Source organism: Streptomyces sp. NPDC058796 (assembly GCF_042745235.1).
Lineage (GTDB): Bacteria > Actinomycetota > Actinomycetes > Streptomycetales > Streptomycetaceae > Streptomyces.
The window spans coordinates 1-54,422 of record NZ_JBHYOP010000009.1; the positions used below are offsets into that span (position 1 = coordinate 1).

General features: G+C 73.6%; 59 protein-coding genes and 1 pseudogene (1 of these 60 running past the window's edge). 41 read left to right on the top strand and 19 right to left on the bottom strand.

Annotated elements, in window-relative coordinates:
* Positions 1 to 94: sigma factor-like helix-turn-helix DNA-binding protein (locus ACFW47_RS22485; protein WP_386307075.1), on the top strand; the 94-nt coding region annotated here is incomplete at its 5' end.
* A gap of 26 nt (positions 95 to 120) precedes the next feature.
* On the opposite strand, the gene ACFW47_RS22490 is transcribed toward ACFW47_RS22485, so the two are convergent.
* Positions 121 to 1,209 carry a Ku protein gene (locus tag ACFW47_RS22490; protein ID WP_386277221.1) on the bottom strand — a complete coding sequence of 363 codons (1,089 nt, stop codon included), beginning with the start codon at positions 1,207 to 1,209 and terminating at the stop codon, positions 121 to 123.
* Positions 1,210 to 1,455: 246 nt separating this feature from the next.
* Here ACFW47_RS22490 and ACFW47_RS22495 point away from each other — a divergent pair, with 246 nt between their 5' ends.
* Complete coding sequence (locus tag ACFW47_RS22495; protein WP_386277223.1) at positions 1,456 to 2,577, top strand: lipid II:glycine glycyltransferase FemX; 1,122 nt, start codon at positions 1,456 to 1,458, stop codon at positions 2,575 to 2,577.
* 24 nt (positions 2,578 to 2,601) lie between these two features.
* On the opposite strand, the gene ACFW47_RS22500 is transcribed toward ACFW47_RS22495, so the two are convergent.
* A complete protein-coding gene (locus tag ACFW47_RS22500) occupies positions 2,602 to 4,056 on the bottom strand; it encodes a purine-cytosine permease family protein (RefSeq protein ID WP_386277226.1) in 1,455 nt (484 codons plus the stop codon).
* 69 nt (positions 4,057 to 4,125) lie between these two features.
* Here ACFW47_RS22500 and ACFW47_RS22505 point away from each other — a divergent pair, with 69 nt between their 5' ends.
* The 3 genes from ACFW47_RS22505 (at position 4,126) to ACFW47_RS22515 (ending at position 7,218) form a co-directional block, all read left to right on the top strand.
* Positions 4,126 to 4,767: a TetR/AcrR family transcriptional regulator gene (locus tag ACFW47_RS22505; RefSeq protein ID WP_386277228.1), complete on the top strand. Its 642-nt coding sequence runs from the start codon at positions 4,126 to 4,128 to the stop codon at positions 4,765 to 4,767.
* Positions 4,768 to 4,789: 22 nt separating this feature from the next.
* Entirely contained in the window at positions 4,790 to 6,415 is a 1,626-nt protein-coding gene (locus ACFW47_RS22510; protein WP_386306826.1) for an amidohydrolase, read from the top strand.
* A 74-nt stretch (positions 6,416 to 6,489) separates the two neighbouring features.
* Positions 6,490 to 7,218, top strand: a complete 729-nt coding sequence (locus tag ACFW47_RS22515; RefSeq protein ID WP_386277232.1) for a type 1 glutamine amidotransferase — start codon at positions 6,490 to 6,492, stop codon at positions 7,216 to 7,218.
* Here the strand turns inward: ACFW47_RS22515 and ACFW47_RS22520 are convergent.
* Together ACFW47_RS22520 and ACFW47_RS22525 are read right to left on the bottom strand one after the other, a co-directional pair.
* Complete coding sequence (locus tag ACFW47_RS22520; RefSeq protein WP_386306827.1) at positions 7,208 to 8,383, bottom strand: GDSL-type esterase/lipase family protein; 1,176 nt, start codon at positions 8,381 to 8,383, stop codon at positions 7,208 to 7,210. The two genes, ACFW47_RS22515 and ACFW47_RS22520, sit on opposite strands and share 11 nt — an antisense overlap.
* Positions 8,384 to 8,427: 44 nt before the next feature.
* A complete protein-coding gene (locus ACFW47_RS22525; RefSeq protein WP_386306828.1) occupies positions 8,428 to 8,997 on the bottom strand; it encodes a TetR/AcrR family transcriptional regulator in 570 nt (189 codons plus the stop codon).
* Positions 8,998 to 9,068: 71 nt separating this feature from the next.
* Here ACFW47_RS22525 and ACFW47_RS22530 point away from each other — a divergent pair, with 71 nt between their 5' ends.
* The 9 genes from ACFW47_RS22530 to ACFW47_RS22570 all read left to right on the top strand — a co-directional run bounded on the left by ACFW47_RS22530 (position 9,069) and on the right by ACFW47_RS22570 (position 17,933).
* Entirely contained in the window at positions 9,069 to 9,563 is a 495-nt protein-coding gene (locus ACFW47_RS22530) for an FBP domain-containing protein (RefSeq protein ID WP_386306830.1), read from the top strand.
* Between the two features lie 128 nt (positions 9,564 to 9,691).
* The gene (locus ACFW47_RS22535) at positions 9,692 to 10,663 is read left to right on the top strand and encodes a GlxA family transcriptional regulator (protein ID WP_386277241.1); all 972 of its coding nucleotides are present in this window, start codon (positions 9,692 to 9,694) and stop codon (positions 10,661 to 10,663) included.
* Positions 10,664 to 10,691: 28 nt separating this feature from the next.
* Entirely contained in the window at positions 10,692 to 11,249 is a 558-nt protein-coding gene (locus ACFW47_RS22540; RefSeq protein ID WP_386277243.1) for a DUF488 family protein, read from the top strand.
* A 50-nt stretch (positions 11,250 to 11,299) separates the two neighbouring features.
* Complete coding sequence (locus ACFW47_RS22545) at positions 11,300 to 12,238, top strand: hypothetical protein (RefSeq protein ID WP_386306831.1); 939 nt, start codon at positions 11,300 to 11,302, stop codon at positions 12,236 to 12,238.
* A 91-nt stretch (positions 12,239 to 12,329) separates the two neighbouring features.
* Positions 12,330 to 12,671 (top strand): SCO0607 family lipoprotein, encoded by a 342-nt coding sequence (locus tag ACFW47_RS22550; protein ID WP_386277247.1) that lies wholly within the window; start codon positions 12,330 to 12,332, stop codon positions 12,669 to 12,671.
* 179 nt (positions 12,672 to 12,850) lie between these two features.
* On the top strand, positions 12,851 to 13,639 hold the full coding sequence (locus ACFW47_RS22555) for a hypothetical protein (protein ID WP_386277249.1): 789 nt from the start codon (positions 12,851 to 12,853) through the stop codon (positions 13,637 to 13,639).
* 45 nt (positions 13,640 to 13,684) lie between these two features.
* Positions 13,685 to 14,548, top strand: a complete 864-nt coding sequence (locus ACFW47_RS22560; RefSeq protein WP_386277251.1) for a DMT family transporter — start codon at positions 13,685 to 13,687, stop codon at positions 14,546 to 14,548.
* Positions 14,549 to 15,169: 621 nt separating this feature from the next.
* Positions 15,170 to 16,624 carry a basic amino acid/polyamine antiporter gene (locus tag ACFW47_RS22565; protein WP_386277253.1) on the top strand — a complete coding sequence of 485 codons (1,455 nt, stop codon included), beginning with the start codon at positions 15,170 to 15,172 and terminating at the stop codon, positions 16,622 to 16,624.
* 46 nt (positions 16,625 to 16,670) lie between these two features.
* Entirely contained in the window at positions 16,671 to 17,933 is a 1,263-nt protein-coding gene (locus ACFW47_RS22570) for an arginine deiminase (protein ID WP_386277255.1), read from the top strand.
* Positions 17,934 to 17,950: 17 nt separating this feature from the next.
* On the opposite strand, the gene ACFW47_RS22575 is transcribed toward ACFW47_RS22570, so the two are convergent.
* Positions 17,951 to 18,229, bottom strand: a complete 279-nt coding sequence (locus ACFW47_RS22575) for a hypothetical protein (protein ID WP_386277258.1) — start codon at positions 18,227 to 18,229, stop codon at positions 17,951 to 17,953.
* Positions 18,230 to 18,353: 124 nt separating this feature from the next.
* Positions 18,354 to 19,244, bottom strand: coding sequence for an MBL fold metallo-hydrolase (locus ACFW47_RS22580; RefSeq protein WP_386277260.1), 891 nt, complete (start codon positions 19,242 to 19,244; stop codon positions 18,354 to 18,356).
* Between the two features lie 96 nt (positions 19,245 to 19,340).
* Between ACFW47_RS22580 and ACFW47_RS22585 the strand changes: the two genes are divergently transcribed.
* The 4 genes from ACFW47_RS22585 (at position 19,341) to ACFW47_RS22600 (ending at position 22,073) form a co-directional block, all read left to right on the top strand.
* Positions 19,341 to 19,544, top strand: a complete 204-nt coding sequence (locus ACFW47_RS22585) for a hypothetical protein (RefSeq protein ID WP_386277262.1) — start codon at positions 19,341 to 19,343, stop codon at positions 19,542 to 19,544.
* Complete coding sequence (locus ACFW47_RS22590; protein WP_386306833.1) at positions 19,531 to 20,901, top strand: amidase; 1,371 nt, start codon at positions 19,531 to 19,533, stop codon at positions 20,899 to 20,901. The genes ACFW47_RS22585 and ACFW47_RS22590 overlap by 14 nt, the downstream gene beginning before the upstream one ends.
* A 28-nt stretch (positions 20,902 to 20,929) precedes the next feature.
* Entirely contained in the window at positions 20,930 to 21,493 is a 564-nt protein-coding gene (locus ACFW47_RS22595) for a TetR/AcrR family transcriptional regulator (protein ID WP_386277266.1), read from the top strand.
* Between the two features lie 106 nt (positions 21,494 to 21,599).
* Positions 21,600 to 22,073 carry a hypothetical protein gene (locus ACFW47_RS22600; RefSeq protein WP_386306834.1) on the top strand — a complete coding sequence of 158 codons (474 nt, stop codon included), beginning with the start codon at positions 21,600 to 21,602 and terminating at the stop codon, positions 22,071 to 22,073.
* Between the two features lie 21 nt (positions 22,074 to 22,094).
* Here ACFW47_RS22600 and ACFW47_RS22605 read toward each other — a convergent pair whose 3' ends face one another.
* A complete protein-coding gene (locus ACFW47_RS22605) occupies positions 22,095 to 24,470 on the bottom strand; it encodes a glycoside hydrolase family 65 protein (protein ID WP_386306836.1) in 2,376 nt (791 codons plus the stop codon).
* A complete protein-coding gene (locus ACFW47_RS22610) occupies positions 24,467 to 26,857 on the bottom strand; it encodes a phosphoketolase (protein WP_386306838.1) in 2,391 nt (796 codons plus the stop codon). The genes ACFW47_RS22605 and ACFW47_RS22610 overlap by 4 nt, the downstream gene beginning before the upstream one ends.
* A 362-nt stretch (positions 26,858 to 27,219) precedes the next feature.
* Here ACFW47_RS22610 and ACFW47_RS22615 point away from each other — a divergent pair.
* Both ACFW47_RS22615 and ACFW47_RS22620 read left to right on the top strand, forming a co-directional pair.
* Positions 27,220 to 28,603 (top strand): annotated as a pseudogene (locus ACFW47_RS22615) (rhodanese-like domain-containing protein).
* Positions 28,600 to 29,343, top strand: coding sequence for a TSUP family transporter (locus ACFW47_RS22620; protein WP_386306839.1), 744 nt, complete (start codon positions 28,600 to 28,602; stop codon positions 29,341 to 29,343). Before ACFW47_RS22615 ends, ACFW47_RS22620 begins: the two are co-directional and overlap by 4 nt.
* A gap of 21 nt (positions 29,344 to 29,364) precedes the next feature.
* Here ACFW47_RS22620 and ACFW47_RS22625 read toward each other — a convergent pair whose 3' ends face one another.
* A complete protein-coding gene (locus ACFW47_RS22625; RefSeq protein ID WP_003978241.1) occupies positions 29,365 to 29,643 on the bottom strand; it encodes a metal-sensitive transcriptional regulator in 279 nt (92 codons plus the stop codon).
* Positions 29,644 to 29,721: 78 nt separating this feature from the next.
* Between ACFW47_RS22625 and ACFW47_RS22630 the strand changes: the two genes are divergently transcribed.
* From ACFW47_RS22630 to ACFW47_RS22640, 3 genes are all read left to right on the top strand, one after another.
* On the top strand, positions 29,722 to 30,306 hold the full coding sequence (locus tag ACFW47_RS22630) for a rhodanese-like domain-containing protein (protein WP_386306840.1): 585 nt from the start codon (positions 29,722 to 29,724) through the stop codon (positions 30,304 to 30,306).
* Between the two features lie 91 nt (positions 30,307 to 30,397).
* On the top strand, positions 30,398 to 31,021 hold the full coding sequence (locus ACFW47_RS22635; protein ID WP_386277281.1) for a TetR family transcriptional regulator: 624 nt from the start codon (positions 30,398 to 30,400) through the stop codon (positions 31,019 to 31,021).
* Between the two features lie 115 nt (positions 31,022 to 31,136).
* Positions 31,137 to 32,717, top strand: coding sequence for an MDR family MFS transporter (locus ACFW47_RS22640; protein ID WP_386278563.1), 1,581 nt, complete (start codon positions 31,137 to 31,139; stop codon positions 32,715 to 32,717).
* Positions 32,718 to 32,792: 75 nt separating this feature from the next.
* On the opposite strand, the gene ACFW47_RS22645 is transcribed toward ACFW47_RS22640, so the two are convergent.
* The 3 genes from ACFW47_RS22645 to ACFW47_RS22655 form a co-directional block, all read right to left on the bottom strand.
* Positions 32,793 to 33,305, bottom strand: coding sequence for a GNAT family N-acetyltransferase (locus tag ACFW47_RS22645; RefSeq protein WP_386277283.1), 513 nt, complete (start codon positions 33,303 to 33,305; stop codon positions 32,793 to 32,795).
* 185 nt (positions 33,306 to 33,490) lie between these two features.
* Positions 33,491 to 34,018 carry a copper chaperone PCu(A)C gene (locus tag ACFW47_RS22650; protein ID WP_386306842.1) on the bottom strand — a complete coding sequence of 176 codons (528 nt, stop codon included), beginning with the start codon at positions 34,016 to 34,018 and terminating at the stop codon, positions 33,491 to 33,493.
* The gene (locus ACFW47_RS22655; RefSeq protein ID WP_386306843.1) at positions 33,946 to 34,626 is read right to left on the bottom strand and encodes a DUF1295 domain-containing protein; all 681 of its coding nucleotides are present in this window, start codon (positions 34,624 to 34,626) and stop codon (positions 33,946 to 33,948) included. Before ACFW47_RS22655 ends, ACFW47_RS22650 begins: the two co-directional genes overlap by 73 nt.
* Between ACFW47_RS22655 and ACFW47_RS22660 the strand changes: the two genes are divergently transcribed.
* A complete protein-coding gene (locus ACFW47_RS22660) occupies positions 34,540 to 35,238 on the top strand; it encodes an alpha/beta fold hydrolase (RefSeq protein WP_386277290.1) in 699 nt (232 codons plus the stop codon). The genes ACFW47_RS22655 and ACFW47_RS22660 overlap by 87 nt on opposite strands.
* Positions 35,239 to 35,318: 80 nt before the next feature.
* Positions 35,319 to 35,771 (top strand): flavodoxin family protein, encoded by a 453-nt coding sequence (locus tag ACFW47_RS22665; protein WP_386277292.1) that lies wholly within the window; start codon positions 35,319 to 35,321, stop codon positions 35,769 to 35,771.
* Between the two features lie 347 nt (positions 35,772 to 36,118).
* On the opposite strand, the gene ACFW47_RS22670 is transcribed toward ACFW47_RS22665, so the two are convergent.
* The 7 genes from ACFW47_RS22670 to ACFW47_RS22700 all read right to left on the bottom strand — a co-directional run bounded on the left by ACFW47_RS22670 (position 36,119) and on the right by ACFW47_RS22700 (position 44,088).
* Positions 36,119 to 37,051 (bottom strand): M56 family metallopeptidase, encoded by a 933-nt coding sequence (locus ACFW47_RS22670; RefSeq protein ID WP_386277294.1) that lies wholly within the window; start codon positions 37,049 to 37,051, stop codon positions 36,119 to 36,121.
* A 6-nt stretch (positions 37,052 to 37,057) separates the two neighbouring features.
* The gene (locus ACFW47_RS22675; RefSeq protein ID WP_386306844.1) at positions 37,058 to 37,444 is read right to left on the bottom strand and encodes a BlaI/MecI/CopY family transcriptional regulator; all 387 of its coding nucleotides are present in this window, start codon (positions 37,442 to 37,444) and stop codon (positions 37,058 to 37,060) included.
* A gap of 114 nt (positions 37,445 to 37,558) precedes the next feature.
* Positions 37,559 to 38,056 carry a GNAT family N-acetyltransferase gene (locus ACFW47_RS22680; RefSeq protein ID WP_386277298.1) on the bottom strand — a complete coding sequence of 166 codons (498 nt, stop codon included), beginning with the start codon at positions 38,054 to 38,056 and terminating at the stop codon, positions 37,559 to 37,561.
* 68 nt (positions 38,057 to 38,124) lie between these two features.
* Positions 38,125 to 39,816, bottom strand: coding sequence for a hypothetical protein (locus ACFW47_RS22685; protein ID WP_386278565.1), 1,692 nt, complete (start codon positions 39,814 to 39,816; stop codon positions 38,125 to 38,127).
* 130 nt (positions 39,817 to 39,946) lie between these two features.
* Entirely contained in the window at positions 39,947 to 40,633 is a 687-nt protein-coding gene (locus ACFW47_RS22690; protein ID WP_386277300.1) for a lytic polysaccharide monooxygenase, read from the bottom strand.
* A 229-nt stretch (positions 40,634 to 40,862) separates the two neighbouring features.
* Entirely contained in the window at positions 40,863 to 42,857 is a 1,995-nt protein-coding gene (locus ACFW47_RS22695; RefSeq protein ID WP_386278567.1) for a DUF1996 domain-containing protein, read from the bottom strand.
* A gap of 217 nt (positions 42,858 to 43,074) precedes the next feature.
* Entirely contained in the window at positions 43,075 to 44,088 is a 1,014-nt protein-coding gene (locus ACFW47_RS22700) for a zinc-binding dehydrogenase (protein WP_386277302.1), read from the bottom strand.
* A gap of 164 nt (positions 44,089 to 44,252) precedes the next feature.
* Between ACFW47_RS22700 and ACFW47_RS22705 the strand changes: the two genes are divergently transcribed.
* The 16 genes from ACFW47_RS22705 to ACFW47_RS22780 all read left to right on the top strand — a co-directional run.
* Positions 44,253 to 44,843 carry a TetR/AcrR family transcriptional regulator gene (locus ACFW47_RS22705; RefSeq protein ID WP_386277304.1) on the top strand — a complete coding sequence of 197 codons (591 nt, stop codon included), beginning with the start codon at positions 44,253 to 44,255 and terminating at the stop codon, positions 44,841 to 44,843.
* A 107-nt stretch (positions 44,844 to 44,950) separates the two neighbouring features.
* Complete coding sequence (locus ACFW47_RS22710; protein WP_386277306.1) at positions 44,951 to 45,415, top strand: hypothetical protein; 465 nt, start codon at positions 44,951 to 44,953, stop codon at positions 45,413 to 45,415.
* Positions 45,412 to 46,212, top strand: coding sequence for an SDR family NAD(P)-dependent oxidoreductase (locus ACFW47_RS22715; protein WP_386277308.1), 801 nt, complete (start codon positions 45,412 to 45,414; stop codon positions 46,210 to 46,212). The genes ACFW47_RS22710 and ACFW47_RS22715 overlap by 4 nt, the downstream gene beginning before the upstream one ends.
* A gap of 62 nt (positions 46,213 to 46,274) precedes the next feature.
* A complete protein-coding gene (locus tag ACFW47_RS22720; protein ID WP_386277310.1) occupies positions 46,275 to 46,970 on the top strand; it encodes a class I SAM-dependent methyltransferase in 696 nt (231 codons plus the stop codon).
* Positions 46,971 to 47,065: 95 nt separating this feature from the next.
* Positions 47,066 to 47,383 (top strand): gas vesicle protein, encoded by a 318-nt coding sequence (locus tag ACFW47_RS22725; protein WP_386306845.1) that lies wholly within the window; start codon positions 47,066 to 47,068, stop codon positions 47,381 to 47,383.
* Positions 47,384 to 47,417: 34 nt separating this feature from the next.
* Positions 47,418 to 47,936, top strand: coding sequence for a gas vesicle structural protein GvpA (locus tag ACFW47_RS22730; RefSeq protein WP_386277314.1), 519 nt, complete (start codon positions 47,418 to 47,420; stop codon positions 47,934 to 47,936).
* Positions 47,933 to 48,745 carry a GvpL/GvpF family gas vesicle protein gene (locus ACFW47_RS22735; protein WP_386306846.1) on the top strand — a complete coding sequence of 271 codons (813 nt, stop codon included), beginning with the start codon at positions 47,933 to 47,935 and terminating at the stop codon, positions 48,743 to 48,745. The genes ACFW47_RS22730 and ACFW47_RS22735 overlap by 4 nt, the downstream gene beginning before the upstream one ends.
* A gap of 4 nt (positions 48,746 to 48,749) precedes the next feature.
* Positions 48,750 to 49,028: a gas vesicle protein GvpG gene (locus tag ACFW47_RS22740; RefSeq protein ID WP_386277318.1), complete on the top strand. Its 279-nt coding sequence runs from the start codon at positions 48,750 to 48,752 to the stop codon at positions 49,026 to 49,028.
* Positions 49,025 to 49,612, top strand: coding sequence for a hypothetical protein (locus tag ACFW47_RS22745; protein WP_386306848.1), 588 nt, complete (start codon positions 49,025 to 49,027; stop codon positions 49,610 to 49,612). Before ACFW47_RS22740 ends, ACFW47_RS22745 begins: the two co-directional genes overlap by 4 nt.
* On the top strand, positions 49,609 to 50,439 hold the full coding sequence (locus ACFW47_RS22750) for an SRPBCC family protein (protein WP_386306849.1): 831 nt from the start codon (positions 49,609 to 49,611) through the stop codon (positions 50,437 to 50,439). Before ACFW47_RS22745 ends, ACFW47_RS22750 begins: the two co-directional genes overlap by 4 nt.
* 18 nt (positions 50,440 to 50,457) lie before the next feature.
* Positions 50,458 to 50,826 carry a gas vesicle protein gene (locus ACFW47_RS22755; protein WP_386277324.1) on the top strand — a complete coding sequence of 123 codons (369 nt, stop codon included), beginning with the start codon at positions 50,458 to 50,460 and terminating at the stop codon, positions 50,824 to 50,826.
* Positions 50,823 to 51,662 carry a GvpL/GvpF family gas vesicle protein gene (locus ACFW47_RS22760; RefSeq protein WP_386306850.1) on the top strand — a complete coding sequence of 280 codons (840 nt, stop codon included), beginning with the start codon at positions 50,823 to 50,825 and terminating at the stop codon, positions 51,660 to 51,662. The genes ACFW47_RS22755 and ACFW47_RS22760 overlap by 4 nt, the downstream gene beginning before the upstream one ends.
* Positions 51,659 to 51,907: a gas vesicle protein gene (locus ACFW47_RS22765; protein WP_384478477.1), complete on the top strand. Its 249-nt coding sequence runs from the start codon at positions 51,659 to 51,661 to the stop codon at positions 51,905 to 51,907. The genes ACFW47_RS22760 and ACFW47_RS22765 overlap by 4 nt, the downstream gene beginning before the upstream one ends.
* The gene (locus ACFW47_RS22770) at positions 51,904 to 52,197 is read left to right on the top strand and encodes a gas vesicle protein K (protein WP_217251295.1); all 294 of its coding nucleotides are present in this window, start codon (positions 51,904 to 51,906) and stop codon (positions 52,195 to 52,197) included. The genes ACFW47_RS22765 and ACFW47_RS22770 overlap by 4 nt, the downstream gene beginning before the upstream one ends.
* 90 nt (positions 52,198 to 52,287) lie before the next feature.
* Entirely contained in the window at positions 52,288 to 53,370 is a 1,083-nt protein-coding gene (locus ACFW47_RS22775; RefSeq protein ID WP_386277329.1) for a substrate-binding domain-containing protein, read from the top strand.
* Positions 53,371 to 53,497: 127 nt separating this feature from the next.
* Positions 53,498 to 54,422, top strand: partial view of an ABC transporter substrate-binding protein gene (locus ACFW47_RS22780; protein WP_386306852.1) — the 5' portion only. 407 nt of this gene lie beyond the right edge of the window; only the first 925 of its 1,332 coding nucleotides appear in the window; it begins with the start codon at positions 53,498 to 53,500; its stop codon lies off the right edge, out of view.

Here is a 54,422-nt window from a genome sequence, read left to right on the forward strand (position 1 = left end):
CGGCGAACGCCTCGGCGTCTCGCAGATGCACGTGTCCCGGCTCATCTCCCGCCTGCTGACCCGCCTGCGCGAAGGCATGCTCAGCACAGCCTGAGCCGGCCGGCGGAACCCGCTGGGGGCTCAGGCGGCGGCCGTCTTCTTCCGCCGGCGGCCGCCGGCTCCGGTGAGGGCGTCGATCAGCTCGTCGCGGCTCATCCTGGAGCGGCCCGCGACGTCCTGGTCGGTGGCCCGCTGGTACAGCTCGGCCTTGCTCAGCTCCCTCAGCTCGCTCCGCGTGGGCGGCTTCTTGCGGGAGGGGGCGGCCTTTTCCCGGGCAGCGGTCTTCTCCCGGGCAGCGGCCTTCCCCCGGGCAGCGGTCTTCTTGCGCGATCCGGCCGGGCGTTCGCCGTTCTCCGCCTTCCCGGCCGGCTTTCCGCCGCCCGTGCCCGTGCCCTTCGCCCGCTCCAGGCTGCCCTGGAGCACCTCCATCAGGTCGACGACGTTGGTCGCCTGCGGCGCCTCCTCCGCCACCGCGACCTCCTCGCCCTCGGCCTTGGCCCGCACCAGCTCGCGGACCTTCTCCTGGTACGTGTCGTGGTAGCGCTCGGGGTCCCAGGGGCCGCTCAGGGCGTCCACCAGGCGCAGCGCCATGTCGAGTTCTCTGCCCCGGCCGACCCGCTCCGAGGGCAGCTCGGGCAGTTCCCTGACCGGGTCACGGACCTCGTCGGCCCAGTGGAGGGTCTGGAGCACGAGGACCTCGTCCTCGGCCCGCAGCGCGGTCAGGTACTGGCGGTTGCGCATGACGAAGGTGGCGACGCCGGCCTTGCCGGACTCAGCGAGGGCCGCGCGCAGCAGCTCGTAGACCTTGAGGTACTCCTTGCCGCGCGGGGCGACGTAGTAGGTGCGGTCGAAGTAGACCGGTGCGATCCGGTCCAGTTCGACGAAGTCGGTGATCTCCAGAGCGCGGGAGCGGCCCGGCGCGATCTCGTCGAGTTCGTCCGGTTCGACGACGACGTACTCGCCCTCGCCCACCTCGTAGCCCTTGACGATGTCGCCGGGGTCGACCTCTTCGCCGGTGCGCTCGTTGACGCGCCGGTTGCGGATGCGGTCGGAGGTGCCGCGCTGCAGCTGGTGGAAGTGGACCGTGTGGTTCTCGGTCGCCGTGAAGAGCCCGACGGGCACCGAGACCAGCCCGAACGTGATCACGCCTGTCCAGATCGCCCGTGCCATGGCCGTCCGCTCCGTCCGTCCTGCCGTACCGCCCGGACATTCCACGCTGGCACCGCGCCCGCGCTCCCGCGCGCCGGGCGGAGCACTCGGGTGGGCGCCGGGCCGACAGCGCGCGGATCCGCCGCCGTCGGGTTTCCCTGTGAGGTGCGGGACGGCGACCGCGCCCACGCGTCGGCGGTCTCCCGCCGCGGCAGAGGACAAGCCGGAACGGAACCAGCAGCAGAGCCGAACAGAGGGGCACCGCCCATGAGCCGTCAGGTGAAGCCGATCACCCGCGAGGAGCACCTGCGCTTCGTCGCGGCCCGGCCGTCCGTGAGCCACCTGCAGACGCCCGCGTGGGGCGACGTGAAGCCGGACTGGCGGGCGGAGAGCCTGGGCTGGTTCGACGAGCGCGGCGACCTGGTGGGGGCCGGGCTGGTCCTGCTGCGTCCGCTGCCGCGGCTGAAGCGGTGCCTGGCCTATCTGCCCGAGGGACCGGTCATCGACTGGGACGCGCCCGGCCTGGAGCGGTGGCTGGAGCCGATGCTCGCGCACCTGAAGCGACGGGGTGCCTTCTCGGTGAAGATGGGGCCGCCGGTGGTGGCCCGGCGCTGGAGCCCCGAGGCAGTCAAGGCGGCGATCGCCGACCCGGGGGCCCGGCGGCTGCGGGATGTGGAGGCGACCGAACGGGAACCCGGGGCCGAGGCGGTGGCCGAGCGGCTGCACCGGATGGGCTGGCGGCGCTCCGGATCCGGCGGCGAGGACGGGTTCGCCACCGGACAGCCGCGCTACGTGTGCCAGCTGCCGCTCGCCGGGCGGACTCCGGAGCAGCTCCTCAGCGGCTTCAACCAGCAGTGGCGCCGCAACGTCAAGAAGGCCGAGAAGGCCGGCGTCAAGGTCGTCCGGGGTGACCGCGAGGACCTGAAGGCGTTCTACGACCTCTACGTCGAGACCGCCGAGCGGGACCGGTTCGTGCCGCGGCCGCTCGGCTACTTCGAGCGGATGTGGACGGCACTGACGGCCGAGGACCCGGACCGCATGCGGCTCTACCTCGCCCACCACGACGGGGAGGTGCTGGCCGCGGCCACGATGCTGACGGTCGGCGAGCACGTCTGGTACTCCTACGGCGCCTCCACCGGTCGCCGGCGCGAGGTGCAGCCCAGCAACGCCCTCCAGTGGCGGATGATCTGCGACGCGCTCGAACTGGGCGCCGCCGTCTACGACTTCCGCGGCATCACCGACACCCTCGACGAGGGCGACCACCTGCTCGGGCTGCTCCGCTTCAAGGTGGGCGCCGGCGGCCGGGCCGTCGAGTACCTCGGCGAGTGGGACTACCCGCTCAACAAGGTGCTGCACAAGGCACTGGAGCTGTACATGGCGCGGCGCTGACCGGGGCCGGGGGCGAACCAGCCCTCAGGACGCCTGTCCCCTGAGCGCTGCGCCGCGTGTCAGGGCCGCGTAGAGCACCGAGGCGGTGACGAGGCCGGCCGGCAGGGAAAGGTCGACTCCGCCGAGGGCGTGGGCGATCGGTCCGGTGTAGAGGGTGTCGACGCACAGGGCCGCGACGGTGACGCCTCCGGCGAGGGCCAGGGCGCCCGCCGGGTTGACCCCGGCGCGGTACCAGAAGGGGCTGCCGGGCGTCTCGTCCGTCAGCGCGGGGCCGTCGTAGCGGTTGCGGCGCAGCAGGATGTCCGTGGCGTAGACGGCCAGGGCGGGGCCGAGCAGGACGACGGTGAGCTGGAGGACGTTGCTGACCGTGTCGAGGAAGTCGGAGACGAGGAGCCCGTACAGGGTGAGGGCGACGGCGGCGGTGCCGTCGGCGAGCACGCTGAGGGAGCGGCGGATGCGGATGCCTACGGCCTGGAGGGCGAGGCCCGCGCTGTAGGCGGTCAGGGCGTTGATGGCGATGGTGCCGAGGACCAGGGCGAGCAGGAGGACCGGGCCGAACCAGTCGGGCAGGAGCTGCCGCAGCCCCGCCTGCGGGTCCGTCATGTCGGCCACCGTCGCGGCGAGGGCTCCGATCGAGCAGACGGCCACCCCGGGCAGGAAGCCGCCCAGGAAGGTCCAGCCGACGACGGCCCGGGCGGGCGTGGTGCGCGGCAGGTAGCGGGAGAAGTCGGCGCTGGTGGTGTACGAGAGCGGGGCGGAGGCGATGAGTGTGACGCCGGCGACCAGAGCGGTCAACAGGCCCGTGCCGGTGAGCGGTTCGGCCGGTACGTAGGAGAAGTCGGTGTGCCGGAAGACGCCCACGGCGACGACCGCGAAGGCGGCCGTCAGGGCCAGCGTGATGGGGAGGTACAGCTTCATGATCATGGCGTGGCCGTAGACGCCGATGGCCAGGGTGAGGGCGGCGATCACCATCACCACGAGGACTTTCACGCCGGTGTTCGCGGTGATGCCGGCCATCTCCACGAGGGCGAAGGCGGCGGTCGCGGCGGCGGCCAGGTTCAGGGCGAAGTAGCAGACGGAGATGAGCCAGCCGACGATCGCGTTGTTCACGCGGTTGCCGCGCACCCCGTACATCGCCCGTGTGACGACCTCGCTCGGCGCGCCCGCCGCCGGCCCGGATATCGAGAGCAGGCCGGTGAGCAACCAGAAGAGGTTGCCCGCCACGATCACCGCCAGCGCCTGCCACAGGGTCAGCCCCATCAGGATCAGCGCGCCGCCGGTCACCAGGCTGAGGTAGTTGACGTTGGCCGCCGCCCACACCGAGAACAACTGCCGCGGCCGTCCGTGGCGTTCGTGGTCGGGGATGTGGTCGATGCCGTGGGCCTCGACGCGGCCCGCCCGGTCCGGCGGCGGCGGGTGCGGTGCCTCCCGGCGCGCGGCGCCGGTGCCGGGGTGCGGGTCGGGGATCGTGGACGCCATGAGGCTCCTCCGGGGTGCTGGTGTCCCACCTGCTTGCTTGTTGGTCGCACACTCAATAGCATCGATTCCATGCCGTCAAGCATTCCGAACAAGCGAATCCGCAAGTCTCCGGCCGCCAGACGTGCGGAAATCGTTGTCGCGGCGTCCGGGGTCGCGCTGGCCGAGGGGCTGGAGTGCATCACTCTGCGGCGGGTCGCCGAGGAGCTGGACGTGCGCCCGGGACTGATCAGCCACTACTTCCCGGCGGTGGAAGACCTGGTGGCGGAGGCGTACGGTGACGCCGCCGCCGCCGAACTCGACGAACTCCTCCCCACCGACCCGGGCGGGGCGACCCCGACCCGGCAGCTGGCGCGCTTCTTCGCGCGGGCGACCGGGCCGGACTTCGACGACATCAGCCGGCTGTGGCTCAACGCCCGGCACCTGAGCCGTTACCGGCCCGCCCTGCGCGCGAGGGTGGCCGTCCAGGAGGCGGCCTGGCGCGACCGGCTGGAGGCGCTGATCCGCGACGGCGTCGAGCGGGGCGAGTTCCGCACCGACGATCCGCTGGTGGCCGCCATCCAGATCCTGGTCGTCCTCGACGGCCTCGGCATGCTCGTCAACAGCGCCGACACGGGTGACGACCCGCCCGCGGTACGACGGATGCCGATCACCACCGCGGAGCGCGAACTCGGCCTGCCCACGGGCGCTCTGACGACCGCCGACACCAACTGAACCGCCCCCTCAAGGAGTGACTGTGCGCACCTCTCTCGTCCTGCTCTCGGCCCGGCTGCTCGACCCGGTCACCGGCGCCTTCCTGCCGCAGACCGCGCTGGCCGCGGCCGACGGCCGGATCAGTGCCCTCGGTGACGACCGGGAGATCCGTGCGCTCGCGGACGCCTCGACCACGGTCGTCGACCTGAAGGGCGCCGTGGTGACACCCGGCCTGGTCGACGGGCACATCCACCCGGTCACCGGAGCCGAACTGACCCACGGCCTCGACCTGTCCGGCTGCACCGACGTCGGCCAGGTGCGCGAGGCGCTGGCCCGCGCGGTGCGGGACCTGGCCCCCGGCGCGTGGCTGCACGGCTGGGGCCTGGACCCCAACGTCTTCGGTGACCGCCCGGTGGAGACGGCGCCCTTCGACTCGGTGCTCGACGGCGTCCCCGCGCTGCTGCTGCTCTTCGACGCGCACTCGATGCTGGCCAGCCGGCGGGCCCTGGAGCTGGCCGGGGTGGACGGGCCGCGCGTCTTCGACCAGGCCACGGCCGAGGTGGTGTGCGACCCCGAGGGGCGGCCCACGGGCCTGCTGCTGGAGGACGCCGCCTGCGAACTGGTGGAGCGGATCGCCCCGCAGCCCACCCGGGCGGAGCGCCTCGACCGGCTGGCGGCGGCCCTGCGCGCCATGGCGGCCACCGGTCTGACGGGTGGTCACGTCATGGACGCCAACGGAGACAGCCTCGACCTCTTCACCGAGCTGGACCGGGCCGGACGGCTGCCGCTGCGGCTCCGCGTGGCGCCCTGGTGCCAGCCGGGCACCGGCGCGGACGGGGTGCGTGCCCTCGTCGAGGGGCAGGGCAGGGGCGGCCGGCTGTGGCGGACCGCCGGCGTCAAGATCTTCATGGACGGGACCGTCGACAACGGCACCGCCTGGCTGGAGCAGCCGGACTGCCACGGCGAGTCCCGGCACGCCTTCTGGCCGGACCCCGCGGAGTACACCCGCGTCGTCGGCGAGCTGCACCGGGCCGGTGTGCCGACGGCCACCCACGCGATCGGCGACGCGGCCGTACGTCACGTCCTCGACGCGGTCGAGAAGGCACAGGCGGGCGGCGGACGCGGGGTGCGGCACCGCGTCGAGCACATCGAGACCGTCCCGGACGACACGCTGCGCCGGTTCGCCGAACTCGGGGTCGTGGCCTCCATGCAGCCCACCCACTGCTGCGACTTCACCCGGGCCGACCACACCGACAACTGGTCCCGGCGGCTGGGCGAACCGCGCGCCTCGCGGGCCTGGCGCTGCCGCGACCTGCACGACTCCGGTGCCGTCGTGGTGCTCGGCTCCGACTGGCCCATCGCGCCCTACCCGCCGCTGGGCGTCATGGCCGGCGCCCGCCACCGCCGCCCGACCCGCGATCTCAGCCGGGCGCCACACGGCCCGGAGCAGGCGCTGTCGGCGCTGGAGGCGCTGCGCGGCACGACCGTCAACGCGGCCTACGCGGCGGGCGAGGAGCACGAGGCCGGGCGGATCGCCGTCGGTCACCGCGCCGACCTGACGGTGCTCGCGGCAGACCCGCTCACCGTCCCGGCCACCGAACTGGCCGACGTGCCGGTGCTGTTGACCGTCCTGGACGGCGACCCGACGCACCGTGCCGCGACCCTGTGACGGGTGGGAGGTTGCGGCCCGACGCGCTCCGGGCAGGGTGGTGGTGTCCGAGCGTGTGAGGCGGGGAGTGGGCGATGGCGCGGCTGCTGGTGGTCCAGAACGGTCCGGGCGGCGGGCCGGGCCGGTTCGGTGACTGGCTCGCCGCGGACGACGTGACACTGGACGTCGTGCACGCCTATGCCGGTGCCCCGCTCCCCCGGCACCTCGCGCACGAGGGTGTCGTGGTGCTCGGGGGCGGTTACCTGCCCGGCGACGACGTGCGCGCCCCCTGGCTGGCGCCCACCCGCGCTCTGGTCGCCGAGGCGCTGGAGCGGGGCGCCCCCGTGTTCGGGATCTGCCTCGGCGGGCAGCTCCTCGCCCACGTCGCGGGCGGCACGGTACGGGGCGAGCACGGCGAGCCGGAGTTCGGCAGCACCCCGCTCACCCTGCGGCCCGGCGCCGGTGGCGATCCGCTCTTCGGGGGGCTGCCGGAACGGGTGACGGCCATCGAGCACCACGTGGACGCCATCACCGCCCTGCCGCCGGGCGCCGCCTGGCTGATGGAGAGCGAGCGGTGCCCGTACCAGGCGTTCCGGGTCGGTGACCGGGCCTGGGGCGTGCAGTTCCACCCCGAGGCGGACGCGGACCGGACGCGGTCGTGGGATCCGGAGCGGTTGCGGGCCCGGGGGCTGGACCCGGCGGAGCTGTGCCGCCGGGCGGAGCGCGACGAGCCGGCCGCCGAAGCGGTCTGGCACGGGGTCGCCCGGCGCTTCGCCGCGGTCGTACGGGGCCGTGGCCGGTGGGGACCGGGCTTCAGCCGGTGAAGGCGCCGCGGTCGCCGAAGGCCAGCTCGGCGAAGCGTTCGCCCATGCGCCGGTGCGTGGCGGCGTCCGGGTGGACGTTGTCGGGCAGGGGCAGCTCGGCGGCGTCGGCCTCGCCGTAGAGGTCGCGGCCGTCGAGGTGGTACAGGTTCGGGTCGTCGGCCGCCCGCTGGGCCACGATCCGGGCCAGCTCCTCCCGGATGACGTTCAGGGTCAGCTTCCCGCTCGCGCGTTCCGCCGGGTCGCCGGTGGCCACGAAGCGCAGCCGCCCCTCGGCGACCTCGCTGAAGTCCGGGGCGAGGGGGCCGGGCGTGTCCTCGTGGACGGGGCACAGAATGGGCGAGACGACCAGCAGCGGGGCGGTGGGGTGGCCCTCGCGGATCGTGTCGAGGAAGCCGTGCACGGCGGGGCCGAAGGCGCGCAGCCGCATGAGGTCGGCGTTGACGACGTTGATGCCGATCTTGACGCTGATCAGGTCGGCGGGGGTGTCGCGCATGGCCCGCGCGGTGAACGGGTCGAGCAGGGCGCTGCCGCCCAGGCCGAGGTTGATCAGCTCGACGCCGCCGAGGGAGGCGGCGAGCGCGGGCCAAGTCGTGGTGGGGCTCGCGGCGTCGGAGCCGTGGCTGATCGAGCTGCCGTGGTGCAGCCAGACCCTGCGGCCGGAGTCCCGGGCGGGTTCGACGGGGGCGTCGGTGCGCAGGGCGACGAGTTCGGTGGTCTCGTTGTGCGGCAGCCAGACCTCGACGTCCTTGTCGCCCTCGGGCAGGTCCGGGAAACGGAGGGTGCCGGCCGGGCCGGGCTCGACGGAGGCCGTGCCGGCGGTCATGTCGATGGTCAGGATGTTGCCGCCCGCGACGCTGCCCCGGCCCGCCGGGCGGCCGTCGACCAGTAGGTCGTACACGCCGTCCGGGCGCGGCGGGGCGTCCGCGTAGAGGCGCTTGGTGGGCAGCGTGTCCAGTTCGAGGACGGTGGCGCGGGTGCGCAGCGCCAGGCGTACGCCGGAGGGCTGGGACTCGGCCATGGCGAGCTGTCCGTCGGTGTTCTGGGCGCGGGCCCGGGCCGGCAGCCGGTGCGGCAGCAGGCCGTGCTCGGTGCGCTCCACGTCGAGGGCGCCGCGGATCAGGTCCGCGGTGATCGGCGTGGTGATCAGGTCGTCGTGGGCGTGCATGTCGTTCTCCGGCTGTGGTGGTGTCTCGGTTGGCGGTACGGGGCTCAGCGGGCCGACCAGTTGCGCAGCAGTGCGTCGAGGGCGTCCACGATCCGGGTCCAGGTCTCCTGGGTGTCGGGGGCGCTGTGGTCGAAGCCGCCGCCCATCTCGAGGCTGACGTAGCCGTGGAAGACGCTGCCCAGCAGCCGGACCGCGTGGGTCTGGTCGGGTTCCGTCAGGTCGTAGCCGCGCAGGACGGCCCGGGTCATCCGCGCGTGGCGGACACCCGCGCTCGCGGCCGCCGTCTCGGGGTCCAGACGCAGCTGGGCCGCGGCGTAGCGGCCGGGGTGTTCCCGGGCGTAGTCGCGGTAGACGTCCGCGAAGGCGGCCAGGGCGTCCTTGCCGGCCCGGCCGGCCAGGGCGGTGGCGGCCCGGTCCGCCATTTCCTCCAGGGCGAGCAGGGCGATGCGGGTCTTGAGGTCCTGGGAGCCCCGTACGTGCGAGTACAGGCTCGCGACCTTGACGTCGAACCGCCGGGCCAGCGCGGAGGCCGTCACCTGGTCGAAGCCGACCTCGTCGGCCAGTTCCGCGCCCGCCCGGACCAGGCGTTCCGTGGTCAGCCCGACACGCACCATAACCATCCTTCCGTTTGCCTGAATCGATTATGCATTTGCCTAAGCCTTTTAGGCAACCTACTCTCCGTCGTATGAGACCCCTGACCGACAAAGAGATCCGCGCCGCCTTCGTGAACTGCTCCAAGGGCGCCGCCAAGCGCCTGTCCGTGCCGCACGACCTGGCCGACCGCCCGTGGGACGACCTGGACTACTTCGGCTGGCGGGACCCGCGGGCGGCGCCGGACCGCGCGTACCTCGTGACCGAACTGGAAGGCCGTCCGACCGGGCTCGCGATGCGCGCCTCTGGTGCGGGCGCCGGGCAGATGCGGCGCAGCATGTGCTCGATGTGCCTGACGACCCACTCCGGCGGCGTCTCGCTGATGGTCGCGCCCAAGGCCGGCAAGGCCGGGCAGCAGGGCAACTCGGTGGGTGCCTACATATGCGGCGACCTGGCCTGTTCGCTGTACGTGCGGGGCATCCGGGAGCCCGGCGCCGGGGCGCGGCTGCACGAGACGATCACGCTGGAGGAGAAGATCCGGCGGACGGTGGCCAACCTCGCGTCGTTCGTCGGCAAGGTGGTCGCCTGACGTGGCGTTCCCGCCACCTTCCAACGGGAAAGTGCCACGGTGCCGGACAGGCACCTGACCTGCGGTTCAATGGGCCGGTGGCCGACCTCGGCCACGGCCGCCGTCCGGTGAGGAGGTCCGTTTCGGCCATGCACACCGTCGCCGTACTCGCGCTGGACCAGGTGATTCCGTTCGACCTGTCCACTCCGATCGAGGTCTTCACCCGCACCCGCCTCCCCGACGGGCGCCCCGGCTACCAGATCCGCGTGTGCGCCGAACATCCCGAGACCGACGCCGGGGCCTTCACCCTGCGCGCGCCGTGGGGCCTGGAGGGCCTGCGGGACGCGGACACGGTCATCGTGCCGGGTACGGCCAACGCCGGAGCCCCGCTCTCCCCGGCCGTCCGCGACGCGCTGCGCGCGGCCGCCGCGGACGGCACGCGCATCGCGTCCATCTGCTCGGGCACCTTCCCGCTGGCCGCCACCGGGCTGCTCGACGGCCTGCGGGCGACCACCCACTGGGCCGCCGCCGACGTCCTGGCCGCGGCGCACCCGGACGTGGAGGTCGACCCGGGCGTTCTCTACGTCGACAACGGCCAGGTCCTCACCTCGGCCGGCGCCGCCGCGGGACTGGATCTGTGCCTGCACATGATCCGGCGGGACTACGGCTCGGCGGTCGCCGCCCATGCCGCCCGGCTGTCGGTCATGCCGCTGGAACGCGAGGGCGGCCAGGCGCAGTTCATCGTGCACGACTGCCCGCCCACGCCCCGCGGGTCCGCCCTGGAACCACTGCTCACCTGGCTGCGGGACAACCTGTCCCGCGACCTCGCCCTCGCCGACATCGCCGCCCACGCCGGCATGAGCACCCGCACGCTGATACGCCGCTTCCGGGAACAGACGGGCTCCACCCCGCTGCAGTGGCTGCACCGGGCCCGCGTCCGGCAGGCGCAGCACCTGCTGGAAACCACGGAGCACTCCGTGGAGCGCGTCGCGGCACAGGTCGGCTTCGGTTCGCCCACCGCGTTCCGTGACCGTTTCAAGCGGACCACCGGAGTCAGCCCGCACGCCTACCGGCGCTCGTTCGGCCGGGCGGCGCCGCAGGTGCGCGGCCCGGAGGCATGAGCGCGGACGGCGCGGGGACCCCGATGTCATGTCGCATCCCCACCTGGTCACGTTCGGACACGGCACCGCGGGCCGGGCCGCACTGGCCGAGCTGCTGCGGGACGCCGATGTGTCGGCCGTGGTCGACGTCAGGACGGCGCCGGGCAGCCGCCGCGACCCCGACCTGCTGCGGGAGCGGCTCGCCCGGTGGCTGCCCGAGGAGGGCATCGCCTACCGGTGGGAGCAGCGGCTGGGCGGCTTCCGCAAGCCGGCGCCGGACTCGCCCGACGTGGTGTGGCGCAACACGTCCTTCCGCGGGTACGCCGGCCACACCCGTTCACCGGACTTCGTCACCGCCATGGACGAGCTGCTGGAGCGGGCCGCGCGGGAACGCACCACGGTGATGTGCAGCGAGGCGGTGTGGTGGCGTTGCCACCGGCGCCTCATCGCCGACTTCGCCGTGCTGGCCCGCGGCACTCCCGTGGACCACCTCATGCACGACGGCCGCCTGACGCCCCACTCCCCCACCCCGGGGGCGCGGCTGCGGACGGACGGACTCCTCGTGTACGACGACGAGGACGGGGCGGCGGGGCACGCGCGGTCGTGACGGCCGCGGCCGTCGGTGGCGCACACACGTCGACGTGGAGGCGGAGGACCATGCAGAGCGAGGGCGGACACCGCCGGGAGGGCGGCGACCACGAGACGGAGTCGGTCGAGTCGGTGCTCGACGAGCTCTACACCACGCCGCCGTCCGACTTCGTCGCCCGCCGCGAGGAGCACGCCAAGGCCGCCAGGACCGCCGGCCGCAAGGAGGACGCCCGCCGTATCCACGCGGCCCGCCGGCCCACGCTCGCGGCCTGGGCGGCGAACCTGCTGGCCCGTTCCCGGCCTCAGGAGAGCCGGCGGTTCCTGGACCTGGGGCAGGCACTGCGCGAGGCATACCGCACCCTGGACGCCGACGGTCTCAAGGACCTCTCCGCGCAGCGCCGGAGCGTGGTCTCCGCGCTGTCCCGGCAGGCCGTCCGGCTCGCCCGCGAGGCGGGGCACCGGCTGTCCGAAGCGGCGCAGCGGGAGGTCGAGTCGACCCTGCAAGCCGTCCTCGCGGACCCGGACGCGGCCGCGCGGTGGGCCGGCGGGCGCCTGGAGGGAGCACTCACCCCGCCCTCGGAGTTCCCCTCGGACACCGTCCCCGCCGAACCCGCGCCACCCGAACGGTCCTCCCGGACGAAGACTCCCTCCGCGGGCCGCGCGAAGGACGAACTCGCCGAACGGCGCCGCAGGCGGCGGCAGGACCTCACCCGCGCCGAACAGAAGGCCGAGCGGGCCGGGCGGCAGGTGCGCGACCGCCGGGCGGAACACGCGGACGCCGACTCCGCGCTGCGGCACACCGGCGACGAACTCGACCGGGCACGCGAGGAGGTGTCGGCGGCCGAGCGGCGGCTGCGGCAGGCGCAACAGCGGCTGGAGCGGGCCGAACGGGAACGGCGTGAGTCGCAGGAGCGCGAGCGCGCGGCGGCGGACGCCCTGGACCGGGCCGAGCACGAGGCGCGTGAGGCCGCACGGCACGCCGACCGGTTGGCCGGCCGAGTCAAGTAGCAGGGCGCACAGGACTGAGTACCCGTACTCATGAGGAGCCGGCCCACGCCGGAGCAGGCTTGCCGTGTCAGCCAGCCAGAGGGAGCCAGACATGCGCGTCGTCAGCCGAGTTCGCCGTCAGCCAGCCGTGCGCGGCGAGCGGCGAGCCGCACGTTCCGTCCTGGGTCTCGCACTGGCCTGCGCGACCGCCGCCGCGGTGCTGACCGGCTGTTCCATGGAGGAGGCGATCTGCGGCGGCGGCGAGTACCCGGTCCTCGGCGTCGGCGGCACCGGCGGCGCGTGCGTGCCCAACGGCGAGGAACCGCCCGCGGGTTACACCCGTTACCCGGAGGGCAAGGTGCCCGAGCACGTCGATGACGAGTGGGACACCTACTGGCGGACCCACACCGTCGACAAGGACGGGAACATCGTGGAGGTGCGCGAGGGCCAGTGAACGCGGGGTGTTCGCGCGCCGAACGCACGCACGAGGAAATACGGCGGGACATACCGCGATGGCGGCCATACGTGGTATACCGGCCGGGCGCCGATCGGACATGGTCCTCATGTCCCGCGCCCGAAGTCCCGTCGTTCCTCCCGAGCCTTCACGGCCGCGAATCGAGGAGAGTCAACAGCATGTCCGAGAGCACGACGCAGCCCGCCACCGAACTGGCATCGCAGTACAGCGTCCAGGTGACCGACGACCTGGAGCGCAACCTCAAGGAGCAGGAACGCATCAGCGCGGAGATCACCGCCCTCCAGCAGCAGCTGGCCGCACTGCAGCACGACCACGCCCTGCTGGTGAACATGCAGCAGGCGCTGGGCATCACCTCGCCGCCCTCCCAGCCGGTGAAGGCGGCGGAGCCCGCCGCCGCGTCCGACTCGGCCACCGTTCCCGCGCCCCGCGACGGTGCCACCGCGGAACCGGCCGCCGGTAAGCGGACGCGGGGCCGCAAGACGGCGGCCGCCCCCAAGCGCGCCGCCGCACCGAAGCCGGGCGCCAAGCCGGGCGCGAAGTCCGCGGCCAGGTCCAAGCCGGCCGCGAAGTCCGCTCCCAAGCAGGCCTCGAAGCCGTCCGCCAAGGCCGCGCGGAAGACAGCGGCCGAGAAGCCGTCACCGCGGGCCGCCTCCGCCCAGCAGGCCGCCTCCCAGCCCACACTGGTCGAGCTGGTCCGCACCCACCTCGCCGAACAGAAGGAGCCGCGCTCCGCCGCCGAGATCACCACGGCGCTCGGCCGGGCGCACTCCGAACGGACCATCAAGACCACGGTCGTGCGCACCACGCTCGAGGGGCTCGTCGCCAGGAACCAGGCGCAGCGCACCAAGCAGGGCACCTCGGTCTACTACACCGCCACCGACGCGCCCGAGGCGGCGAAGCAGCAGGACGCCGAAGCGAAGGCGGACTCCGCGCAGAACGAGGACTGACGGCCGCCGCGCGCGGCCGGGGGGAAACCGGGCGAGTATCGGTGGATGGGTGTCGTACTGCCGGTGCTCTTCGCACTCCTCGCCGCGTTCAGCAACGCGCTGGCCACCGTGCTCCAGCGCCGGGCGGCGTTGACCGTGCCCCAGGCACAGGGTTTCCGCCCGGGGCTCGTCGTCGACCTGCTGCGGCGTCCGGTCTGGCTCGGCGGCATGCTCGCCGTGGTCGTCGCCGGCGTGGCGCAGGCGGTGGCTCTGGCGACGGGGCCGCTGTCACTCGTACAGCCCCTGTTCGTGCTGGAACTTCCGCTGGCGCTGTTGCTGGCCTCACTGATGACCGGCCGCCACCTGGCCCCCGCCCTGTGGCTGGCCGTGGGCGGGGTGGTCGTCGGGCTGGGACTCGCGCTGGTGTCGGCCGCGCCGGACGCGGGCCGGGAGGACGTTCCTCTGGACCGCTGGCTGCCCGCGCTGGGGGCCTGTGCCACAGCGGCGGTGCTGCTGGCGGCGGCCGGTCTCAGGCGCCCCGTCGGCAAGGCCCGCGCCGGTTGCCTCGGTGCGGCCACCGCGGTCTGCTACGCGCTGACGGCGGCCCTGATGAAGGACGCCATGCGTGTCCTGGACACCGACGGACTGGCCGGCTTCCTGACCACATGGCAGACGTACGGCTTCGCCGCGGCCGGGGTCGGTGCCGTGCTCCTGCTGGAGCACGCCATGCAGGGCGGCCCCCTGGTCGCCTCCCAGCCCGCCCTCACCCTGGGGGATGCCGCGGTGAGCCTCATGCTCGGCGTGTTCCTCTACCGCGAGGACGTGCGCGGCGGGTGGTGGGTCCTGCCGCAGCTGCTCGGAGTCGCCCTCATCGTCATGGGCGTCCTGACGCTCGCCCGGCGAGGAGGGGACCTGCGCACCGGCGGCTGAGCGCCACCGGGGGCCGGGTGGTGTCCTGCCCACGATCGGTCTGTCCGTGCCGACCGGCCCGAGCCCGGCGGAAGTGGCCGGTACGCCCATCGTCACCCATGTCGCCACCGGGGCCCTCGCCACCGCCGCCTGCACCAGGTCGGGGCGGCCGCACGAGCCCGCGATCCGGCGCACGGCGCTCGTCCCGGCCGCGAGCGCGGTCGCCGGGACCCCACTCGGAGGCCGGGTCAACCCGTATGTGCCGAAGCGGGCGTTCGGGCTCGTACTGGGTGTCCTCGTGCCAGGGGTGGCGGGCGTCGCCGCCGGGGTGGCCGGCATCGGCGGACCGATGCTCACCGCCCCGGCCGCTCGTCGCCCTCGGCGTCCCGGTACCGGAGTCACTGGCCTCCGCCCAGTCCCGGTCCGCCGTCATCGCCGGTGTGGGAACGCTGGTTCACGTGACGCACGGAGCCGTCGACCGGCCGCTGGCCGCACTGGTCGGCGTTCCGGAGCCGGCGGGAGCGCTGCCGGGGGCCGACCCGGCGCCGCTCACCCCCCGAAGGCCGCGAAACGAACAAGGTGCCCGAAGCCACCACATGAGGCACAGTAGTCGCGAATCGCCCGGCTACCCAGAGGGACGGCATGTCGCAGGCCGCTACGACCGGCGCCGGCGGGGAGGCCCCGCCGGCCGCCAAGCTGCCCCTGTTCACCCTGACGGCCATGGTCGTCGGGTCGATGGTGGGTGCCGGGGTCTTCTCGCTGCCGGGGCGGTTCGCCGAGGAGACCGGCGTCGCGGGCGCGCTGATCGCCTGGGCGATCGCCGGTACGGGCATGCTGATGCTGGCCTTCGTCTTCCAGTCGCTCGCCGTGCGCAGACCCGACCTCGACGCCGGTGTGTACGCGTACGCCAAGGCGGGCTTCGGCGAGTACCTGGGCTTCTTCGCGGCCTTCGGCTACTGGGCCAGCACCTGCGTGGGCAACGTGACCTACTGGGTGCTCATCATGTCGACGATCGGCTCCGTCTGGCCGGAGCTCGGTGACGGCGACACCGCCCTCGCCGTGGTCCTGTCCTCGATCGGGCTGTGGGCGTTCTTCTGGATGATCCGGCGCGGCGTGAAGGAAGCGACGGCCATCAACAAGATCGTGACGGTGGCCAAGCTCGTCCCCATCGTCATCTTCGTGATCCTGGCGCTGGCGTACTTCCGGCCGGGTGTGTTCGCCGACAACTTCGGCGGGGCCGACTACGCGGGCTCCCTGTTCTCGCAGGTGCGCGGCACCATGCTGGCCACCGTGTTCGTGTTCCTCGGGGTCGAGGGCGCCAGCGTCTACTCCCGGCACGCCAAGCGCCGCTCGGACGTGGGCAGGGCGACGGTGCTGGGCTTCCTCAGTGTGTTCGCCGTCTTCGCGTCGGTGACCATCGTGTCGTACGGCATCATGCCGATGGCCGAGATCGCGGACCTGCGCCAGCCGTCCATGGCGGGCGTCCTGGAGGAGGCCGTCGGGACCTGGGGCAGGGTGTTCATCAGCGTCGGCCTGATCGTGTCGGTACTGGGCGCCTATCTGGCGTGGACACTGATGGCGGCGGAGGTGCTCTTCGTCGCGGCCAAGGACGACGACATGCCGCGCTTCCTGCGCCGCGCCAACGCGGTAGACGTGCCCGTGCCTGCGCTGCTGATGACGTCGCTGCTCACCCAGGCGGTGCTGATCGCCACCAGTTTCTCGGACGACGCCTTCAACTTCGCGCTCAACCTGACCAGCGCGCTGTCCCTGATCCCGTATCTGCTCGCGGCCGCATTCGCGGTGCGGATCGGCGTCCGCGACGACCCGCGCACGGCGGGCGGGCGCAGCTCCCGGCGGGAGCTGACCGTCGGTGTCCTCGCCACCCTGTACACCGCGTTCCTGCTGTACGCGGCCGGACTGAAGTTCGTCCTGGTCTCCTTCATCCTCTACGCCCCGGCCACCGCCCTGTTCGTGATGGCCCGCCGCGAGCAGAACAGACGCCTTTTCTCCCCGGCGGAACTCGTCGTCCTGGCCGTCTCCGTGGCCGGCGCGGTCCTGGGCCTGGTGGCGCTGGCGGCCGGGTGGATCAGCCTGTGAGCCGCGTCCCCTCTCCCCCACCACTCGCACCCTTCAGGGAGGCCTTGTGACCAGCAACGACAGCGCCCCGATGCCCGCGCTCGGTGTCCACTCCGAGGTGGGCAGGCTGCGCAAGGTCCTGGTGTGCTCCCCCGGCCTCGCGCACCGGCGGCTCACCCCGACCAACTCCGACGACCTGCTCTTCGACGACGTGATGTGGGTGGAGAACGCCCAGCGCGACCACGCCGCGTTCGTCGGCGAGCTGCGCCGGCGCGGGGTCGAGGTGGTGGAACTGCACGACCTGCTCGCGCAGATCATGGCGATCCCGCAGGCGAGGTCATGGCTCCTGGACCGCAAGATCACCGCGAACCAGGTCGGCGTCGGCCTCATCGACGCCACCCGCGCCTACCTGGAGACCCTCTCGCCCAGGGAACTGGCCGAGTACCTGGTCGGCGGACTCGCGGTCGGCGATCTGCCCGAGGACTTCCGCTCCCCGTACCTCGCCCTGGCCCGCGAGTCCACCGGCGCCCGTGAGTACCTGATGCCGCCGCTGCCCAACACCCTCTACACCCGCGACACCACCTGCTGGCTGTACGGCGGAGTGACCCTCAACCCGCTGTACTGGCCGGCGCGGCACGACGAGACGCTGCTGATGAAGGCGGTCTACCTCTTCCACCCCGACTTCAGGGGCAGCGAGGTGTGGTGGGGGGACCCCGAACTGGACTGGGGCCAGGCCACCTTCGAGGGCGGCGACATCATGCCGGTGGGCAACGGCGTGGTCCTCATGGGCATGAGCGAGCGCACCTCGCGGCAGGCCATCACCCAGGTCGCCGCGTCACTGTTCCGCAGCGGGGCCGCCGAGCACGTCGTCGTGGCCGGGATGCCCAAGCTGCGGTCCGCCATGCACCTGGACACGGTGTTCACCTTCGCCGACCGCGACGTGGTGACCCTCTACCCCCGCATCATGGACGCGGTGCACACCTTCTCGCTGCGCCCCGGGGACCGGGCCCCCGGCTTCGACGTCGTCGACGAGGGCACGACGCCGTTCACCGACGTGGTCGCCAAGGCGCTCGGGCTGTCCTCGCTGCGGGTGGTGGAGACGGGCGGCGACGCCTACGCCTCCGAACGCCAGCAGTGGGACAGCGGCAACAACGCGGTCGCGATCGAGCCGGGCGTGGTGTTCACCTACGACCGCAACACGCTCACCAACGCCCTGCTGCGCGAGGCCCGCATCGAGGTCGTCACCATCGTGGGCGCGGAGCTGGGCCGGGGCCGGGGTGGAGGGCACTGCATGACCTGCCCGCTGGTGCGGGACCCGGTCGACTTCTGACCGCCCCCGGCCGTCCGTCACCGGCAGAACCCGTACGCCTGCTCCAGCCACCGGTGCAGTGCCGTGTGCACGCTGCCGGGGAGCTCGCTGAGCCGCTCGATGGCGGCCCGGTCCCCGGCGGAGGGCGCGATACCGGCCGTGGTGAGCAGGGCCAGCAGGTCCAGGCGCCGCAGGTCGACGGGGTCGACGCGGCAGGGGACGCGTTCGGCGGGGCGGGGCGGCTGGAGCAGGAAGTCGCCGTCGGTGCCGCCGGAGCGCGCCGGGTCGGCGGCGGTCGGGGCAGTCATGGTGTGCATACCGCGGTCCTCCACTTGGTGGGTCGCCTTGATGGGTCGGCGTTCTCGAGGGCAGGAGACACCGGCGAGGCGGCGGCTGGTTGCGGGCCGTCCGCCGGACCACACGGTGGATGCAATCGGCGCCTTATCGCACGAACCGGCCGGGCACGGGCGTCAGCCGGTAGGCGTCCCGCTGGCCGACGACCCGGCCCGCGGTGGGCGGCGGGAAGTGGGTGCCCAGCACCAGGGTGCCGGTGCCGGCCAGGGAGGCGAGCAGGGAGCGCCTGGTCGACTCGGCGAGGGCGGGGTCGATGTCCACGCAACTGCCCAGCGCGGGGTGGGCGAGTTGCACGGGATGGTGGACGCAGTCCCCGGTGACGAGGGCGCCGGCGCCGGGTCCGCCCACCCGCACGGCGACGTGGCCCGGGGTGTGGCCCGGGGTCGGCAGGAGGCGCAGACCGGGCGCGAGGTCGGCGCCCTCGGCGGGTACGTCCACGAGGTCGAGCAGCCCGGCGTCCTCCACCGGGTGCACGGAGTCCCGGAACATCTGGCGCCGGGGCTCGTCCATCGGGTACGCGGCCCAGAACTCGCGCTCGGCGCGGGAGACGACGTAGCGGGCACGGGGGAAGGTGGGGACCCAGCCGTCGTCGGTCCGCCTCGTGTTCCAGCCTACGTGGTCGGTGTGCAGGTGGGTCAGGATCACCAGGTCGACGGTGTCCGGGTGGAAGCCCGCCTCCGTGAGCCGCTCCAGGTAGTCGGTGCGCAGGTCGTGCCAGGCCGGATTCGCGCGCGTCTTGCCGTTGCCGATGCCGGTGTCGACGAGGACGCGCAGCCCGCCGGCGGTCAGGGCGAAGGTGTGGCTGCCGAGGCGCAGGACGCCGTCGCCGTCGGCGAAGTCGGGGCGCAGCCACTCCTCGCGGGTGACCAGGTCCGGGGTGGCGCCGGGCAGCAGCCAGGGTCCGGTGGCGGGCGGCAGGAGGGTCTCGTCGATGCGGTGGACGGTGGTGTCGCCCACGGTCCAGGAGGGGGTGTGCATGGCGGTGCCCTCTTTCGTCGAACTCACTAAAAGCCATTGGTTTGCGTTTAGCCACCGTAGAACCTATGGTCCACTAACGCAAACAGTTGGCTTTAAGTGGCTTCAGAGCGAAGGAGAGGGCCTGTGCCCATCCCCGAAGAGGACCGCCGGGCCGTGGTGACGGCCACCGCGCGGCACATTCACAGCGTCGTCTCGGTACTGCGGGAGCTGGACTTCGGCGACACCCCGCCCGCCGCGGCCTTCCACGCCGCCGAGGCGCCGGAGCCCGGGCACGAGGAGGTACGTCGTGCGGCCGTATGAGCTGTCCCTGGCCGCGGCCGCGGACGCGGTCCGCACCCGGCGGCTCTCGCCGGTCGAACTGGTGGACTCGGTGCTGGAGCGTGCCACGGAGGTGCAGCCGGGGCTCGGCGCGTACGTGACGCTGACGGCGGAACGGGCCCGCCGCTCGGCACGCGCGGCCGAACGGGAGGTGGCGAAGGGCAGTCTCCGGAGCCCACTGCACGGCGTGCCGATGGGGCTCAAGGACCTGATCGACGTGGCCGGCACCGCGACCACCGCGAGCTCGCGGGTCCGCGCCGGGCATCGCGCGCGGGCCGACAGCGCGGTCGCCGCGCGGCTGGCGGCGGCCGGTGCTGTGCTGGCCGGCAAGACCCACACCCACGAGTTCGCCTACGGCCTGACCACTCCCCAGACGCGTAACGCCCGGGACAGCGGCCGGATCGCGGGCGGCTCCAGCGGCGGCTCAGCCGTCGCCGTGGCGGCGGGCGCGGCCACCTTCGCCCTCGGCACCGACACCGGGGGCTCGATCCGCGTGCCCGCCGCCCTGAACGGCGTCGTCGGCCTCAAACCGACCTACGGCCTCGTCCCCCGCCACGGAGTGACGTCGCTGTCGTGGTCACTGGACCACGTGGGGCCGATCACCCGCACCGTCGAGGACGCGGCCCTGGTCCTGGCCGCGGTGGCGGGCCACGATCCGCGCGATCCCGCCTCGACGCCCGCCCCGGCGGCGGACCACCGGCCGACCGCGTGGACGGGGGACCTGACGGGCCTGCGCGTCGGCGTGCCCCGCACCTACTACTTCGACCACGTCGACCCGGAGGTCGAGACCGCCGTCCGGGGTGCCGTCGCGCGGCTGGCGGAGCTCGGCGCGCACCTCGTCGACGTGGACATTCCGATGGCGCGCTACGTGCAGGCGGTCCAGTGGGGCCTGATGGTGCCCGAGGCCACCGCCTACCACGAGCGGACCCTGCGCACCGCCGCCGACCTGTACGAGGACGACGTACGCGTGCTGCTGGAGGCCGGGGAGCTGATGTCCGCCGGGGACCACCTGCGGGCCCAGCGGGCGCGGACGCTGATGCGGCGGGAGTGGGCGCGCCTGCTCCGGCAGGTCGACGTCGTCGTCGCACCGACCGTGCCGGTCACCGCGGTACCGGCCGGGCAGTCCTCCGTCACCTGGTCCGACGGCACCGTGGAGAGCGTCTCGGACGCCTACGTCCGGCTCTCCGCGCCGGCCAACATCACCGGTGTCCCGGCGCTGACCGTGCCGGTGGGCGCCGACCGGGCGGGCATGCCCATCGGCATGCAGGTGCTCGGGCGCCCGTTCGACGAGGCCACGGTGGTGCGCGTGGGCCACGCCTACGAACGGAGCGCCGCTTGACGCAATCACTTTGCTTTAGGCTGTCGGCATGAGTCCCAGACCGATGGCCCGCCCGGGCGGGCGCAGCGCCCGGGTCCAGGAGTCGGTGCACACCGCCGTACGCGAACTCACCGCCGAGGTGGGCCGCGACGCGCTGACGGTGCCGCTGGTCGCGGCCCGCGCCGGCGTCACCCCGTCGACGGTGTACCGCCGCTGGGGGGACCTCCAGGAGCTGCTGTCGGACGTGGCCGTCGAACGGCTGCGCCCCGAGACCGAGCCCGGGGACCACGGCGGCCTGCGCGCCGACCTGACGGCCTGGGCCGAGCAGTTCCTCGACGAGATGGCCTCGCCCCCGGGCCGCGCCTACATCCGTGACGCCCTGCTGGGTGATCCGGACGGCGGCAACGCGGGACAGTGCTCGGCCTACGCCGCCGAGCAGATCGACGTCGTCCTCGCCCGCGCGGCCGGACGCGGCGAGGCGGTGCCCGACACGGAGACGGTCGTGGACCGCGTCGTCGCCCCGGTCATGTACCGGATCCTCTTCCGGCCCGGCGGCCTCGACGCCGGGTACGCGCGCCGCCTGGTGGCCGGGCTGCTGGACACGCCCGGGTAGCCCCGGGCGCTGCTCCGTACGAGTGGTGCGTTCGTGGCACCGGCCGTACGGTCAGGTACGGGGAACGGAGCGGAGACAAGCGACCCCGAGACGGCCGGGAGCAGACATGGGCAGAAACCCGATGAGGGCAGCGATCGCCCTCTGTGCCGCCGCCGCGCTCGCAGTGCCCGTGGGCACGGCCCTCGCGGCACCGTCGGCGCAGCACACGACCACCGCCCGGGCGGAGCACAGCCGGCACGCGCAGGACCCGGTGCTGGTCGACTGCGCCTTCCAGCCCCAGGTACGGCCCGAGGCGTTCATCCTCGCCTGCGGGGACGGCAACAGCCGTCTGGTCTCCCTGCACTGGATGCGCTGGGACGCGAACGCCGCGGTGGGCCGGGGCACCAACGTCGTCAACGACTGCGACCCGTACTGCGCCGCGGGCACCTTCCGCGCGTACCCCGTGGTCGTCCGGCTCGACCAGCCGCAGGCGTCGCGGACGGACCCGGGCGAGCGGCACTACACCCGGCTGACCCTCACCTACACCGACGGCAGGCCGGACGGCTACCCGCGCACGGTGACGTACCCCCTGTCGGGCTGACGGGCCCCGCGCTCCCGGCGTTCACTCCGGGAGCGCCAGCCGGCAGGTGTCGCCGGGCGCGAGCCGCACCTCGCGGTCCGGCAGCCGGATGTCGATGGGCAGCGGGCCGGAGGCGGGCACGGCGATCTCCAGCCGGCCGTGCTCCAGCCGGAACCGCACGCCCCAGTGGCCCTGGTAGCGGACGGAGAACCCGTACGACGACAGCTCCGGCAGCGGCACCGGATCCAGCCACAGTGCGCCGGAGCGGGTCTCCAGCCCGGTCAGGCCCCGCTGCACCAGGTCGAGGGTGCCCGCCATGGCACCGAGGTGGATGCCCTCGCCGGTGGTGCCGCCCTGGAGGTCGGCGACGTCGCCCTTGAGCGCCTCCTGGCAGTAGGTCCAGGCATCGGCGCGACGGGCGCGGGCGAGGATCCAGCCGTGCACCAGGCCGCTGAGGGTGGAGCCGTGGCTGGTGCGGGCCAGGTAGTAGTCGACGGTGCGCTGCCAGGTCTCCTCGTCCAGGCGGTACCCCAGCCGGTCGAAGAGCGAGCGCAGTTCGGCCGGGGAGAACAGGTAGCCCAGCATCAGCACGTCGGCCTGCTTGGACGCCTGGTAGTTGTTCGGGCTGTCGTCCTCGGCCTCCAGGACGCGGTCCAGGCGCCGGATGTCGCCGTACCGCTCCCGGTAGCCCGCCCAGTCGAGTTCGGCGAGGTCGCCGTACCCCTCGAACTGGCTGACGACACCCTCGTGGAAGGGGACGTGGAGGGTGCGGGAGACGCTCTCCCACTGTTCGAGTTCGGCGTCGTCCAGGGCGGTGCGCTCGACGAGTTCGCGGCGGCGGGGCTCGGGCAGGTCGCGCAGGACCTCCAGGGTGCGGGCCAGCACCCAGGCCGCGGTGACGTTGGTGTACGCGTTGTCGTCGAGGCCGGGACGGTCCGCGCCCGGGTACGCCTCGTGGTACTCGTCGGGGCCGACGACGCCCCGGATGCGGTGCCGGCCCAGCTGGGCGTCCCAGGTGGCGGAGTCCGCCCAGAAGCGGGCGATCTGCAGCAGCATCTCGGCGCCCTTGGTGTGCAGGAACTCGGCGTCGCCGCTCGCCTCGCAGTACTGCCACACGTTGTAGGCGATGGCCGATCCCACGTGGTGCTGCAGGTGCGAGTGGTCCGGCAGCCAGCGGCCCGAGTGCGGGTTCAGGTGGAGCTGCTGGGTCTCCTCGCGCCCGTCGCTGCCGCTCTGCCACGGGTACAGCGCGCCGCGCCGGCCGGTCGCGCGGGCCGCGGCGCGGGCCCGTTCCAGACGCCGGTGCCGGTAGTGCAGCAGGGACCGGGACACCTCCGGGAAATGCAGGTTCAGGTAGGGCAGGACGAACAGTTCGTCCCAGAAGACGTGGCCGCGGTAGGCCTCCCCGTGCAGCCCGCGCGCCGGTACGCCGACGTCCAGGTCGGCGGTGTGCGGGGAGAGGGTCTGCAGCACGTGGAAGAGGTGCAGGCGCAGGATGCTGCCCGCCTCGCCGGGCACGTCGAGTTCGGCCCGGCGCCACAGCTGGCCCCAGGCCGTGCGGTGGGTTCGCAGCAGGTCGTCGAAGCCGGGGGCGTCGGTCACCCGGTCGACGGCGGCCTGCAGGGGGTCGCTGATCGCCGGGTCGCGTGAGGTGTGCAGGGCGACGACCTTGTCGACGGTGACGGTACGGCCCGGCTCGACGCGCACGGTCGTGTACTGGGTGACTCGCTGGTGCTCCCGGGCCGGAGTGACGGGCACCCCGGCCGTGGTGCGCGCCGCCAGGCCGATCCGGATGTCCGAGGTGCGGGTGCGGCAGCGCAGCCACACCGTGGTGTCGTCGGTGACGCCGGTGTGCACGTGGGTCAGGTGACGGCCGTCCAGGTCCCGGTAGCGCGGCACACCGGAGTTGGTGACGGCGCCGTCGAGGGCCGCCTCCACCTCCAGGTCCACCGCTCCGGCGTCCACCGTGAACTCCGTGCGCAGCGCGGCGAGGTGCGGGTCGGCCATGTGCACCAGGCGCAGCTGACGCAAGGTCAGCACCCGCCCTTCGCCGATCCCGAAGTGGGTGCGGCGCTCCAGCACGCCCGAGTCCAGGTGCACGGTCTGCCGGTGGTCGAGCACCTCGGTGGTGTCCGGCGTGATCCAGTCCCCTCCGGCGGTCCGGAAGCGCAACGGCAGCCAGTTGGGGAGGTTGACCACGTCCTCGTTCTCCACCTCCCGTCCGGCGACGGAGGAGGTGAGCCGGTTGTAGCAGCCGGCCACATAGGTGCCCGGATAGTGCACGTCGTCCGCGGCGCACTCGGGCAGCGCGCCGCGGGTGGCGAAGTAACCGTTGCCGAGCGTGCACAGTGACTCGCGCAGCCGCTCCTCGGCCGGGTCGTAGTGGTCGTAGTCCCAGGTCGAGGGTGTCGCGGTCACTGTGCGCCCTCCCAGGACCAGTCGGCGACCTCGGGCAGGTCCACCCCGTGTTCGCGGATCCAGTCGTGGTGGCGCAGCCGGGCGTCCTCCATCCGCTGCCGCACGGCCGCCGCGCGCACGGCGAGGCCGGGGACGCGGTCGATGACGTCCATGACGAGGCGGTAGCGGTCCAGGTCGTTGCCGACCACCATGTCGAAGGGCGTGGTGGTGGTCCCGATCTCCTTGTAGCCGCGCACGTGCAGGTGGGCGTGGCCGGTGCGCCGGTAGGCGAGGCGGTGGATCAGCCAGGGATATCCGTGGTACGCGAAGATGACCGGCTTGTCGGCGGTGAACAGGCCGTCGTACTCGAAGTCGCTCATGCCGTGCGGGTGTTCACCGCTGGGCAGCAGCCGGGCGATGTCCACCACGTTGACGACGCGCACGGCGAGGTCCGGCAGGTGACGGCGGACGAGCTGTGCGGCGGCGAGCACCTCCTGGGTGGGGACGTCGCCCGCGCAGGCGAGCACCACGTCGGGTTCCCGGCTGCCGTCCTCGGTGCCGGCCCAGTCCCAGATGCCGGCGCCGCGCGCGCAGTGCACCCGGGCCTCCTCGATGGACAGCCAGTCGAAGCAGGGCTGCTTGCCGGCGACGATCACGTTGACGTAGTCGCGGCTGCGCAGGGCGTGGTCGGCGACGGAGAGCAGGGTGTTGGCGTCCGGCGGCAGGTAGACCCGCACGGCTTCGGGGCTCTTGTTGAGGATGTGGTCGACGAAGCCGGGGTCCTGGTGGGAGAAGCCGTTGTGGTCCTGGCGCCACACGTGCGAGGTGAGCAGGTAGTTGAGGGAGGCGATGGGCGCGCGCCACGGCAGCCGGCGGGTCACGCGCAGCCACTTGACGTGCTGGTTGACCATCGAGTCGACGATGTGGACGAACGCCTCGTAGCAGGAGAACAGCCCGTGCCGGCCGGTCAGGAGGTAGCCCTCCAGCCAGCCCTGGCAGGTGTGTTCGGACAGGATTTCCATGACCCGGCCGTGCCGGTCGAGGTCTTCGTCGACGGGCAGCGTCCGCTCCTGCCAGGCCTTGCCGCTGGCTCCGTAGACGGCCTGGAGGCGGTTGGAAGCGGTCTCGTCGGGGCCGACGAGGCGGAAGTCGCGCCGCTGGGCGGTGGCGTCCATGACGTCGCGGAGCAGGTCGCCGAGGACCCGGGTGGGTTCGTGCGTGTTCGCCCCGGGCTTGTCGACGGGGACGGCGTACTTCTCCAGCGGGGGCATGGGCAGCTCGCGCAGGAGGAGACCGCCGTTGGCGAAGGGGGTGGCGCCGAGGCGGCGCGGGCCCTCGGGGACGGCGGCGAGGACGGCGGGGCGGGGCGCTCCGTCGTCGTCGAACAGCTCCCCGGGACGGTAGGAGCGCAGCCACTGCTCCAGTTGCCGCAGGTGGCCGGGGTCGGTGCGGACGGCGGACAGGGGGACCTGATGGGCGCGCCAGGTGTTCTCCACGGGCAGGCCGTCCACCTCGGCCGGGCCGGTCCAGCCCTTCGGGGTGCGCAGGACGATCACCGGCCAGCGGGGGCGGTCCGTGGCGCCGTTCTCGCGGGCGGCGCGCTGGATGGCGGCGACGCGATCGAGGGCGGTGTCCATGGCGTGGGCCATCGCGCGGTGGACGGCGGCCGGCTCGTCTCCGGTGACGTGGATGGGCTCGTGTCCGTAGCCGCGCAGGAGTTCGTCCAGCTCGGCCTCCGGGAGTCGGGCGAGGACCGCCGGGTTGGCGATCTTGTAGCCGTTGAGGTGCAGGATCGGCAGGACCGCGCCGTCGTGGACCGGGTCGAGGAACTTGTTGGAATGCCAGGACGTCGCCAGCGGCCCGGTCTCGGCCTCGCCGTCACCGATCACACAGGCGACCACCAGTCCTGGGTGGTCGAAGGCGGCGCCGTACGCGTGCGAGAGCGCGTAGCCCAGCTCGCCGCCCTCGTGGATGGAGCCCGGCGTCTCGGGTGCGACGTGGCTCGGTACGCCGCCGGGGAACGAGAACTGCTTGAAGAGGCGGGCCATTCCGGTCGCGTCCCGGGTGATGTCCGGATAGGTCTCGGTGTACGAACCCTCCAGCCACGCGTTGGCCAGTACGGCGGGGCCGCCGTGCCCGGGGCCCCAGACACACAGGGCGTCTAGGTCACGGGCCTTGATCACCCGGTTGAGGTGGGTGTGGACCAGGTTGAGGCCGGGTGAGGTGCCCCAGTGGCCGAGCAGGCGCGGTTTGACGTGCTCGGGGCGCAGCGGCTCGGTGAGCAGGGGGTTGGCCATGAGGTAGATCTGGCCGACGGAGAGGTAGTTCGCGGCGCGCCAGTGGGCGTCCAGTCCGGCGAGCTCCTCGTCCGTGAGCCCGGAGGGCGCCTGCTGCGTGTCGGCGGACATCGGGGGTCCTTTCCGTGTCGGGACAGCGATCGGGCCGCACGGGCACGGGGGTGCCCGTGCACATCCCAACCCCGCGCGGGCCGGTCGGGTACCCGACAGGACCGTTCGGGTCACGCCGGTGTCCGGACCGGGACGGGCACGGAGACGGGCACCAAATGGCACGGCCGCCACCGGCGCCGACCCCGGTGCCGGCCGTGCTGCAGCACCGTGTACCCCAACTTTCGGGGGACACGCAGGAGTTGCACGGGGCCCGTACGACCCCTGACGGGCCCCGCGCCGACCTCACCCGCCCGGATACCCCCCTGGGTATATCTGTTACGGTGGGGGTGGATACCCCGGGGGGTAATCGGAAGGAGAGTGTCGTGTTCTTTGTCGACGTCCTGGAGACCGAGGGGCTGGGCAATCGCAGCTACCTGGCCGGGGGTGCCCGCGCGGCCGTGGTCGTGGACCCGCCGCGGGACATCGACCGGGTCATCGCCGAGGCCGCGCGGCGCGGGGTGCGGATCACCGCCGTCGCCGAGACGCACGTCCACAACGACTACGTCACCGGTGGCCTGGAGCTGGCCCGCCTCACCGGCGCCCGCTACCTGGTGCCGGCCGGGGCGGAGGTGGCGTACGCGCGCGCGGCGGTGGCCGACGGGGACGTGGAGCCGGTCGACGAGGGCCTGGAGCTGCGCGCGGTGGCCACGCCGGGTCAACACCCCGCACCACACCTCGTACGTCCTTGAGGAGTCGGGGCGGGCGGTGGCCGCCTTCACCGGCGGCTCCCTGCTGATCGGCAGCGTGGGCCGGCCCGATCTGGTGGAGCCGCGGCTGACCGAGGAACTGGCCCGCGCCCAGCACGCCTCCGCCCACCGTCTCGCCGACGAGCTGGACGACGAGGTGACCGTGCTGCCGACGCACGGATTCGGCAGCTTCTGCTCCTCCTCACAGGCCGGCGGCGAGCACAGCACCATAGGCGCCGAGAAGGCGGGCAACCCGGCGCTCGTGCAGGACGTGGAGGCCTTCGTCGCCCAGATGCTGGCGGGGCTGGACGACGTACCCGCCTATTACGCGCACATGGGCCCGGTCAACACGGACGGCCCCGCCCCCGTGGACCTGACCGAGCCCCGCCGGGCCGACGCCGGCGAGATCGCCCGGCGGCTGGCCGCCGGCGAGTGGGTCGTGGACCTGCGCGGCCGGGTGGCCTTCGCCGCCGGGCACGTGGCCGGGTCGTTCAACTTCGAGGTCGACGGACAGCTCGCGACGTATCTGGCGTGGATGATCCCGTGGGGCAAGCCGGTCACGCTGCTCGCGGGGAGTGCCGCGGACGTCGCCCGCGCCCAGCGGGAGCTGGTCCGGGTGGGCATCGACCGGCCGGCCGCGGCGGCGGTCGGCTCCCCGGCCGACTGGGTCCCGGACGGCACCCGGCCGGCCTCGTTCCGGCGGGCCACGTTCGCCGATCTGGCCAGGGCGCGCCGCGAGGGCACGGACGTGGTGATCCTCGACGTGCGCCGGGACGGCGAGCGCGCGAACGGCTGGGTCGACGGCAGCGTGCACGTCCCCGTCCACGAGGTGCACCGCCGTCTGGACGAGGTGCCGCCGGGCACGGTGTGGGTGCACTGCGCGGGCGGCATGCGCGCGGCCGTCGCCGCGTCCGTACTGGACGCCGCCGGCCGTGAGGTGGTCGCGATCGACGACGGTTTCGCGGCGGCGGCGGACGCCGGCCTCACGCTGGTCGCGCCGTCGGGCGGCCGGGCCGTATGACCGCGCTCGTCCTCGCCCTCGCGGCCGGTGCCGTGGCCGGCCTCGCCCTGGGCGCGCTGGGGGCGGGCGGCAGCATCCTCACCGTCCCCGCACTGATCTATCTGCTCGGTTTCACCCCGGCCGCGGCGACCACCGCGAGCCTGGTCGTCGTGATCGTCTCGTCGGTCACCGCACTGGTCGCCCACGCCCGGGCCGGCGCGGTGCGGTGGCGGGCCGGGCTGGTGTTCGCGGCGGCGGGTCTGCTGCCCGCCGCGGCGGCCGGCGCGCTGTCCGCGCGGGTCCCCGAGACGGTGCTGACGCTGCTGTTCGCGACGCTGGCCGCACTGGCCGGGGTGCACATGCTGCGCCGCCGCAACCCCCGCGAGGGCGGCCCCGCCTCGGGCGTCCGGGCGGCCGGGGCAGGGGCCGGGCTGGGCGCGGTGACCGGGTTCCTCGGCGTCGGCGGCGGATTCCTCGCGGTACCCGCGCTGGTGACGGTGCTGGCCGTGCCGATGGGCGCGGCGGTGGGCACGAGTCTCCTGGTCGTGACGGCCAACGCACTGGCGGCTCTCGCGGCCCGGGCGTACACCGCCGTACACCTGGACCTCACGCTGCTGCTGCCGTTCCTGGCCACCGCCGTCCTCGGCGCGTGGGACGGCAGGCGGCTGGCGGCCAAGGTGTCCGCGGGGACGCTGCGGCGCGTGTTCGGCGCCGTACTGCTCGCCGTCGCCGCGGCCATGGGCGTCACGGCGGCGCTGTGACCGGCCGCCGATCCGCGCCGGTCAGGCCAGGGAGAGGAAGAGCTTCTCCAGGCGGGCCCGCATCTGGGCCGAGTCCCGCACCTCGGGGTCGTCACTGGTCATGCACTGCTGCAGCCCCGTCGCGATGATCGAGAAACCGGCCCGGTCCAGGGCCCGGGAGACGGCGGCGAGCTGGGTGACCACGTCCTCGCAGTCGCGCCCCTCCTCGATCATCCGGATGACCCCCGCCAGCTGCCCCTGGGCGCGCCGCAGCCGGTTGAGCGCCGACTTCAGCTCGTCGGCCGACATGTCGAGTTCCACGCTTCCTCCTCCACCGGGCCCCACATACCCCCGCGGGTATCCTACCCCGGGGTCGCACACAACGAGAAGGGTTCCTCCATGACCACCCCCACCGCACCGGCCGCCACACTGACTCCGCAGGAGGCCGTGAACCGCCTGGGCGAGTTCACCGTCGTCGACGTCCGCTCCCCCGGCGAGCACGCCGGCGGTCACCTGCCCGGGGCCCACAACGTCCCGCTGGACCGGCTGGACGAGGCCGTCCCCGCGCTCGGGGCGGCCGCCGCACGCGGACCGCTGCTGCTCGTGTGCGCGTCCGGGAACCGGTCCGCGCAGGGCTGTGCCCGGCTGACGGCACGGGGCGTCGAGGCGGCCACCCTCGAAGGCGGCACGAGCGCCTGGGCCGCGGCGGGCCTCCCCGTCGACCGTCCGGCCGGCTCGCGTACGCCGTGGGCGATGGACCGGCAGGTCCGCTTCGCCGCCGGCTCACTGGTCGCCCTGGGCTTCCTGGCGGGCCGCGCCTGGCGTCCCGCGCACTGGCTGTCCGGCGCCGTCGGCGCGGGCCTGGTCTTCTCCGGGGTGACCAACACCTGCGGGATGGCCGCGGCACTGGCCCGGCTGCCGCACAACCGGGCGGCCGGAAGCGCCGTCCCGTTCGAGGAGACGCTGGCGGGTCTGGCCGGCTGAGCCGGGCCGGCCACTTCGCGGCGGCGGGCGCCGACCCCTTCCATGGGCGGCGCCCGCCGCCCATTTTGCATGGCATGCATCTTTGCATACCATGCAACTTATGACGGAGAAGGGTGCCGCGGGGGGCGGTCTGCGGGAGCGGAAGAAGCGGGCCACGCGTGCCGCTCTCGCCGAGGCCGCGGTACGGCTCGCCGCCGAGCACGGGGCGGAGAAGGTCACCGTGGAGGCGATCAGTGCCGCGGCCGGGGTCTCGGTACGCACCTTCTTCAACTACTTCGACACGCGCGACGACGCCTTCGTCGTCATCGACGCGGACTCCGGCGCCCGTATGCGGCGCGCCGTGCTGGAGGCACCGCCCGGCCTTCCCCCGCTGGAAGTCCTGCGCGCGGCCATCGCGGCGGAGCTCGCCGAGGCGGAGCAGCAGCACGAACTGTGGCGGCTGCACGCCGAGGTGCTGCACGCCTCACCGCACCTCCTGGCGCGCGGCGTCGGGGCGCACATGGCGGCCGAGGCGGAACTGGCCGAAGCCATCGCCGAACGCCTCGGCGACGCCGGCGGCGGCCTCTACCCGCGGCTGCTGGCCGCGGTGGCCGGCACCGCGGTGCGGACCAGCATGGACCACTGGTCGGCCCACCAGGACGAAGCCGCCTTCCTCGACGTCTTCCACGAGGTGTTCTCCCTCCTGGCCGCCGGCCTTCCGGCCCCTCCCGCGTAACCGCCTCCGCACCACCTCCGCCGCCGCGCCGGGCGCCGGCGCGACTCGTCAGACCACCACCGAAAGAGATGCCGTGACCGCAGTTCAGGCGCCCGCCGACGCGCCTCCCACCTCCATGAACCAACGGCAGATACTCCAGGCCATGTCCGGCCTGATGGCCGGCATGTTCGTCGCCATCCTCGCGGGCACCGTCGTGTCCAACGCGCTGCCGACGATCATCGCCGACCTGGGCGCCAGCCAGTCCTCCTACACCTGGGTCGTCACCGCCGAACTGCTGGCGATGACCGCGACCGTGCCCCTGTGGGGCAAGCTGTCCGACCTCTTCAACAAGAAGCTGCTGCTCCAGCTCTCACTGCTGATGTTCGTGATCGGCTCGCTGCTCGCGGGCTTCTCGCACGACACGACGCTGCTGATCTTCAGCCGCGTCGTGCAGGGCATCGGCGCGGGGGGTCTGACCGCGCTCGCGCAGGTCGTCATGGCCGCCGTCATCCCGCCCCGGGAGCTGGGCAAGTACTCAGGCATCTTCGGTGCCGTGTTCGCCGTCGGCACCGTGGCCGGGCCGCTGATCGGCGGTGTGCTGGTGGACACCGACTGGCTGGGCTGGCGCTGGTGCTTCTTCATCGGCGTGCCGTTCGCGCTGCTGGCGATCCTCCTGCTCCAGCGCACGCTGAAGCTGCCCACCGTCAAGCGCCAGGTGAAGATCGACTGGCTCGGCGCCTTCCTGATCGTCGCCGGTGTCTGCGCGCTGCTCATCTGGGTCTCCCTGGCGGGCAACCAGTTCGACTGGGCGTCCTGGCAGACCGCCGCGCTCGTCGTCGGCGGCGTGGTGCTGCTGGGCCTGGCGGTCCTCGTCGAGGCCCGCACCGACGAGCCGGTGATCCCGCTCGACATCTTCAAGAACCGCACGGTCACCCTGACCACGGTCGCCAGCCTCCTGGTCGGCGTCGCCATGTTCGGCGGAACCGTCTTCCTCTCCCAGTACTTCCAGGTCTCTCTGGGCAAGTCGCCGACCGTCGCCGGTCTGATGAGCCTGCCGATGATCCTGGGTCTGCTGGTGTCGTCCACCGTCGCCGGACAGCTCATCAGCCGGACCGGCAAGTGGAAGGGCTACCTGGTGGCGGGCGCGGTCACCATGACCGCCGGCCTCGCGCTGCTCTCGCTGATCGACGCCGACACCCACTTCGGGCTGCTCAGCCTCTACATGGCCGTCCTCGGCATCGGCGTCGGCATGCTGATGCAGAACCTCGTGCTCGCGGCGCAGAACGACGTCCCCGCGGCCGAACTGGGTGCCGCGACCTCCGTGCTGTCCTTCTTCCGCAGCATGGGCGGCACGATCGGCACCAGCGTGCTCGGCGCGATCCTCGCCAACCGGGTCGCGACCGAGATGACCAAGGGCCTGGAGAAGGCTGGCGCCACCGGGGCCGCCGAGGGCGGTTCGGGCGGCGGTCACGGGGCCGTCCCGGACATGAGCGCACTGCCCGCCCCGATGCGGGAGATCGTGCAGCACGCCTACGGCGTCGCCACCGCCGACCTGTTCCTCGTCGCCACCCCGTTCGCGCTGCTGGCGCTGGTCGCCGTGGTCTTCATCAAGGAGAAGCCGCTGAAGACCACCAGCGGCATGGAACGCCTCGCCGAGGAGGCCGGCGAATCCGCCGCCGACCCTGCCGGCAAGGGCCCCGCGGCGCCCGTCGCCTGAGGCACTCGGCACAGCGGGGCCGCCCGTCCGATCCGGACGGGCGGCCCCTGTCGTGCACGGCGGGAGCTCCCGCGGTCAGATGCCGAAGGGAGCCGCGTACCGGACGGTGCCGGCCGGCAGCGGGTGGGCGGCGTCCAGGGTGAGGGCCATGAGGGCCTCGTCGGGGACATCGACGGTCAGGCCGATGCCGTGGGCGGAGGCCCGGCCGAAGCCGAACCGGGGGTAGTACTCCGGATGTCCGAGCACGACGACGTGGCGCTCGCCGAGGCGTCCGGCCGCGGCGAGTGCCGCACGGACGGCCGCGGCGCCGGCGCCGGTGCGCTGGTGGTCCGGGAGTACGGCGACGGGTGCCAGGCAGAGCGCCGGGCTGTCCCCGATGTGGCACCGGGTCAGCAGCGCGTGGCCCACGGGGCGGTCGTCGTCGTCCACCGCGACGAGGGACAGGCCGTCGATCCAGGCCCCGGGGTCGGCGCGCAGCGCGTCGACGAGGGCGGCCTCCTCCGGCGTGGGGAAGGCGGCGCGGACGACGTCACGGATGGCGGGGACGTCGGCGCCGGTCTCGGCGCGGGTGTTCCAGGCGTGCGACATGGCTGGGTGAGGATCCGTTCCTGTTTGCGTTCGGCTGGGTCAGGACGTGGCCCGGGTCGCGAGGGAGACCCGGGCGCCGCGAAGCGCGGCTTCGAGCGCGGTCATCGACCTCACCTCCCGTCGTCCCGATCCATGGGCGTGTCGAACGCGAACGGCCGCAGTCTACCCGTGCGGCACCGGCGGGATCACCCGCTGGGCGTGGGACTGGTGTCGTACACGGGGACCTGTGACTGGATGTTGAAGGTGACGGACCCGGCCTTCTCGAAATTCAGCGTGATCTTCATGAAGTCGCCGCCGCGGACCACCTGGCGCACGTCCCGCAGCAGCAGGTGGCTCTTGCCCTGCTCCAGTTGCTGGAGCCGGTTCGGCGGGAGCTCCACGCCGCCCGGCAGGGGCTTGCCGTCGGCGTTCACGATGTCCGCCGACTCGGCGTCGGAGCTGCTCGCGCTCACCAGCCGGTCGGTCTTGTCCCCCTCGTTCAGGAGCCAGACGTACGCCGGGACGTCGTCGCCGACCTGCCACGGCTCACCCTTCGGCTCGGCCACGTGGGCGTAGCGGATCAGGACGTCACCGACGCTCGCGTTCTGGCCGGGCGCCTGCCAGTCCTGCAGCTCGAAACCGTCGTCCCCGCCGCAGCCGGTCAGGCCCAGGGCCGTCGCGGCCAGAACGGCGGCGGCTGCGGTCCGAGCGGTTCTCCCACGGGTGAGCACCATGGCACCTCCACTGCGGCGGTCGGCATCCGCACCCGGGTTGCCCCCGGGCCGGAGCGCAAACGGCTGGTGACGCGCCAGGCCGGTGCCGCCCCGCCGGACACCGTGGGAGCCTCGCGACCCATCCGCGGGCCGTGCGGCATCGGATTACCCGGGGACACCCCCGCCCGTCGCGACGGGCGAGGCGCACCCACCGTCCGCAGGCGGCCTGCTCCGTTCCCGGGCGCGGGCCGCCCGGGGCGGTCGGTCGTGTGCCGTTCCAGCAGCCGCTTCCCGCTGCCTCCGAGCAGCAGGTACGTGATGACCAGCGAGGAGAGGACCGACACCGCGGCGGCCGGGAGGCCGGCGTCGCAGGCGGCCAGGAACAAGCACCGCCAGACGAGGAAGTCGCCGAAGCAGTACGGGCGCCGGGTCCAGCTCCACAGCCGTCCTCGAGCCGTTGCGGTCCGTCCGCCGCACGGCAACGGATCAGGGATGATCGCCGGTGGTCGGTGTCGACCACCGGGAACGACGAGGGGGAACACATGAGCACGCACGACGAGGCGTCGACGAGGGCGCTGGTCGTACGGCGCCGGCCGGCGGGGGCGCGCGCGGCCGTGCTGGTGCTGCACGGCGGCCGGGCGGAGAGCCGCCGGACCGCACGGCCCTGGCACCTGGCGGCGCTGCGGATGCACCCTTTCCTGCGCACCCTGGAGTCACGGACCGACCGGGACGACGTGCTGCTGGGTCAGGTGCGCTACCGCCGGCGCGGCTGGAACGGCGTGGGCGCGGAGCCCCTGAAGGACACCGTGCGGGCACTCGCCGAGCTGCGTGAACTGGTCGGTGACGTGCCGGTGGTCCTGCTGGGGCACTCCATGGGCGGCCGGGCCGCCCTGCGGGCCGCGGACGCCCCTCAGGTACGCGGCGTGGTGGCCCTCGCTCCCTGGTGCCCGCCCGGCGAGCCCGTCGCGCAGTTGCGGAACCGGCACGTCCTCGTCCTGCACGGCAGCCGCGACCGGATCACCGACCCCGGGGAGTCCGCCGCGTACGTGTCCCGCGCCCGCGCCGCCGGCGCCCGGGCCGGCATGCTGCTGGTGGCGGGCGGCGACCACGCCATGCTCCGCCACCACGGCCGCTGGCACGACACGGCGACCTCGGCGGTGGCCCACCTCCTCGCCCCCGGCACGGCCCCCTCCGGGCTCTTCACGCGGGCCACCACGACCGTCGGTCCCGTGGTCCTGTGACGGCGCCGCGTCGGCGGGCGGGCAGCGGACCGGGGTGGCGTTCCTTGCCCCCGCGGGGCGCCGGACGGCAGGCTTCGGGTGTGACCACTTTGCTGATCGTGCACCACACGCCGTCGCCGAACTGTCAGGCGATGCTGGAGTCCGTCGTGTCCGGGGCGACCGATCCGGAGATCGAGGGCGTACGGGTGGTCCGGCGTGCGGCGCTGGCGGCGACCGCGGTCGACGTGCTGGAGGCGGACGGATACGTGCTGGGCACGCCGGCCAACCTGGGTTACATGTCGGGGGCGCTGAAGCACTTCTTCGACCAGGTCTACTACCCCTGCCTCGACGAGACTCGGGGCCGCCCGTTCGGCTATTACGTGCACGGCGGCAGTGACACCACCGGCGCGGTGCGCGGCATCGAGGCGGTCACCACGGGCCTCGGCTGGCAGCGCGCGGCACCGGCGGTGGCCGTGGCCGGTGAGCCCGGCAGGGCCGATCTCGAGGCCTGCTGGGAGCTGGGGGCCGCGCTCGCCGCCGGGCTGATGGACTGACCCCGGGGCAAGCACGGCGCGGCGCCGGGTGAGCCGTCTGCCCGACCGCACCCGGCGCCGTCCGCCCGCGCGTCAGCTCTTGGGCATGAGGACGGAGTTCCGCGCTCGCCGCGGGGCCGACCCCGCTCGACGGGGGTTCCGGCGCGGGCGTGTGAGGGCCGAGCCGCCCCGCGCGTATGGACGGCGGGGCGGACGGTCGAACGGCGCGCCGTCGGTGTGTCCTCGGTTCTTCCCTCACACGGGGAATCCGGAGCCGGCCCGGCGCCGGATTGGCCGCGCACCCGATCAAGTGGAGATGTTCTGCGCCTGAGCCTGTGACCTGTGTCTTTCCGGGAAAGGAGAGCCGCTCACAGAGGCGTGGCGGCGCGCAGGATCAGGAACATCGTGACGGCGGCGTTCGCCGAGGACATCGCCGACACGGCGGTTCCGGCGGCCGCGGCCCACGCCGCCAGGCCCACCGAGGTGAACAGCGAGGGCCAGGTGCGGACCACGGGAGCCGGCCCCAGCAGCGCCGCCACCCGGCGCGGCACCGGGCCGGGCGCCGCGAGCCCGGCGAGGGTGGCGACGGGGGTGTCCCGGGAGACGAGTGCCGCCTTGCCGATCGCCGTCGCCACCGCGCGGCGGTCGCCGACCACCCGCGCGGCCGCCTCGTCGGCCCACCGCTCCGCCGTGTAGGCCACGGCTGTCCGCAGGGGCCGCAGGAAGGGGTTGGCCAGCGCGGCGAGCCGGACGGCGAGCAGGAAGCGGTGGTGGCGGGCGGCCAGGTGGGCCCGCTCGTGGGCGAACAGCGCGCGGCGCTCGGCCGGTTCGAGGCGGTCGAGCAGACCCGTGCTCACCACCACCCGGTCCCGGCGCCCGCCGGGCAGCGCGTACGCGTAGGGCACGTCGTCCGGCAGCACGGCCACCCCGGTGCCCGGCAGCCCGGCCAGGGCCCGGTGGGCGCGGCGGCGAACCCTGCCGTGCCGCCACAGGGCCCGGGCCGAGGCCGCGACCACGGCGCACAGCGCGGGGATCGCCGCCTTGCCGACGACCTCGTCGTACGGCACCGCCGCCCGCACCTCGGGGTCCGACCAGCCGTCGGGCAGGGGGTTGCCCGGCAGCTGGGCGGTGCCGACCACCATCACCAGGGCCAGGCACACCGTGCTGCACAGGGCCATCACCGCGGCCACCGCGGTGAGCAGCCTGGTGGCGGTCCGCGGATGCAGATGCTGTTCGGCCAGCCGGGCGATCGGCCACGCCGTCAGCGGCAGGACGAGCGGCAGGAAGACGAAGACCCCCATGCGGCGTCAGCCGTCCCCCGCGTCGGGTGTGTCTCCCAGCAGCGTGCGCAGCAGTCGCTCGTCGTCCGCGTCGAGCCCGGTCACGAAGCTGGCCAGCACCGCCGACCGGTCGCTCTCGGAGTCCAGGACCTTGCGCATCTTGCGGGCGGCCAGGCCCGCCTGGTCCGAGGCGGCCGTCCAGGCGAAGGACCGGCCCACGCGCTCACGGTCGACCGCGCCCTTCTCCAGCAGGCGGGTGAGGATCGTGATCACCGTGGTGTACGCGAGGTCGCCGCCCAGGTGCTCCTGCACCCAGCCGGCCGTCGCCGGGCCGTCCGCCTTGCGCAGCGCCGACAGCACCAGCGCCTCCAGCTCGCCCTGGCCTCGCCGCCGCGGACGCCGGTGGTCCGTCACGGTCCGCCTCCTTCCGCCGCAGTCCTTGTCCGGGGCGACATCGTATAGACCGGCCGGCGCTCACCGGCCCCCGTCTCCCCGTTCGCCCCGTCCTCTCCCCCGGCCGGCCACGCGTCAGCCGCCCAGGCGCCTGGCGTACCGGTGGCAAGGGACCGGGACGGGGCCGTCCGGGCCCTCGGCCGGGTAGTCGAAGGGGCCTTCGTCGGTCCAGCCCTGCCGGGCGTAGAAGCGGCGGGCGCGGGCGTTGCCGGTGGCGACGGCCAGCCACGCCCGGTCGTGGCCGTGCCGCGCCACCACGCGTTCCGCCTCGGTGAGGAGCCGGGCCGCCACGCCCGTCCCACGGCAGGGCGCCGCCACGTAGACCTGTTCGACCTCGTCGGCGACCACCATGACGAAGCCGGCCACCCTGTCGTCCAGGACGGCGACCACCGTGTCCCCGACGCGCTGGGCGGCGCGGGACGCGAACGACTCGGGGGTGCGGACCGCGACCAGCTCGTCGGGAACGTGTCCCAGATGACCGTCGCGCCATCCGCCGCGCCAGATCTCCGCCACCGCCGCGGCGTCGGCGGGGCGCGCGGACCGGAGGGTGATGTGTGTCTCGGCTGCAGACATCCGGCCAGGGTAACCAGGGGGTGTGACACCGACCGCATGCCGCCGTGCGGTCGCCCACGAGGGCCGGGTCAGCGCTCCGGGGCGCAGCAGTCACCCGTGCCGTCGGCGTCCGGGGCCGTGCCGAGGCGGCAGAAGCAGGAGGCGCCGATCGGGACGTCCGCCAGTGCCGTGGCGAGCCCGAGCTGCTGCGCCACGATCCGTGCCTCCGCTTGTCTGCCCAGACGCACCAGGCACTCGTGGAGTCCGTGCAGTGACCAGACGTTTCCGGGGTGCTGCAGGGCGCGGGGCAGGGTGTCGTCCAGACCGAGGTCGGCCCGGTAGACCGCCTCGGCCTCTTCGACGCGTCCCTGTTCCAGGAGCAGGGCGCCGTAGGCGTGCCGGGTGGGCTGCATCCAGCCCCACGGCTCGTCGTAGGGGAGGTTGTCGTCCAGTTCGATCGACCGCTGCAGGGCGGCGAAGGCGGCGGCGTGGTCGCCCTTGCGGTACTCCAGTTCGCCGTCGAGCATGGCGGCGGCGATGGCGAGGATGTCGGCGCAGGTGTTGTTGAACAGGGTGCGCGTTTCCGGCACCCGGGCGGCCGCCTCGCCGAAGCGCACCCGTTCGGCCTCCGCCTCGTCGACCCTGCCGGTGGCCGAGAGGGCGACCCCGCGGGCGTAGTGGAGCATCGCGGTCGTCACGCAGTACAGGCGCGGGTCGGTGGGCAGCGGAAGCCCGAGGATGTCCGCCCAGCGGCCGAAGCGGATCAGGACGTGGACCCGCATGGCGAGGAAGCCCTCCAGCCAGTCGGCCATGGGCGGGCTCTCGACGCGCAGCAGCTCCTCGGGGACGGACGCCTCCAGCCTCGCGGCGGTGTCCAGGGCGGTCTCGTACTGGCCGAGGAACATCGCGCCGTAGATCCTGAAGTGGTAGTTGTGCGCGCGGTAGAGGGTGTAGAAGTTCATCGCGCCGGCCCGGGCGCGGTACTTCTCGTCGGCGGCGATCGCGGCTGCGTTGTCCGACACCACGCGCCGGTAGTCGCCGCACAGCACCTCCAGGTGGGAGGGCATGTGGTTGAGGTGTCCGGCGTCGGGGACCAGTCCGCGCAGCCGGTCGGCGACGGTGAGGGCCGCCTCCGGGGTGGCGGACATCTCCATCAGGTGGATGTAGAGGTGCAGCACGCCGGGGTGCTCGCGCCCGCCCTCGGTGGCCAGGGCCCGCTCCAGGACGTCCTTCGCCTCCAGGGTGCGGGCTCCCTCGGCCGGACGGCCGGTGCGCAGGTCCCACAGCTGCCAGGGCGTCAGGTTCATCAGCGCGTCGGCGTGGAGGGTGGCCACGTCCAGGTCGTCGGGGGCGAGTTCGTGGACGGCCCGCATGCTCTCGGCGTACGGCGCGTTCCACACCGAGCAGTCCTCGACGGCCCGGGACTGCGGGTAACGGGCGCGCAGGGCGCCGATCAGGGCGCGTTCGACCGGGGTGGCGGCCAGGGCCGCCTTCTCGTGGGCGCGTTCGACGGCGGCGTGGGTGCGGTCGACGGTCCGGGTCAGCTCCTCGGCGCCGAAGGCCTCCCACGGCTTGTTGTAGTTCGGGCCGAGGGCGTAGGCGATGCCCCAGTGGGCCATGGCGCAGTCCGGGTCGGCCGCGACGGCGGCCTCGAAGCAGGAGACGGCCTCCTCGTGGTGGAAGGCGTACGTCCACACCAGCCCGCGGTCGAACCAGCGCTGGGCCTCGGGCGACGAGGTCGTCACGGGGCGGCCGTGGGTGCCGAGGTCGTAGTAGTCCATCGGGTCCATGAGGGGACGTATACCGCAGCTCGCGGCGGCCGCGGCGCACTTCGCCGGGACTGTCACACCGACCGGTGTCCCCGCCGGACGCGGTGCGCCCGGCGGGGGTGGGGGGACGGGATGGCGCGGATCAGCCGAAGTCGACGTCGCTGCACAGGAAGTACGTCTGGTCCATGTGCGACGCCTGCCAGATCGTGTAGACGACGTGCCGGCCGCTCAGGCCCGAGGTGCTCACCGGGATCTCGTAGTTCTGGCTGGGGGCGTAGCGGCCCGTGGTGGTGAGCAGCTGGAGGTCGTCCCAGCCGAGGGGCTGCGTGGCGGGGTCGAAGCCCTGCCGGGAGACGTAGACCTTGAAGTAGTCGGCGCCGTGACTGGCCTGGTCGTACAGCTTGACGGTGAAGTCGTCGGCGACCGCCGTGGTCTTCCACGCGCCGACGGTGTCCAGGGAGTTGTAGCGCCCGCCCTCGGTGCGGCCGCCGCTGCACAGCTGGCCGTCGGGGACGACGGCCTCGAAGTTGCCGCCGGAGCCGTTGCGGTACAGGCCGTTCCAGTTCCACATGGCGTTGGGGTTGTCCTGCCAGGCCTGCCAGCACATGGGGTCTTCCTGGGCCATGGCGGGGTTCTGGAAGTCGTCGCCCCAGCGCAGCCAGCAGCCGTAGTTGCGGGAGGCCGGGTCGACGACCGAACCGTGGGCGACGGCTGTGCCGCTCCAGGGGATCAGGGCGAGCAGGGCGGCGGTCAGGGCGCCGAGGGCGAGGGTCGCGGCCCGGCGGGCTCTCCCGGCGCGACCGCGGATGGCGTGATCATGACAAGTCATGACGTCCTTCTCTCGCGTGGGGGGACAGTGTGGGACGGTTCAGGTGAGAGCACCAGTGGGAGCGCTCCCAGTGCGGTTCGGAGACCAGGCTGCGCCCGGGGAAACGGAATGGCAATAGTTGAAATGCGCCACTTCCCCTCGGGCGGTGGCGGGTTCGGTTCGGTCGGCACGTCGAGTGGGCGGCCCGGTCCCGCCCACTCGGCGTCTGCGCCATGGCGTCACGCGGGTTTCACAGCGCACGCTTCCGGGAGCGGATCAGCAGCAGGCAGCCCCCGGCGAAGAGGACGCCTCCGACGGCCGCGGGCCACAGGCCCATGCCTGACCCCGTCTCGGCGAGCCCGCCCTGGGCCGCCTGGGGTTCGGTCGCGGAACCCGGGGCCACGTCGTCTCCGCCGTCGTCACCGCCGCCCGTGCCCTGTGTCCCCCGGGGCGCGGCTGCGGCGTCGTTCCGGCCGTCCGCGGTGCCGGCGGGTGTCGTGGCCGCCCGGGGCTCGGCGCTCGGGGAGGTGGCGCCGGCCTGTGGGGCGCCGGTCCGCGGGGTGCCGTTCTTCTGACCGCCGTTCCCCTGACCGCCGTACTCCTGACCGCCGGTCTCCCGCACCGGAGGGGCGGGCCGGTCGTCGCCGCTCTGGCCGCCGTTCCGGCCGTCGTCGTGTTCGCCCCGGCCCGAGTCCGCGGGCGCCGAAGCCGTGGCGGTGCGCTCGGCCGGGGGCTCGGAGGCGCCGGGCTCCTCGGTGGGCCGCTCCTGCGGGCCCTCGCCCTGGTTCCCTCCCTGTCCCGGATCCGGGGGCGCGCCCGCGCCGCACTCGCGGCCGTCGTTGATGCAGTCGACCATCTCCCGCATCAGGTCCTCGTCGAAGACGTTGATGAAGTCGCTGTGGTCCGTCACCGGCTTGTGCAGTTGCTCGGGGAACGAGTCCACGGCGAACAGCGGAACCGTCTTCCCCCCGTCCTGGAGGCTGGGCGCGTCCACGTCGTACACGATCCGCTGCACCAGGCGCGGAATGGGCCGGAACCCGTCCGGGCAGCTCCCGTCGGCGGCGGCGAAGGCCACGTGGGTGCGGTGGTTGGCGCTGTCGATGTTGCGGCCGTCCCAGCAGCTCTGGAAGGTGAAGGTGCGCACCACGTCGCTGCCCGGGGGACAGAGCGGGTACTTGTCCTTCAGCTGCCGGTCCTCGAAGCCGGTGCAGCTCCAGGAGGCGTTGGCGTTCGCATTGCCGTTGACGAACGCCTTCGCGTCGCCGGTGATGATGCGCAGCAGCCGCGGCATCTCCGTGACCTCGCCCTGCTCGTTGCCCTCGAAGGTCAGCGTGACCTCGGCCGGCGTGACGATCTCGCCGGCGTTGCCCTCGATGCCGCCGCCCGGGGACTGGGCGTCCTGTTCGACGGTGCCGTTCTGGAGGCGGAGCACGGGCCAGTAGTACGAGGACTTGTCGCCCTGGTCGGCGCAGCTGGTGTCGGCGGCGGCCAGGTCCTCGTCGCTGGAGAAGGCGTCGTTGTCCTGGTTGCCGACGTAGTCGTGGAAGTGGTGGGCGCCGTTGCCCACGCCGGGGGCGGCGATCAGGTTGTCCGAGTTGAACAGGCCCTCGGCGTTGACGCCGCAACTGGTGGAGAAGGAGCCGTCGGAGGCGTCGCGCAGCCGCGGCGCCTCGACGACGTTCGGCTGGACGGACTGGATGTCGGCGTAGTCCGCCGCGACGGGACCGTTGCCCGCCTGTCCGCCGTTGCCGGGCGGCTGCTGCTGCCCGCCGTCGTCCTGCCCGTCCCCGCCGTCACCGGCTTCCTCGTCCCCGCCGTCCTGCTGCCGGCGATCCTGGTCCGGGCTGTCGCTCCCCGCCTCCGTCGGCGCCGCCTCGATGCGGCGCAGGGTGCACTCCGCCTGGGTGTCCAGGCCCTCGGGGCGGCCACCGGCCTTGTCGACGGCGGCGACGATGCGCTCGATCGTCGCGGCCCGTTCCTTCTTCAGCGGGACGAGGACGGCGGCCTCGTCGAGTTCGCCGTCGTCGGCGGTGCGGGCCGCTTCCTGGAGCTGCCCGTAGGCGGTGGCGATCTGCTGGTCGAGCCGGGCGAGTTCGGTGTCGACCTCCGGCCGCGCCGGCTCCGGCACCGTCGTCAGGCGTTCGCTGAGGTCGGGGCAGTCGATGGTGGCCGCCACTCCGGAACTGCCCAGGGGAACAGCGGTGTCGCCGGCCTCGGTCGCGGAGGCGAACACGTTGACGGCCACCAGGCCGCCGCCTCCCAGAATGAGCGCGACTGCTCCGAAGGTCGCGCGCCGCGCCCCGGTCGGGCGTCTGCGCCTGTTGTGTCCCAAGACGTGCTCCTGTGTCGTGGCGGACTCGGACATGGAATGCCCCCGGCTCCATACGGAGCCGGGGGCCGGAGCGTTCAGCCGTCCCGGGAATTCTCAGCGATCCCTCACCTCACGGACGCGATCCCTCACCTCACGGACGCAGGATCAGCCGGATCGGGTCGCCCTCCTTCTTCTCCAGCCGTGCGACGGCCTCGACGGCCTCGGCCAGCGGCAGTACGCCGCTGATGGACCCGGAGAAGTCGAGCCGGCCGCCCTGGACCATCCGCAGGAGCTGCGGCAGCGCGACCGGCATGTCGGAGCCGTAGTGCCCGAGGATGCGCTGCTGGAGGTAGCTGAAGCGGGTCCCGTCCGCGACGGTGAGCGGCTTGTCGGTCAGCCCCACCAGGACGAGCCGCCCTTTGGGCGCGAGCACGGACAGCGCCTGCTCGCGTACGGGCGGCACGCCGGCGAAGTCGAAGGCCGCGGCGAGGCCCGCCCCGCCGGTCACCGCGCGCACGGCCTGGCGCAGCTCCGGGTCGGCCGAGTCCAGGGCGAGGTCGGCACCGGCCGCGAGGGCGCGTTCACGGGCGACGGGGCTGGGGTCGACGGCGACGACCGGGCAGGCGCCCACGGCGCGCAGCAGCTGCACGGCGTGCACCCCGAGCCCGCCGACGCCCCACACGCCGACCGCCTCGGCGGGACGGACGGCGCCGGTCTCGGTGATCGCGCCCCAGGGCGTGGACACGGCGTCGGGGATGATCGCGCCCTGCTCGAAGGGGATGGCGTCGGGCAGCGGGGTCAGGGCGGTCTCGGCCGACAGGGCGTACTCGGCCCAGCCGCCGTCGTAGTCGACGCCGCGGGTGTACGTGACGCCGTCGCGCACCTCACCGGCGTACAGCACCACCCGCTGTCCCGGCGACCAGGCGGTGACGCCCGCGCCGACCTCGGCGACGGTGCCGGAGACCTCGTGGCCGAGGGTGACCGTGTCGCCCTGGAGGAGCAGCGGGGTGAGCGTGCCGTCGATGAGGTGCGCGTCGGACAGGCACACCCCGGCCGCCTCGACCTTGACCAGCACCTCCCCGGGGCCCGGCTGCGGACGGGGCACCTCCTCCAGCCGCAGGGTGCGGCTCGGGACGTGCAGGCGGGCGGCGAGCATCTGCGCCATGACGGGACCTCCTCGGTGCGGTGGCGACCCCGGACGGCCCCCGGCGGTCCGTCGGACGGCCTCAGGCGGTCCATCGCAGGTCGGCTTGCGTTAACCGTACACCCAACGCAAGCCGACTTGCTTTAGCCGCATCAACGCAGGTCTGCCTGCTTTAGGCTGGGCGCATGACGTCTTCGGAGCCCGTCGCCCCGCCCCTGCGCCGCCGTGGGGAGCCGATGCGGCGGGCGGTGCTCACCGCCGCCGTGGACCTGCTGTCCGCGCAGGGGCTGGCGGGCGCGACCGTCGGCGCCGTCGCCCGGGCCGCGGGGGTGCACGAGACCTCCGTCTACCGGCGCTGGGGCACGCGGGAGAACCTGATCCTGGACGCGCTGACCACGGAGCTGGACTCCGCCCTGCCGGTCCCGGACACCGGGCGCGTCCGGGACGACCTGATGGCCTTCTTCTCCTCGCTGGCCCGGCTGCTCGGCACCGCGCAGGGCCGGGCGCTGCTCCGGCTGAGCGTCGAGCGGGACGACACTCTCGAGGACCGCCGCGGCCCCTACTGGAGCGAGCGTCTGGACCGTGCGGGGGTGATGGTCCGGCGGGGCGTCGAGCGGGGCGAACTGGCCCCGGACACCGACGCGAGTCTGCTGGTCGAGGCCGTCAGCGGGCCGCTGTTCGTCCGGGTGCTGCTGAGCGGGGCGCCACTGGACGAGGCGCTCGTGCGGGGGCTGGTGGACCTGGCTCTGGACGGGGCCGTCCCCCGGCCGGAGTGACCGCACGGCCGGGGGCGCGGCCGGCCCTGTTAGGCGCCGGGCTTCGGGGAACCCGGGGCGCGCAGCAACCGTCCGCGCGCCAGCGCCCACGCCGAGGGAGCCCTCGCATGTCAGTGACCAAAGGCCTCGTCGCCGGAGCGGCCGGGACCGTCGCGCTGAACCTCACCACGTACGGCGACATGCTGCTGCGCGGCCGGGGATCCAGCGAGGTGCCCGCGCAGGTGGCGGACCGGTTCGTCGACCGGGCCGGCGTAGACCTGGGCGACGAGGAGACCAGGACCAACCGGGAGCAGGCCGTCGGGGCGCTCCTCGGCTACGTCACCGGACTCGGCGTCGGCGCGGCCTACGGGCTGCTGCGGCGCCGGAGCGGCCCGCTGCCGGACTGGCTGGCCGGACCGCTGCTCGGCGTGGCCGCCATGGCGGGCAGCGACGTGCCGGCGTCGGTGCTCGGGGTGACCGACCCGACGTCGTGGGACCGGATCTCCTGGGTGTCGGACCTCGTGCCGCACCTCGTGTACGGCTTCACCACGGCCTCGGTCTACCAGGCCCTGCGGTGGACGGGGGAAGCGTGACGGGCGGCAGGCCGCTCGCCCTGGTGACCGGGGCGTCCAGCGGCATCGGGTACGAACTGGCCAGGCTGTTCGCCGAGCACGGTCACGACCTCGTGGTCAACGCCGAGGACGAACGGCTGGAACACGCCGCCCAGCGGCTGCGCGAGACCGGCGCCCAGGTGCGGGCCGTGCGTGCGGATCTCCGCACCCGGGACGGCGTCGACCGGCTCGTCGCCGCGCTGACCGGGCTCACGGTGGACGTGGCCGCCCTCAACGCCGGGGTGGGGCGGGGCGGCGCCTTCGTCGACACCGATCCGGCCGACGACCAGTCCGTGATCGACCTCAACGTGACGTCGACCGTGCGGCTCGCCAAGCCGTTGCTGCGGGACATGGTGGAGCGCGGCGTGGGGCGGCTGATGTTCACGTCGTCGGTCGCCGCGACGATGCCGGGTTCGTTCCAGTCGGTGTACAACGCGTCGAAGTCGTTCGTGCAGTCCTTCGCCCAGGCGTTGCAGGAGGAGGTGGCGGACACCGGCGTCACGGTCACCTCCTTCATGCCCGGGCCCACGGAGACCGACTTCTTCCGACGGGCCGGCATGGAGGACACCAAGGTCGGCACCATGGACAAGGACGACCCGGCGCAGGTCGCGCGGCAGGCGTACGACGCCGTCATGAAGGGCCGGGGGAAACTGGTCACGGGATCGGCGAAGACCAAGGCGCAGGGCGTGGCGGACAAGGTGCTGCCGGACCGCGTCAAGGCGGCCGTGCACCGGAGGATGGCGGAGCCGGGGACGGCACCGGACGACGACGGCCGGTAGGGCGGGGCGGCGTGGCCGGTCACCCGTAGGGGCCCTTGTGAGCGGCCGTCCCCGGTGGAACGATGCCTGCGGCACCGGCCCGTCCCACCGAAGGGAACGTCGTGACCGACGATCAGCAACGGCCGCAGGCCGCCGCCGCGTTCGACGCGCTGGGCGCCGACTACGAGAAGGCCTTCGCCGGGTCGAAGACGCACCGGCGCTCCCTGGAGTGGCTGCTCGCACACCTCGCGCCGGGCAGCCGGGTGCTGGACGTGGGCAGCGGCACGGGCCGGCCCACCGCCGAGACCCTGGCCGGCGCCGGCCACGACGTCCTGGGCGTCGACGTCTCCCCGGTCATGGTGGACCTGGCGAGGCGTCAGGTGCCGGCCGCCACCTTCCAGTGCGCGGACATCCGTGAGGTGCGCCTCGCGGACGCGTCGTTCGACGCGGTCTGCGTGTACTTCTCGCTGCTCCAGCTCGACCGGCGGGAGCAGGCGGACCTGGTCCGGCGACTGGTGCGGGCGCTGAAGCCGGAGGGTCACCTGGTCCTGGCCACGGTGCCGCTGGACGTCGAGGGGGTCGACGCCACCTTCATGGGCCAGCCGGTGCGGGTGACCAGCTTCACCGCGCAGGCACTGACCGCCGTGGCCGAGGAAGCCGGCCTGGAGGTGCTGGCGCAGGAGGCGTCGATGTTCACCCCGGCCCACCCGCAGGCACGGCCGGAACCCCACCTCTTCCTGCACTGCCGGCGCGCGCCCGTCCCCTCGCCGGGCGCCTGACCACCACGGGCGCCACGCCCCGCCCGACCCGAAGGCAGCCCCGGATGGGGTAACTGCGCACGCGCCGGCCGGGGCCCGCGGCCAGAGTGGGCAGCATGACAGAACCTGGCGAGCGGCGGCGCGGCACGACTTCCACGACCACCCGCGAGCGTTCGTTGCGGGGTGCCCGGGACGCCGCCGAACGCGCCGCGGAGGCCCTGGCCGAGCTGATCAGACACCGCGTCGAGGGAGTCTCGGCGGTGTGCCGGAGCGAGGACGACGGCTGGATCGTCAACGTGGACGTGCTGGAGGTGGCACGCATCCCCGACACCACCAGCCTCCTCGCCACCTACGAGGTCGAGCTGGACCCGGCCGGCGACCTGCTCCAGTACCGAAGGGTCGCCCGCTACCGGCGCGGTGCCCAGGACCAGTGACCGCCGTGAGGCCAGTCCCCGGAAGGACCACCGCATGATCACCTACGACGACGAAGTCGTCTGCGCACCCCGCGCCGGCACCCTCTACGACGTCCTGGAGCTGATCCTCGACCGCGGCATGGTGATCGACGTCTTCGTGCGCGTCTCGCTGGTCGGCATCGAGATCCTCAAGGTGGACGCCCGCATCGTCGTCGCGAGCGTCGACACGTACCTGCGGTTCGCCGAGGCCTGCAACCGGCTGGACCTGGAGCACGACGTGCGCTCCAAGACCGTGCCCGAGATGTTCGGCTCCCCGGTCGCCAAGACGATAGGCAGGGCCGGCGCCAAGCGGACGGCCCGCTCCCTGACCGACAAGGTGCGCGACGTCCTCACGCCCGAGGAGGAGGCGGCTGAGGAGGGGGACATCCGCTACCGCGCCCCGGAGCGGGAGCGCGCGGAGCGCGGCCGGAGCAGCCCCGAGCGGCCTCGCCGCCGGCCGGCCGCACGCCCCCGCGACGAGGAAGACCGCCCGCGCAGCCGCCCCCGCCGGCGTACGGAGACGGAGGACGAATGACCGCGCCAGCCACCACCGGAACCGCGACCACCACCGGAACCGCGACCGCGACCACCGGTACCGCCACCACGACCGCCACCGTCCGCAAGGCCCTGTACGTCTACGGCATCACCCCCGCCGGGGTCCGGACGCCCCGTTCCCCGGGCGTCGACGGCGCCGCGGTACGGCTGCTGACCGGCTCTGGCCTGTGCGCCGCGGTGTCGCCGGCGCCCGTACGGCTCCGGCCCCGGCGCCGGGACCTGCTGGCGCACCAGGCCGTACTGGACGAACTGGCCGCCCAGGGGCCGCTGCTGCCCATGCGCTTCGCCGTCCTCAGTCCCCGGCCCGACGCGCTGCTCTCCCAGCTGCGCGCGGACGCTGCCCACCTGACACGGCAGCTCGACGAGGTGCGCGGGTGCGTGGAACTCAACGTCAAGGGGACGGTCGTACCCGGTCACTTCGCCGAGCTGGTCCGCCGGGACGAGGGGCTGCGGTCCCTGGCCCTGCGCACCCGGCGCCGTCCGGACTACGAGGCCAATGTCCGGCTGGGCGAGGCGATCGCCCGGAGTGTCCGCCGCGAGGCACGACGGGCGGCACGGGAGGTCCTCGACCGCCTGACCCCGCTCGCGGTGCGCTCCGTCCCGGGCCGTACCGATGACGAGCAGGTGCTGAGCGTCTCGTTCCTGCTGCGCTCGGCGGACGAGCGACGCTTCCGTCAGGAGGTGGACACCCTGGCACGCGGCCACGGCGACCGGCTGGCGCTCAGCCTGACCGGGCCCCTGCCGTGCTACAGCTTCGTCGACCCGGGTCCCGCACAGGCCGGGCGGTGACGCGATGGGCGTCGTGAGCGGGCTCCTGCTGCTGCCCTTGGCCCCGGTGCGCGGCACGGCGTGGATCGCCGGCCACCTGCTGCAGGAGGCCCGGCGCCAGGCCCACGACCCGCGCGTCGTCCAGGCGCGCCTGGCCGCGCTCAACCGGGCACTGGACGAGGGGTCCCTCGACGAGGCGGCGTTCGAGCGGGAGGAGGAACGTCTGCTCACCCTCCTCGAACGCCCGGCCCGGCCGAGCGGCCGATCCACCACCACGCATCGAGCGCAGAGAAGGCACGTATGAACGACAGCAAGGCGGCCCTGGCGGCCGCCGTGGCCGGCGGATATCTCATGGGCCGCACGAAGAAGGCAAAACTCGCCTTCGCGGTCGGTTCCTACCTCATGGGCCGGCGTATCGGTCTCTCCCCCGGGCAGGTCCTTTCCCAGGGCATTTCCGGACTCCAGCGCAACCCGCAGCTCCAGGAACTGACGGACCAGCTGCGCGGCGAGCTGCTGACCGCCGGACGCACGGCCGCCACCGCCGCGGCGAACCGCACCCTCACCGGCCTCGCGGACAACCTCCGCGACCGCACCGACGCACTCACGGGCGCGGGCCGGAGGGACGACGGCTACGACGCGGACCACGAGGACTACGAGGTCTACGAGGACCACGAGGATGAGGGCGGTCCGGACGAGGACGCCTATTTCGACGAGGAGGACCGGGCGGAGGCCCGGCGGGCGGCGCCGCCGCCCCGGAAGGCGGCCAAGAAGGCGCCTCCGCGCAAGACCGCGCCTCCCGCGAAGACCGCGAAGAAGGCGGCCGCCAAGAAGACCGCCCCGGCGAAGCGGACCGCGAGCCCGGTGCGGCGCGGAGGTGAGCGCGGATGAGCCCCGACCGGCAGGGCGACGGCGGGCCGTCGCCCCTCGGCGACCTCAAGGACGCGCTCGGCGGCTACCTCTCCGCCACGGGGCACAGCCTCGTCGGCAAGGCGGGGGAAAGGATCGGTGGGCTGACCGAGCGCCTCACGGCCTCCGCCGACGGCGGTGGTCCCGGTGGCGGAGGTGGCTCCGGGAGCAGCGGCGGCAGCGTCAAGGCCACGCACATCATGGAGAGCGTCGACATCGGCGTCCCCCTGCGCACCGTCTACGACCAGTGGACGCAGCTCCAGGACTTCAGCGGTTTCACCAAGGGCGTCCAGAGTGTCAGCCCCCACGACGAGGTGACCTCGGACTGGACCGCCAAGATCGCCTTCTCGACCCGCAGTTGGAAGGCGACCGTCCAGGAGCAGATCCCCGACCAGCGGATCGTCTGGACCTCCGAGGGCGCCAAAGGCAGCACCAACGGGGTGGTCACCTTCCACGAACTGGCACCCCGGCTGACCCGGGTCGTCGTGGTCGTGGAGTACTACCCGGCGGGCTTCTTCGAGAAGACCGGCAACCTCTGGCGTGCCCAGGGACGCCGGCTGCGCCTGGACCTCAAGCACTTCGCCCGGCACGTGACCCTGATGGGCGACGACGAGGAGATCGAGGGCTGGCGCGGCGAGATCCGCGACGGCGAGGTCGTCCGGAGCCACGAGGAGGCGCTGGAGGAGGAGGAAGGTGAGTACGACGACGCTCGTGACGACGAGTACGAAGACGAAGACGACGATGAAGACGAAGACGACGATGAAGGCGACGAGTACGAGGAGCGCGAACGTGCCCGCACCCGTCGCTGACCCCCCGGGGAGCACGCGGTGACGGACCTCGACCACCGCTACGCGGCCCCGGACACCCAGCCCTACGCGCCCGTCACCGGTAACCTCGCCGACCTCCTCGAACGGGTCCTCGACAAGGGCATCGTCATCGCCGGTGACATCAAGATCGACCTGTTGGACATCGAACTGCTCACCATCCGCCTGCGCCTGTTCATCGCCTCGGTGGACACCGCGAAGAAGGCGGGCATCGACTGGTGGGAGACCGACCCGGCTCTGTCCTCCCGGGCCGCGCGGGACGCGCTCGCCGAGGAGAACGCGCGGTTGCGGGCCCGGCTCGACGCCCTGGAGGACGCCTTGGAGGAAGCCCCCGGCAGGGACGCCGAGGACATGACGGAGGTCGCGCGGTGAGCGAGTACCCCGCCGGACCGGCGGTCCCGGACCTCGTGTGCGCCTTCGCCGTCACCCGCACCGCGCCGGACGGCGCCGGCCTGGCCGCGGCCACCGGCCACGAGGAGGGCGGCCCGCTGCGCGTCCTGCGCGCGGGCGGTCTGTGCCTGGTCGTGCAGGACGTCCCGGCCGCACTGTTCGACGAGGAGGCGCTGGCCGAGCGCCTGAACCGGCCCGACGAGCTGGAGCGCTGCGCCCGCGCCCATCACCGGGGCGTGGAGGCCGCCGCCGCCCGCGGCCCGGTCGTACCGCTGCCGATGGCGACCCTGTACCGCGGCGACCGGAGCGCGGAACAGGCGGTGGCCGGCCGGGAGGCGGTGCTGGACGTGCTGCTCGAACGTCTCCGGGACCGGACGGAGTGGGCGGTGAAGGTGCACGCCGTCGAGGGGCCGGCGGAGCCCGCCGCCGGTTCCGGCGCTTCCCGCGACCGGGGCGCCGGCGGGCGTGACTACCTCAGCCGGGCCAGCGCACGGCGCCGTGACCGGCGCGACGGGCACGCCAGGGCACAGGCCGAGGCGGAGGCCGTGGACGCGGAACTGAGGCGGTACGCCGTCGCCGCCGCCCGGCACCGGCCGCAGAGCGAGCGGCTCACCGGCCGGCGCTCCCCTCAGGTGCTCAATGCCGCCTACCTGGTGGAGGACGCGGAGTCGCCCGCCTTCACGCGCGCTCTGTCCCGGCTCACCGCCGACGGGCGGTTCACGGCCGTGGAGGTCGGCGCGTCGGGCCCCTGGATCCCGTACTCCTTCGCCCGCTGGGACGAGGAGCCGCAGCGCACACCGCGGACGGTGGGCGCGTGATCGGCCCGGACACCCGTACGCCGGGCCCCGAACCCGTCCCGTGGGGCGGACCGGAGCCGTACGCGCCGGTGGGCGTACCGCTGGTCGACCTCCTGGACCGGGTGCTGGCCACCGGTGTCGTCGTCAGTGGGGACCTGGTGCTGGCCATCGCGGACGTGCCGCTGGTGCGGATCTCGCTGCACGCGCTGCTGTCGTCGGTGAACGAACGGGTGCCCGCCCCCTGGCCGGACAGCGGACCGCTGTGAGCGCGCCCCGGGCCCACTCCCTCGACCTGGACCCGGAGCGGGTCACCAATGACCTGGCCGCTCTGGTCCTCACCGTCGTGGAGCTGTTGCGCCAGCTGATGGAGCGCCAGGCCGTGCGCCGCTTCGACGAGGGGACGCTGAGCGGGGAGCAGGAGGAGCGGCTCGGTACGGCGCTGATGCTGCTCGACGAGCGGATGGACGACCTGTGCGCGCAGCACGGCCTCAGCCGCGGCGACCTGAACCTGGATCTGGGCCCGCTGGGGCCGCTCCTCGCGGACCCGGAGCCGTAGCACCTCCTTCGTAAGCACGGGCACCCGCTTGAGCGATCGCTATGATGACCCAGAATCGCTCAAACGAACATCACGGGGGTGGGAGGCCTGATGCGGGAGCCGGTCGATCTCAGGCGTCAGCGGATTCTGGCGGCGGTCCAGGCGCGGGGTACCGCGCGGGTGCGCGATCTCGCCGACGAGTTGCAGGTCTCCGTGGTGACGGTGCGCCGCGACGTGGAGGAGCTGACGCGCGAGGGCAGGCTGCGCCGCGGGCACGGCGTCGTCCGGTCGACGCTGCCCGCGCAGGAGGCGCCCGTCAGGGAGGGCGCCGACGGGGACCGGGTGGCCGTGGTGGTGCCGGAGCGGCATTCGTACCTGACCGAGACGCTGCACGGGGCGCGCACGGTGCTGGAGGAGGCCGGGGTGCGCCTGGCGCTGCACATCGCGCCCCAGGCGGCGGGCGCGGAGCGCCCGCTGGTCGAGCGCGCCCTCGCGGACGGCGCCCGGGGCCTGCTGCTCGCACCCCGGTGGAACAGCCTGGCCGTCGAGGAGGCGGACCACGCCTGGCTGTCCGGGCTTCAGGTGCCGACGGTCCTCATGGAGCGCCGGCCGCGGCGCGGCAGCGCGCCGCACGTACTGGACTCGGTGTGCTCGGACCACTGGTACGGCGCGCACCTCGCGGTGGAGCACCTGGTGGGGCTCGGGCACCGCCGCATCGTGTTCGCGACCCGGGACGACAGCCCGACCGCCCGTACGCTGCGGTCCGCGCTGGCCGAGATCGCCGCCGCGCACCCGCTGGTGGAGGAGTGGGCGTGGGCGCTGAGCACCCCGGAGTCGGGGCCGGAGGGCCCGTACTCGGCTGACGAGACCGCCGAACTTCCGGTGCTGCTGCGCAAGACGGGGGCGAGCGCGGTCGTGCTGCACGGTGACGTGGACGCGTTGATGATCGTGCAGCGGCTGGCGGCCGAGGGCGTGCGGGTGCCGCGGGACTGCTCGGTCGTGGCGTACGACGACGTGGTGGCGGGTCTGGCCACTCCCCCCCTGACGGCCGTGTCCCCGCCCCGGGCCGAGGTCGGGCGGGTCGCCGCCGAGCTGCTGCTCCGGCGCCTGCGGGAGAGCGCGCCCGGGCCCACGAGCCGGGTCGAGCTGCTGCCCCGGCTGATGGTCCGCGGCTCGACCGCCGCGAAGGAATGAGCGTTTGAGCGCTTTATTTCCTTCTGATCGATCTATTGACCGTTTGTACTGGAGGCTTCAGGATTCCCGTGTCCCGAACAGTCGGGCCCGCACCCAACGCGGGCCCGCAGGAGCCGCGGGAGGCGCCATGCCCGGACGACCCAGCCGTCGCTCCGTGCTCGCCGCGATGGCCGCCGTACCCCTGACAGGAGCCGTGAGCGCCTGCAGCGGGGGGAACGGCGCATCGTCGGCCCGCACGGGCGGCGCCACGCGCATCACCTTCTGGTCCGCCCTGCGCGGCAGTCAGGAGGTGGTCGACGAGTTCAACCGCACCCACCGCAGCATCCAGGTGGAGTTCAACCAGATCCCGTCCGGCGGGCAGGGCGGCTACGCCAAGCTCAGCAACGCCGCCCGGGCGGGCAACGCGCCCGACGTCGCCACCATCGAGTATCCGCAGGTGCCCGGGTACGCCATCGACGGCGTCGCCCGCGACATCACCGGTCTGGTCAGCGACGGCCTGCGCCGCAAGCTGCTGCCGCAGTCCCTCGGACTGACCACCTTCGAGGGCCGGGTGTTCAGCGTGCCGCTGGACGTCGAGCCCATGGTCATGCACTACCGCGCCGACCTCTTCGACCGCTACGGGCTCCGGCCCGCCCGCACCTGGGACGAGTTCGCCGAACAGGCCGCGACCGTGCGCCGCCAGGCACCCGACCGCAGGCTGGTGCTGTTCCCCACCGACGGGATGACGCAGTTCGCCTGCTACGCCTGGCAGGCGGGCGCCCAGTGGTTCGACACCTCCAAGGGTGCCTGGAACGTCTCCCTCGCCGACGCGCCGTCCCGGCGGGTCGCCGAGTACTGGCAGGGTCTGATCGACCGGGACGACGTCTTCATGAACGCCGTCGAGAGCCGGCAGTCCGACGCGCAGATCGCGAACGGCCTGGTCCTGACCCGGCTCAGCGGTGCCTGGGACGCGGGAGCGCAGATGAACGCGCGGCCGGGGCAGAAGGGCCAGTGGCGGATCGCCCCGATGCCGCAGTGGGACACCGCAAGCCCCTCCGCCGGCACGCACGGCG

Bases quoted from the DNA above. Each gene is read 5' to 3' on its own strand.
- ACFW47_RS22490 (WP_386277221.1), bottom strand. From the start codon at position 1,209: ATGGCACGGGCGATCTGGACAGGCGTGATCACGTTCGGGCTGGTCTCG.
- ACFW47_RS22495 (WP_386277223.1), top strand. From the start codon at position 1,456: ATGAGCCGTCAGGTGAAGCCGATCACCCGCGAGGAGCACCTGCGCTTC.
- ACFW47_RS22500 (WP_386277226.1), bottom strand. From the start codon at position 4,056: ATGGCGTCCACGATCCCCGACCCGCACCCCGGCACCGGCGCCGCGCGC.
- ACFW47_RS22505 (WP_386277228.1), top strand. From the start codon at position 4,126: ATGCCGTCAAGCATTCCGAACAAGCGAATCCGCAAGTCTCCGGCCGCC.
- ACFW47_RS22515 (WP_386277232.1), top strand. From the start codon at position 6,490: ATGGCGCGGCTGCTGGTGGTCCAGAACGGTCCGGGCGGCGGGCCGGGC.
- ACFW47_RS22520 (WP_386306827.1), bottom strand. From the start codon at position 8,383: ATGCACGCCCACGACGACCTGATCACCACGCCGATCACCGCGGACCTG.
- ACFW47_RS22525 (WP_386306828.1), bottom strand. From the start codon at position 8,997: ATGGTGCGTGTCGGGCTGACCACGGAACGCCTGGTCCGGGCGGGCGCG.
- ACFW47_RS22530 (WP_386306830.1), top strand. From the start codon at position 9,069: ATGAGACCCCTGACCGACAAAGAGATCCGCGCCGCCTTCGTGAACTGC.
- ACFW47_RS22535 (WP_386277241.1), top strand. From the start codon at position 9,692: ATGCACACCGTCGCCGTACTCGCGCTGGACCAGGTGATTCCGTTCGAC.
- ACFW47_RS22540 (WP_386277243.1), top strand. From the start codon at position 10,692: ATGTCGCATCCCCACCTGGTCACGTTCGGACACGGCACCGCGGGCCGG.
- ACFW47_RS22545 (WP_386306831.1), top strand. From the start codon at position 11,300: ATGCAGAGCGAGGGCGGACACCGCCGGGAGGGCGGCGACCACGAGACG.
- ACFW47_RS22550 (WP_386277247.1), top strand. From the start codon at position 12,330: ATGCGCGTCGTCAGCCGAGTTCGCCGTCAGCCAGCCGTGCGCGGCGAG.
- ACFW47_RS22555 (WP_386277249.1), top strand. From the start codon at position 12,851: ATGTCCGAGAGCACGACGCAGCCCGCCACCGAACTGGCATCGCAGTAC.
- ACFW47_RS22560 (WP_386277251.1), top strand. From the start codon at position 13,685: ATGGGTGTCGTACTGCCGGTGCTCTTCGCACTCCTCGCCGCGTTCAGC.
- ACFW47_RS22565 (WP_386277253.1), top strand. From the start codon at position 15,170: ATGTCGCAGGCCGCTACGACCGGCGCCGGCGGGGAGGCCCCGCCGGCC.
- ACFW47_RS22575 (WP_386277258.1), bottom strand. From the start codon at position 18,229: ATGCACACCATGACTGCCCCGACCGCCGCCGACCCGGCGCGCTCCGGC.
- ACFW47_RS22580 (WP_386277260.1), bottom strand. From the start codon at position 19,244: ATGCACACCCCCTCCTGGACCGTGGGCGACACCACCGTCCACCGCATC.
- ACFW47_RS22595 (WP_386277266.1), top strand. From the start codon at position 20,930: ATGAGTCCCAGACCGATGGCCCGCCCGGGCGGGCGCAGCGCCCGGGTC.
- ACFW47_RS22600 (WP_386306834.1), top strand. From the start codon at position 21,600: ATGGGCAGAAACCCGATGAGGGCAGCGATCGCCCTCTGTGCCGCCGCC.
- ACFW47_RS22610 (WP_386306838.1), bottom strand. From the start codon at position 26,857: ATGTCCGCCGACACGCAGCAGGCGCCCTCCGGGCTCACGGACGAGGAG.
- ACFW47_RS22620 (WP_386306839.1), top strand. From the start codon at position 28,600: ATGACCGCGCTCGTCCTCGCCCTCGCGGCCGGTGCCGTGGCCGGCCTC.
- ACFW47_RS22630 (WP_386306840.1), top strand. From the start codon at position 29,722: ATGACCACCCCCACCGCACCGGCCGCCACACTGACTCCGCAGGAGGCC.
- ACFW47_RS22635 (WP_386277281.1), top strand. From the start codon at position 30,398: ATGCAACTTATGACGGAGAAGGGTGCCGCGGGGGGCGGTCTGCGGGAG.
- ACFW47_RS22640 (WP_386278563.1), top strand. From the start codon at position 31,137: ATGAACCAACGGCAGATACTCCAGGCCATGTCCGGCCTGATGGCCGGC.
- ACFW47_RS22645 (WP_386277283.1), bottom strand. From the start codon at position 33,305: ATGTCGCACGCCTGGAACACCCGCGCCGAGACCGGCGCCGACGTCCCC.
- ACFW47_RS22650 (WP_386306842.1), bottom strand. From the start codon at position 34,018: ATGGTGCTCACCCGTGGGAGAACCGCTCGGACCGCAGCCGCCGCCGTT.
- ACFW47_RS22660 (WP_386277290.1), top strand. From the start codon at position 34,540: ATGAGCACGCACGACGAGGCGTCGACGAGGGCGCTGGTCGTACGGCGC.
- ACFW47_RS22670 (WP_386277294.1), bottom strand. From the start codon at position 37,051: ATGGGGGTCTTCGTCTTCCTGCCGCTCGTCCTGCCGCTGACGGCGTGG.
- ACFW47_RS22680 (WP_386277298.1), bottom strand. From the start codon at position 38,056: ATGTCTGCAGCCGAGACACACATCACCCTCCGGTCCGCGCGCCCCGCC.
- ACFW47_RS22685 (WP_386278565.1), bottom strand. From the start codon at position 39,816: ATGGACTACTACGACCTCGGCACCCACGGCCGCCCCGTGACGACCTCG.
- ACFW47_RS22690 (WP_386277300.1), bottom strand. From the start codon at position 40,633: ATGACTTGTCATGATCACGCCATCCGCGGTCGCGCCGGGAGAGCCCGC.
- ACFW47_RS22700 (WP_386277302.1), bottom strand. From the start codon at position 44,088: ATGGCGCAGATGCTCGCCGCCCGCCTGCACGTCCCGAGCCGCACCCTG.
- ACFW47_RS22705 (WP_386277304.1), top strand. From the start codon at position 44,253: ATGACGTCTTCGGAGCCCGTCGCCCCGCCCCTGCGCCGCCGTGGGGAG.
- ACFW47_RS22710 (WP_386277306.1), top strand. From the start codon at position 44,951: ATGTCAGTGACCAAAGGCCTCGTCGCCGGAGCGGCCGGGACCGTCGCG.
- ACFW47_RS22720 (WP_386277310.1), top strand. From the start codon at position 46,275: ATGCCTGCGGCACCGGCCCGTCCCACCGAAGGGAACGTCGTGACCGAC.
- ACFW47_RS22725 (WP_386306845.1), top strand. From the start codon at position 47,066: ATGACAGAACCTGGCGAGCGGCGGCGCGGCACGACTTCCACGACCACC.
- ACFW47_RS22730 (WP_386277314.1), top strand. From the start codon at position 47,418: ATGATCACCTACGACGACGAAGTCGTCTGCGCACCCCGCGCCGGCACC.
- ACFW47_RS22735 (WP_386306846.1), top strand. From the start codon at position 47,933: ATGACCGCGCCAGCCACCACCGGAACCGCGACCACCACCGGAACCGCG.
- ACFW47_RS22740 (WP_386277318.1), top strand. From the start codon at position 48,750: ATGGGCGTCGTGAGCGGGCTCCTGCTGCTGCCCTTGGCCCCGGTGCGC.
- ACFW47_RS22745 (WP_386306848.1), top strand. From the start codon at position 49,025: ATGAACGACAGCAAGGCGGCCCTGGCGGCCGCCGTGGCCGGCGGATAT.
- ACFW47_RS22750 (WP_386306849.1), top strand. From the start codon at position 49,609: ATGAGCCCCGACCGGCAGGGCGACGGCGGGCCGTCGCCCCTCGGCGAC.
- ACFW47_RS22775 (WP_386277329.1), top strand. From the start codon at position 52,288: ATGCGGGAGCCGGTCGATCTCAGGCGTCAGCGGATTCTGGCGGCGGTC.